Source organism: Streptomyces sp. NPDC090022, assembly GCF_044748145.1.
In the GTDB taxonomy this organism is placed as follows: domain Bacteria; phylum Actinomycetota; class Actinomycetes; order Streptomycetales; family Streptomycetaceae; genus Streptomyces.
The window spans coordinates 57,672-114,743 of record NZ_JBIVFN010000012.1 but is presented as its reverse complement, the minus strand read 5'-3'; the positions used below and the strand labels follow the sequence as shown (position 1 = coordinate 114,743).

Sequence of the window (57,072 nt, the reverse complement as noted above, 5' to 3'; positions counted from 1 at the left end):
CTCCGGCGCGTTCTTCCGCCCGAACCACGTCCGCCCGGCGGCCCGCGCCCGCTCCTCGTCCTCGCGCCGCAGCCGCTCGGTCACCATCCGCGCCCGCGCGGACGGCTCCTTGGGCGCCTCCCCCACCCCGAGCTCGGCCTGCCGCAGGAACTTGTCCCAGTCGTCGTCACTGACCGACGACCCCCCACTGCCACCCACGGTGTCCCCCACGTAGCTCACTCACCCCATGCGCTGCGCAGGATCTCACACCCCACCGACACCCCGCCGAACAGCCCACCCGGACGAGTGGTCATATGCCACAGGAACGTTCCTGGTCACTCGAGCCGCTCTACCTTTCGGGCATGGTCACTTCCCCCCACGAGGCGTCCCACCGGATCTTCCAGGACCGGCCGGAACTCCTCGCACCCGTCTTCGGGATCCTCGGCGTACCGCTGCCGCCGAAGGCGACGATCGACGTCCTGACCCCCGACGCCACCGAGATCCGCCCCCTGGAACGGCGCGTCGACAGTGTGCTGCGCGTGGAGACATCCGAAGGCGCGCGGTTCCTGCTCGCGATCGAGGCCCAGGGACGGCGCGATCCGGACAAGGCATCCAGCTGGACGTACTACCTCGCGTACCTCCGGGCCAAGTACGAGCTGCCGGCACTGCTCCTGGTCCTCTGCCGGGACAAGACGACGGCCCGGTGGGCGGCCGGCCCGTTCACCATGGCGGCGGAGGGCTGGACCTCGGTCAGTACGCACCCGCTGGTCCTGGGACCGGGGAACGTACCCCTCATCACCGACCCCGCCGAGGCCGCGCGCAATCTCGCGCTGGCCACCTTCTCGGCCCTGACTCATGGCCGCGACGAACGGGCCCCGGCCATACTGGAGGCCCTCATGCAGGCCATGGGTGCCACCGACTCGGCAACGCACCTCTACTACTCGGAAATGTTGGAGATCGGCCTGGGCGACTCGCCGGCCGGAGACACTTGGAGGACTCTGATGGGCGTGACCAGCTACTTCCCCGGCCGGGGGACCCTGATCGAGAAGGCCATGCTCGAAGGAGCGGCCAGGGGCATGGCCGAAGGAAAGGCCGAGGGACTCGCCGAGGGACTCGCCGCGGGCAAGGCCGCGGGGCTCGCCGAGGGCAAGGCCGAGGGCCAGGCGGCCGGGCTCGCCCAGGGCAAGGCCGAGGACATCCTCCGCCTGCTCGACCGTCGCGGGATCGCCGTCTCCCTCGACATCCGCGTGCGCGTGTCCGCGTGCACCGACATCGACGTCCTCGACCACTGGTTCGACCGGGCCATCACGGCGACCACCGCCGACGAGCTGTTCGGCGACGAGCCCGACGCGTAGCCACCGCCTACCCGCCGAGCCCGGAGCGGCCGGCGCCCGGCAAAGACGAAGGGCCCCGTCCCGCCGCGTGAGCGGTGGGACGGGGCCCTTCGGTCAAGCATGGTGCTCGCTCGCGCGAGCGCCAGGCCGGACCCGAAGATGTCGGAACTTACTTCGTGATCTTGGTGACCTGGCCGGCGCCGACCGTACGACCACCCTCACGGATGGCGAACTTCAGGCCCTCCTCCATGGCGACCGGCTGGATCAGCGCGACCGTCATCTCGGTGTTGTCGCCCGGCATGACCATCTCGGTGCCCTCGGGGAGGGTCACAACGCCGGTCACGTCCGTGGTACGGAAGTAGAACTGCGGGCGGTAGTTGTTGAAGAACGGCGTGTGGCGGCCACCCTCGTCCTTGGACAGGATGTAGGCCTGCGCCTCGAACTCGGTGTGCGGGGTGACCGAGCCCGGCTTGATGATGACCTGGCCGCGCTCGACGTCCTCGCGCTTGATGCCACGGAGGAGCAGACCGACGTTCTCACCGGCCTGGCCCTCGTCGAGCAGCTTGCGGAACATCTCGATGCCCGTGACCGTGGTGGTGGTCTTCTGCTCCTTGATGCCGATGATGTCAACGGTCTCGTTGACCTTCAGGACACCACGCTCGATACGACCGGTGACGACGGTGCCACGACCGGTGATCGTGAAGACGTCCTCGACGGGCATGAGGAACGGCTTCTCGGTGTCACGCGGCGGGGTCGGGATCGACTCGTCGACAGCCTTCATGAGGCCGAGGAGCTTCTCGCCCCACTCCTTGTCGCCCTCGAGCGCCTTGAGCGCGGAGACCTGGACGACCGGAACGTCGTCGCCCGGGAACTCGTACTCGGAGAGGAGCTCACGAACCTCGAGCTCGACGAGCTCCAGGATCTCCTCGTCGTCCACCATGTCGGCCTTGTTCAGGGCGACGACGATGTACGGAACGCCGACCTGGCGGGCCAGGAGCACGTGCTCCTTGGTCTGCGGCATCGGGCCGTCGGTGGCGGCGACCACGAGGATGGCGCCGTCCATCTGCGCGGCACCGGTGATCATGTTCTTGATGTAGTCCGCGTGACCCGGGCAGTCGACGTGGGCGTAGTGACGCGCCTCGGTCTGGTACTCGACGTGCGCGATGGAGATGGTGATACCGCGCTGGCGCTCCTCAGGAGCCTTGTCGATCTGGTCGAAGGCCGAGGCCTCGTTCAGGTCCGGGTACGCGTCGTGCAGCACCTTGGTAATGGCGGCCGTGAGGGTCGTCTTACCGTGGTCGATGTGACCGATGGTGCCGATGTTGACGTGCGGCTTAGTCCGCTCGAACTTCGCCTTCGCCACTGGGGTCCTCCTGGGGAGTGGTTCTGTACGCCTTACTCATCGGCGCCAGGTGATCTTTGCTGGAATGCCGGCCCCGGGGGCGGAGAGAACGGTTGTTCCCGTCCGCCCCTGGGACACCGGTGACAAGCCTAAAGCGTGTACTCGGAAGAGTTACTCGCCCTTGGCCTTCGCGATGATCTCCTCGGCGACGTTCCGGGGAACCTCGGCGTAGGAGTCGAACTGCATCGAGTAGCTTGCGCGACCCGAGGTCTTGCTGCGGAGGTCGCCGACGTAGCCGAACATCTCCGAAAGCGGCACGAGGCCCTTGACGATCTTGGCTCCGTGACGGTCCTCCATGGCCTGGATCTGGCCACGGCGGGAGTTGATGTCACCGATGACGTCGCCCATGGACTCCTCCGGCGTGGTGACCTCGACGGCCATCATCGGCTCGAGGAGCACGGGAGAAGCCTTGCGCGCGGCCTCCTTGAAGGCCTGCGAACCGGCGATCTTGAACGCGAGCTCGGAGGAGTCGACCTCGTGGTAGCCACCGTCGAGAAGCGTGACGCGGACGCCCGTCATCTCGTAGCCGGCCAGGATGCCGAACTGCATGGCCTCCTGCGCACCGGCGTCGACCGAAGGGATGTACTCCTTCGGCACGCGGCCACCGGTGACCTTGTTCACGAACTCGTACGCCGGACCATCGGCGTCCGTGATCGGCTCGATCGCGATCTGCACCTTGGCGAACTGACCGGTACCACCGGTCTGCTTCTTGTGGGTGTAGTCGTGACGCTCGACGGCCTTGCGGATCGTCTCGCGGTACGCGACCTGCGGCTTGCCGACGTTGGCCTCGACCTTGAACTCACGCTTCATACGGTCGACCAGCACCTCGAGGTGCAGCTCGCCCATACCGCCGAGGATGGTCTGGCCCGTCTCCTCGTCCGAGTGGACGTGGAAGGAGGGGTCCTCCTCCGCGAGACGCTGGATGGCGACACCCAGCTTCTCCTGGTCACCCTTGGACTTGGGCTCGATGGCGACCTGGATGACCGGAGCCGGGAAGTCCATGGACTCCAGGATCACGGGGCTCTTGTCGTCGCACAGCGTCTCACCGGTGGTGGTCTGCTTCAGGCCCATGACGGCGACGATGTCGCCGGCGCCCACCGCGTCGATCTCCTCACGCTTGTTCGCGTGCATGCGGTAGATCTTGCCGATGCGCTCCTTCTTGCCCTTGACGGAGTTCAGCACCGAGGTGCCGGCCTCCAGGCGGCCCGAGTAGACCCGGACGAAGGTGAGCTTGCCCAGGTGCGGGTCGCTCATGATCTTGAACGCGAGCGCGGCGAGGGGCTCCTCGTCGGACGGCTTGCGCTTCACGACCACCTCGGCGTCGCGGACGTCGTGGCCCTCGATGGCCTCGATGTCCAGCGGCGACGGGAGGTAGCGGACGACGGCGTCGAGCAGGGGCTGGACGCCCTTGTTCTTGAACGCCGTGCCACAGAACACCGCGGTGATCGTGGGCTCGCCCTTGCCCTTGCCGGAGCCGAGGATGATACGGCGCACGGCCGCGTGCAGCTGCTCCTCGGTCGGCTCCTCGCCGCCCAGGTACAGCTCCATCATCTCTTCGTCGTTCTCGGCGACGGTCTCGACGAGCTTGCCGCGCCACTCCTCGGCCAGCTCGGTGTGCGTGGCCGGGATGTCGACGACGTCGTACATCTCGCCCTTGGTGGCCTCGGCGGACCACACGAGGGCCTTCATGCGGACGAGGTCGACCACGCCCTTGAAGTCCGCCTCGGCACCGATCGGCAGCTGCATCACGATCGGAACCGCACCGAGGCGGTCCTTGATCATGTCGACGCAGCGCATGAACTCGGCGCCGGTACGGTCGAGCTTGTTGACGAAGCAGATACGCGGAACGCCGTAGCGGTCCGCCTGACGCCAAACGGTCTCGGACTGCGGCTCCACACCGGCGACACCGTCGAACACGGTGACGGCACCGTCGAGGACGCGGAGCGAACGCTCCACCTCGACCGTGAAGTCCACGTGACCCGGGGTGTCGATGATGTTGATGGTGTGGTCGACGTCCTCGAGCGGCCAGTGACAGGTCGTCGCGGCGGACGTGATGGTGATGCCGCGCTCCTGCTCCTGCTCCATCCAGTCCATCGTGGCGGCGCCGTCGTGGACCTCACCGATCTTGTACGACACGCCGGTGTAGAACAGGATGCGCTCGGTGGTGGTCGTCTTGCCCGCGTCGATGTGAGCCATGATGCCGATGTTGCGCACCTTGGCAAGGTCAAGCGAAGTGGTAGCCATGTCGGCTCAGTCTTCTCTCGGTCTCGATGTGGGTTGCGACTACCAGCGGTAGTGCGCGAAGGCCTTGTTGGACTCGGCCATCTTGTGCGTGTCCTCACGCTTCTTGACGGCCGCACCAAGGCCGTTCGAGGCGTCGAGGAGCTCGTTCATCAGGCGCTCGGTCATGGTCTTCTCGCGGCGGGCGCGGGAGTAACCCACGAGCCAGCGCAGCGCCAGGGTCGACTGGCGACCCGGCTTGACCTCGACCGGAACCTGGTAGGTCGCGCCACCGACACGGCGGGACTTGACCTCGAGGGACGGCTTGACGTTCTCCAGCGCGCGCTTCAGCGTGATGACCGGGTCGTTGCCGGTCTTCTCGCGGAGGCCCTCCATGGCGCCGTAGACGATGCGCTCGGCGGTGGAGCGCTTGCCGTCCAGGAGGATCTTGTTGATGAGCGAGGTCACCAGAGGAGAGCTGTAGACCGGGTCGATGATGACCGGGCGCTTCGGGGCGGGGCCCTTACGAGGCATTCTTACTTCTCCTTCTTGGCGCCGTAGCGGCTGCGGGCCTGCTTGCGGTTCTTGACAGCCTGGGTGTCAAGCGCACCGCGGATGATCTTGTAACGAACACCCGGCAGGTCCTTCACACGGCCACCACGCACGAGCACGATGGAGTGCTCCTGCAGGTTGTGTCCCTCACCCGGAATGTAAGCGGTGACCTCGATGCCGGAGGTCAGACGCACACGCGCGACCTTACGGAGCGCCGAGTTCGGCTTCTTCGGGGTGGTCGTGAACACACGCGTGCAGACGCCACGGCGCTGGGGCGAAGCCTCGAGCGCGGGCGTCTTCGTCTTCTCGACCTTGTCCTGCCGGCCCTTACGGACCAGCTGCTGGATCGTAGGCACTACTTCTCCGGTTTCTGTGTGCCGTTCGTAAAACTAACCTGGAACTTCTCCGACCCACGCGGTCGGGTGTGTCGGACTCGGTCGGCTCCGCGAGATGCGGGAGACGTACACGAATCGCGGTGGCCGGTCCGACCCCCGTGCGGTTGATGGACACGCACGAGAGCCCAGGCACACCCCAGGCACAAGGTCTGAGCGTACCTACCTCACAGAGGTAGGTCAAAACAAATGCCCAGCACGAAAACACACCACGCGCAAGCCGAACGGGCGCCCGACTCCGCCCCACCTAAACTGGCCCGTCGCACCAGGTCCGCGCAACCGACCAGCAGGGAGCAGAGCATTGGGGACCGTGGCAGCGGAGTCGGCGGCCGTCGGCACCCCGCCCACCGACCGCGCACCGACCACGGGCCGCGGCGGTACGCCGCCCGGCCGCCTGCGGGGGCTCCGGAGACGGTCGCGCCGGCTGTACGGCCCCCTCCTCGCCGCCGTGATCACCGCGACCGCGTCCTGCGCGGCCTGGGCCTGGCGCGGCACCTATCCCTTCGGCCCCACCGGCCGGGCCATCAACGACCAGGCCAACCAGTACGTGCCCTTCCACCGGGCGCTGTGGGACCTGGCGCACGGGCAGGCCGCCGGTGACGTGCTGTTCAGCTGGCGGGGCGGCTTCGGCCAGCAGTTCCTGGCGGACTACGCCACCTACCTCGGCAGTCCGCTGTCCTGGCTGACCGTCCTGGTCCCCCGGCACCACGTGGACCTGGCCGTCTTCGCGCTGACCCCGCTGACCATGGCCCTGGCGGCCGCTCTGATGACGGTCTACCTGGGCCGGCTGGTGCCCGGGCCGTGGTGGCAGCGGGGGGTGCTCGGGGCGACGTACGGGCTGTGCGGGTGGGCGCTGAGCGATGCCTCGTACATCCCGATGTGGCTGTGGGGCCTGGCCGCGCTGCCGATGCTCGGGATCGCCGTGGAGTGGTGCCTGCGGGAGCGGCGCTGGCCGGCCGCGGCCGCGCTCGTGGCGCTCGCCTGGTCCGGCAACTTCTACACGGCGATGATGGCCACGATGGCGGCGGCCGTTCTGCTGGCCGTCCGGCTGATCGTGCTGGACCTGACCGGGCGGCAGCGGCTGCGGGCCCTGTGGCGGGCCGGTACGGCGGTGGGCACCGGCATCCTGCTGACCCTGCCGCTGCTCCTGCCGTCGTTCCTGGCCAGCGGCGCCGCGCAGCCGACGAGGGCGGCCTCGTTCGATCCGGTCCGGCTGGAGGTCTTCCTGACCGGCATGCTCCCGGCCACCCATCTGTGGGGCGGCCGGCCCCGGCTCTACATCGCCTCCCTCGGTCTGATCCTGGCCGGGGCGTTCGTGCTGAACAGCGCGATCGCGGCGCGGACCCGGCTGGTGTGGGCGGCGGCGGTCGTGGCGGTCGCGGCGTCCTTCCAGATCCCGGCGACCCAGTACGTCTGGCACGGGCTGGCGGTGCCGAACGGCAATCCCTACCGCGAGGCGTTCGTCTTCAGCGGGCTGCTGGTGATCGTGGCCTGGCTGGCGCTGGCGAACCGCCCGCGCCCGCTGCACGTGGCGGTCCCGGCCGCGCTGCTGGTGCCGGCGGCCTTCGTACTGCGGCACACCGACGACTTCGACCGCCACACCTGGTACGCCGTCCTGGGCGGCGGCGCCCTCTCGCTGCTGGCCCTGGTCCTGCTCGCGCTGTCCGGGCGCCGCCGCGCGCTGCTCCCGGTGGCGGCCGTGCTGATGGCCGGCGTGGTCCTCGCCGAGTCCACGATGGCCGCGGCCGGCGCGGACGCGAGGCGTGGGCGCGAGAACTGGGCGGGCACCGCGGTCACCGCGAGCGCCTCCATCACCCACCACCGCGCGGCGGTCCGGAAGGCGGGGGGCTGGCCGGCGTACCGCACCGACTCGGGCAGCCCGCAGACCTCGTACAACGACGCGCTGGCGCTGGGCGCCGAGGGCCCGCAGTACTACAGCAGCTACCTGCCGGAGGCGACCTTCCGGGCCCTGGAGCCGCTGGGCTACGGCTTCAAGAACGACGGCCGGACCTTCTTCGGCGCCGACAACCCGGTGCTGGACGCGATCTTCGCCATCGGCGCCCGGGTCCGGCCCGGCGCCGCCCCGGACTCCTGGACCGCCACCCGCTTCCCCGCGCCCCCGCTGGTCACGGTCCGCAGCGCGCCCTTCACCTCGGCGCTGCCGGCCGACAGCGTCTACGCCCGCCAGGAGAACGTCCTGGGCAGCGCGGTGTACCAGGTCCCGGCCGTCACCCGCGGCGGCTCCGGCACCGAGCGGACGTACGCCGCCTCGTGCACGCCCGGCTCCGAGGCGTACTGGTTCTCCCCCGCCCTGGAGGGCACCGCGCTGGCCGGCGGCGGGGAGTACCGCCTGGAGGGCCGGATGACGGGCGTGATCGCACTCGGCACCGTTCCCGCCTCCGGGCGCGTCGACGTCACGGTGCGCACCGGCAGCGCGGGCGACGCGGGCGCGCACCCGGTGGGCTGCCTGGACCGGCCGCGGCTGGACGCGGCCGTGCGACGGCTGTCCGCCACCGGCGCCACCTCCGTACGGGCCGGCGGCCACGGCATCGAGGCCACCCTGCCCCGGGGCGCGGCCGGCACCGCCGTGTTCGCGATGACCGACGTCCCGGGCTGGGCGTGCTCCGCACCCGTGACGCCCTTCCACGGGCTGGTCGCCGTCGACCTGGCCCCCGGCACCCGGAAGGTCTCGTGCACCTTCACGCCGCCGGGGCTGCGCGCGGGGCTGGCCGGCGGGGCCCTGGCGGTGCTGGTGCTGCTGTCGGTGACGGTCGCGGGCCGCCGTCGGAGCCGGGGCTCCGAACACACCGTGCACACCGGGTGACGGGCCGGTTCCAATTCCGGTATTCCGGTGACCGCGCGCGCCCCTCGGTCAGTACATTGACCCGCCTGATGAACGGGGGGCGGCATGGCTGCGGCAGCACATCTCCCGGGCGACGGCGGGCTGGACGACCGGGTCCCGTTCCTCGCCCGACTCGAACACGAGGACGGCACGGCGTTACGTGAGCTCGGCCGCGAGCTCACGTTCGCACCCCGGGCTCCGCTGATCCACCAGAACGACGCTTCCAGCCACGTCCTGCTCATTCTCACCGGCTGGACCAAGGTCACCGCCTCCGCCGCCAACGGCTACCAGGCCCTGCTGGCCCTGCGCGGGCCCGGCGACATCCTCGGGGAGTCCGCCGCCCTGACCGGGCGGCCACGCTCGGCCACCGTGACCGCGCTGGAGCCCGTACGCGCCGTCGCCGTCGAGCACGAGCGCTTCCGCGACTTCCTGGCCCGCTCGCCGCGGGTCTCCCTCACCCTGCTCGGCCTGGCCGCCGACCGTACCCGTGCCGCGGACCAGCGGCGGCTGGAGTTCGCCTCCATGGACGTACGCGCCCGTCTCGCCGTCCTCCTCCTGGACCTGGCCCGCACCCACGGCAGACGCACCGACGAGGGCGTGGAACTGACGGTTCCGCTGACGAAGGAGGAGCTGGCGGGGGCCGTCGGGGCCTCCCGCGAGATGGTCCAACGCAAGCTCAAGGAACTGCGCGACCGGGGGGTCGTGATCACCGGGCGCCGGGCGCTGGTGATCGTACGGCCGGACATCCTGCTGCGCGTCGCGGGCCGCGCACAGTGACCCGTCGGTGCGGCGGTGACCCGTCAGTGCACTCGGTCACAGTCCGAGTGCGTCATCGGTCCTTAACCGCGGACCCCTGCCGGGCGCAGGCTGTTCCCGCACCCCACGCGTCCGGCCCGGCCGACGCCCCACACGAAAGGCGATCATGACCGACCCGGTGAGCCGCAATCTGCTCCTGTTCGACATCGAGCGGTTCAGCGACCGCGACGACATCCAGCAGGGCTACTTACGGCGCATGCTCTACGGCGTCGTCGACAGCCTCCTGCGGACGGCCGGCATCGACCAGACCCAGCACCTGCGCGCCGACCGCGGCGACGGCGTCCTGGTGATGATCGACGCCAACGCCCCGCTCCCGGCGCTGCTGCGGGCCCTGCTGCACGACGCCGCGCACGAGCTGCGCGCCGTGAACCGGCTCGCCTCCAGCTCGGCCCAGATCCGCCTGCGCGCGGTGCTGGCCACCGGTTTCGTGGCCGTCGACGAGTTCGACGGCTGGGTCGGATCCGATCTGAACACGGCCTGCCGGCTGCTGGACGGCGGCCCGCTGCGGGCGGCGCTGCGCGAGCGCGCCGACGACTTCGCGCTCTGCGTCTCCGACCCGGTCTACGCCGGGATCGTCCGCCACAACCACCCGGGGATCCCGGCCGAGGAGTTCTGCCCGGTCGACGTTCCCAGCAAGAACGGCCGGCTGCACGCCTGGCTGTACGGACCACTGCCGACGGGGGCCCCGGCGCCGGAGCCTGAGGGGGACTCCGGCGCCGGGACGACCACGGCGGCCGCCACCGCGACCGCACCCGCTGCGGCGGGCGACCGAACGCCCGCGCCTGCGCCCGCTCCCGCACCCGCGCCCGCACAGAGCGGCGCGACCGTCCACGGCAATGTCACCGGTGGCGTGATCGGTGTGAACCAGGGCTCCATCGGATCCATCGGCAACATCTCGGGCATCACCCTTCCGGGTGAGAAGCGGTGAGCGGCGAGGACCAGTCCCCGGCCCCGGCGGGCGGCGCCGGGGCCGCTGCGGGAGCCGGCCCCGGGGCGGGAGCCGGCCCCGCGGGCGCCGGCGTGGGCGCCGGGGCGGGAGCCGGGGCCGCCGGTGAGCCGGCGGCCCGGCCCGAGGGCGAGCGCGCCGACGCGGAGACCCCGCCCGAGGACGAGCCCGGCCAGGACGCCTGGCTGCTGCGCCAGGACCTGAACAACCACAGCCCCCGCGTCATGCGGATGGCCGGCGGGGTCTCCGGCGGGATCCTCGGCGTCAACCAGGGCACCGTCGGCGCCATCCACGTCAGCAACTACCACCTGGGCTCCGGCACCGGCGCCCAGGTGACCGGCGAGATCCCCGAGGAGACCCTGCGGCGGCTGGCCGCCGGCTTCGTCACCGCCGGCACCCCCTTCGAGGCGCTGCTGGAACGGTTGCGCAACGAACACGTGCTGGTGCTCACCGGCGTCCCCTCCACGGGCCGCCGCACCGCCGCCCTCACCCTGCTGCACCGGCTCGGCGCCGCCCCCGTCCACGCCCTGGACCGGGGCACGTCCCCCGCCGAACTCGTCGAACGGGTCGGCGCCACCTCCGACGGCAGGCCCGCGGGGGTGCGCGGCCATGTCGTCTGCGACCTGATCACCCGCCGGGACCGTCCGCTGCGCGACGTGGACGTCCTCGCGCTGCGCGCGCGGCTCGGCGAGGACGGCTACCTGGTCGTCACCGTCGGACCGGGCGCCCACCTGGACGACGTACCCACCCAGGCGTGGACCCCGCCCGCCGCCCGCGCCGTGCTCGCCGAGCGGCTGCGCGCGCTGGCCGGCGAGGACGCCGCCGCGCGGCTGACCGCGCTGCCCGCCGTCGCCGATTTCCTGGGCCGCTCCCACCAGCTGCGGGAGGTGGTCGGCTTCGCCGCCCTCCTCGTGCGGCACGAGCTCGGGCAGGCCGGCGACGAGGACGTCGAGCGCTACTCCCTCGACACCGTCGAACGCCAGGTCCAGCAGTGGTTCGAGGAGGACCAGGCCACCTTGCACCTGCGCGAGAAGGCCTTCCTGATCGCGCTGGCCGCCTTCGACGACGGCCCGTACACCCTGACCGCCGAACTCAGCGACCTGCTGTACGGGTTCCTGCTGCACACCGACCAGCCGGACCGGCCGCCCGCCGTCCCCGTGTTCGGCACGCACATGGGCAAGCGGCTGCAACTGGCCCGCGCCCGCCTCTACGAGGAGGTGGAGGAGCACTCCGAGTGGGGCCCGGTCAGCCAGGTCATGGCCGCCTTCGAGGACGAACGCGCCTGGTCGGTCCTGCTGCGCGTGGTGTGGACCGAACACCCCTCCGCCCGGCCGGCCCTGATCGGCTGGCTCCAGGTGCTCGCCGCCGACGGCCGCCCGCTGGTGCGCACCCGGGCCGCGTCCACCGTGGCCGTCCTCGCGTACACCGACCTGCCGTCCGCGATGGCGCTGGTCATCGAGCCGTGGGCGGTGTCGGAGAACTACCGCCACCGGCTCGTGGCCGTCAGCGCCCTGTGGTTCGCGCACAGCATCGGCGTGGCCAACATCCCGCGGATCATCGACGACTGGTGCCGTCGCGGCGAGAACGCCCGCCGCAGCTGGGTCGCGATCCGCGCGCAGGGACTGATCGGCCCGGAGCGCCCGGTGGAGACCATCGCCGCGCTGCGCGGCGCGGTCCGCGCCCAGGCCGAGGCAGACCACCCGCCGAACCCGCTGCTGCTGGCCGAGATCGCCATGGCGTTCGGGCTGCTCATGCTCTCCGAGGCCGGCGATCTCGTCCTCGCGGAGCTCGCGCGCACCAAGGAGGACGACCCCGCCGTGCACGCCCTGGCCGTCGGCGGCTTCCTGGGGGCCTGCGAACGCACCGAGAAGGACACGGAGTACGGGCGTCCGCTGGTCCTGGACTGGTACGCGCGCGCCGCGGGCGACCGGTCGGAGGCCGCCGCCGGCATCGCCGGGCTGTGGCGCGACGCGCTGGGCGACCGCTCCACGACCCCGCACGCCCAGCGGGTGCTGCGCCGCTGGGTGCTCAGCGCCGGCCGGGACGCGGCGGCCGAGTGGGCGCTGGCCGCGCTGCTGCCCCTGCTCGTCGGCACGTCCGAGGAGTACCGGCGGCTGGACTACCTGCTGCGCACCCTCCTCGCCGACGACGGCACGCCGGTGGCCGTCGCGGCCCGGCTGCGGACGGTCCTCCCACAGCCCTGACGACAACGACAACCCGCTCCACCCCTCCCCTCAGTACCGCCAAGGAGATCCGTACCATGGCCGACTTCCGTCGCCCACCCGAGTGGGATCAACACGCGCACCGCCACAGCGCGTTGATCGACCCGGTGATCACCGTCCGGCAGCTGGGCCGGTTCGAGGTGGCCCGCAGAGCGCCGACGCGCATCGACTACGCCGCCGTGTACACGACCCCCAAGGGCACCTTCGAGGCGTACCTGCCGCCGGCCCGGCCGAGCTCCACCAAGCGCTACACGGCCGTGTACGAGGTGGACATGGGCATCCACCCGGTCCGCATGGAGATCCGGCTGCCCAGTGACAACGACGCGCTGGAGTTCGAGGCCGTCCTCGAACTCGACTGGCAGGTGGCGGACCCGGCGGAGTTCGTCCGCAGCGGCTGCCGGGACGTGCCGCGGCTGCTGCTGGGCGAGCTGGAGCAGGCGGCCCGGCCCGTGACCCGGGGCTTCCCGATCGCGGAGAGCGCGGCGGCGGAGACGGGCCTGCTCGACGCGGTACGGGCCCGCGGGGCGCTGGGCGAGGCGGTGGGCCTGAAGGTCGCGTGGACCGTACGGCTGCGCCGCGACCAGGACAACATCGACCACCAGCGGCGCCTCCAGGCCATCGGCCACGCGGCGGACGAGGAGATCCTCACGCAGCGGCGGGGCGCGGACGTGGACGTCTCGGTGGACGCGCGCGGCCGGCAGCAGGACGTGCTGATGGCGGGGCGGGGCATGGAGTACGGCCGCCGGCAGCACGAGCTGGAGCTCCAGCGGCAGCACTGGGAGCAGGAGCAGGCGCTGCTGCGCGGGAGGTACGAGATCGAGCGGCAGCAGATCGAGGCGCAGAAGATCGCGTTCTACCAGTTCCACCTGGAGCAGGGCGGGGTGCACCAGTGGGCGCTGCACCTGGCGTCGCACCCGGAGGACTCGGCGCTGGTCATGAACAGCATGCGCGAGGACCAGCTGCGGCTGATCCAGGCCCAGATGGGCCTGGTCGGCCAGCTGTTGGGCGCGGACGGCGCGGAGAACTTCGAGCTGGAGGGCCCCAAGGCGCTGGCCCTCCAGGCGGTGAACGACATCCTGACCCAGCGCCTGCCGGGGGTCACCACCGGCCAGCCCTTCGCGCTGGACCCGTCCCAGCAGCCCGCCCCGGACCCCTCGCAGCCGCACGCCGGCCTGCCGCCGGGCGGGCCCGCCCCCGCCGACCCGTCCCAGCCGTACGGCCAGCCGCCGGCCCCCGGCCAGCCGCAGCCGTACGCCACCCCACCGACCCCCGGCCAGCCCCAGCCCTACGGCACCCCACCGCCCCCCGGCCAGCCCCAGCCCTACGGCACCCCACCGCCCCCCGGCCAGCCGACGGCCCCGGGCGGCGCCCCGTCCTACAGCCCGCCGCAGGCCACCGACCCGGCCCGGCCCTACGCCGCCCCGCAGGCACCCGCGCCCTACGGCGGCCCGCAGGCCCCCGGCGGGCCGGCGCCCGCCGGTCCGACCCGGCCGTACGCCGCTCAGCCCGGCGCCCCCACGCCGTACGGCACGCCGTACGGCGCACCGCCCGTGCCGGGCCGGACCGCGCCCACCGGCGCCCCGGCGCAGCCGTACGCCACCCCGCCAGCGGGTCAGCCGTACGGCGGCCCGGCGGCCGCCCCGCCCAGGCCGGGAACTCCCCCGGCACCGCCGCACGCCGGGCCGCCCACCACGTTCCCGGCCTGGCAGCCGCCGCCCGGGTACGGGCAGGCGCCTGTCCGCCCGGAGGGCGCCGAGCCGCAGGACGACGCGGACCGGGCCGAGGACACCGAGGCCCAGCGGGAGGACCGGTGACCGAGTCCGCCCCCGCGCCCCCGGCCACGCCCCAGCCGGCACCGCCGCGCCACGCCACGCCGGAACCACCCGCGTCGTCGGGAGGACCGGTGACCGAGTCCGCCCCCGCGCCCCCGGCCACGCCCCAGCCGGCACCGCCGTCCCCGGCCACGCCGGAACCACCGGCGTCGGCGGCGGCCCGGCCCCCGGCAACGGTGGAACCACCGTCGTCGTCGGCCCGGCCCGCGGCCCAGCCGCCGGCTCCGGCCCCGGCCCCGGTCCCCGGGACCGACGCCGCCACCCGGCTGCTCACCGACCTCCGCGCCGAGATAGCCCGCGCCGACAGCAAGGCCTCCGTGCTGGTCGGCGCGCTCGGCATGACCGCCGGGGTCGTCGGCGCCCTGCTCGCCGGCCGGGGCTGGCGGCCGGCGGTGCTCTCCACGCCCGGCACCGTCGTGTGGTGGGCCGGGATCACCGCGCTCGCGCTCGCGCTGCCCGCCCTGCTGCTCGCCGTACTGCCCCGCTACCGCGCGGCCGAGTGGCGCCCGGGCAGCCCGCTCTCCTACTTCGGCGACATCCGGTCGGCGGTCCGCCAGGGCCGCCTCGCGGAAGCGCTCGCCGCGACCGACCGCGACCCCGCCGCCTCGCTCATGGCGGCACTCGCGGAGAACAGCCGGATCGCCACCCGCAAGCACCAGTGGATCCGTGCGGGCCTGCTGGCCTTCGTCATCGGCGCGGCCCTGCTGCCCGCCGCCCTGCTCCTGGGCTGACGTCCCCACCAAGAAGGATGACCATGCAACAGCCACCCGAACCCGACCCGCAGCACCCGCAGCGGCCGGCCCGCAAGGCGCCGCCCAAGCCGCCCGAGTACCCGCAGGCCCCGTCCTACCCGGAGCAGCCGGATCCGCAGGCGTACGACGCCGCCCCGCGACCGCCCGCGTACCCGACCACACCCCAGCCCCAGACACCGCCCGCGTACCCGACCCAGCCCCACACCCAGGCACCACCCGCCTACCCCACCCAGCCCCACACCCAGGCACCGCCCGCGTACCCGACCGCGGCCCAGCCCCAGACACCGCCCGCCTACCCCACCGCACCCCACACCCACGCACCACCGGCGTACCCGACCCAGCCCCACACCCAGGCACCACCCGCGTACCCGACCGAACCCCAGCCCCACACCCAGGCACCGCCCCCGTACCCGGCGGCACCCCCGGCGCAGCCGCATCCCTACCCGGCGGCACCACCCGCGTACCCCGACGCATCCGCGTACCCCGAGGCACCCGCGTACCCTCAAGCCCCGCAGGCCCCGGTGCAGGCCCCGTACGCCCCACAGCCCCCGCAGGTCCCGCACATCCCGCCGCAGCTCCCGCCCCAGACGGCACCCCAGGCCACGCCTCCCACCGGCGCCCCGGCCCACCCGCACCCGCACCCGCACCCGCACCCGCACCCGCACCCGCAGGCGTACGCCGCCGCCCCCGCCGACGACATCGACTACCAGCACACCCCCGGTACCCGGGTCCACTACAAGGCCCAGCAGCGCAGCACCGACGCCACCGCCTTCGGGCAGCTCGCCCTGCACATCCCCGGGTTCCTGATGAGCCTGTTCGTCGTGCTGCTCGCCGCCGCCATCCTGGAAGCGATCAGCGGCATCCCCGCCTGGCTGCCCGCCCTCCTCTGGATCGCCTCCGGCGCCCTCGTCTTCCACCGGCCCAGCGAGGACTTCTTCGCCCGCCACCTGCTGCGCCTCCAGCGCCCGCTCCCCCAGGAGCTGGCCGCGCTGACGCCGATCTGGCACGAGGTGACCGCCCGCGCCGGCATCGACGGCCGCCGCTACGAGCTGTGGATCGAGGACAGCGAGCACGTCAACGCGTACGCCGCCGCCGGCCACATCGTCGGTGTCACCCGGTTCGCCCTGGACAAGCTCCCCCGGGGCCAGCTCGCCGCCGTCCTCGCCCACGAGCTCGGGCACCACACCGGCGGCCACGCCTGGTCCGGTCTGCTCGGCTGGTGGTACGGGCTGCCCGGCCGGGTCGCCTGGCGGATCATCACGGTCGTGACGGTCTTCATGATCCGCTTCACGAGCTTCTTCTCCTACCTCGCGGCCGGCGTCCTGATCCTCACCGTCGGCGCCCTCACCCTGGCGACCATCACCGCGACGTTCGGCCTGCCCCTGCTCCTGCTGGTCATGCCGTACTTCATGGCCGCCGTCGGCCGCCGCGCCGAGCTCCGCGCCGACGCCAACGCCGCCGGTCTCGGCTTCGCGCCGGAGCTCTCCCAGATGCTCTACGACCTGATGGCCGCCGAGCAGGAGGAGAAGCGCCAGCTGATGGCCCAGACGGGCAAGGCCTTCGACGAGCCCGGCACGCTGGCCCGGATGCTCTCCACCCACCCGGACCACCGGACCCGGCTGCACCACCTCCAGCCGTACCTCCAGCCCCGCTGACCGGCCGCGGCGCGGCACCCGCCAACGCCACAGGGCGGCCACCCCGTGAGGGGTGACCGCCCTGTATGCGTCTCAGCTACTGCTGCCGACCTCAGCCGTTGTACGGGCCGTAGTCGTAGTCCTCCAGCGGGACAGCCTGGCCGGAGCCGGTGCCGAAGGGCGAGTAGTCGATGTCGTCGTAGCCGACGGCCGAGTACATCGCGGCCTTGGCCTCCTCGGTGGGCTCCACCCGGATGTTGCGGTAGCGGGACAGACCCGTACCGGCCGGGATGAGCTTACCGATGATGACGTTCTCCTTGAGGCCGATCAGGGAGTCCGACTTGGCGTTGATCGCCGCGTCGGTCAGAACCCGGGTCGTCTCCTGGAAGGACGCCGCCGACAGCCACGACTCGGTCGCGAGCGAGGCCTTGGTGATACCCATCAGCTGCGGACGGCCGGAGGCGGGGTGACCGCCCTCGGTGACCACACGACGGTTCTCGGACTCGAAGCGCGAACGCTCGACGAGCTCGCCCGGGAGCAGCTCGGCGTCGCCCGACTCGATGATCGTCACGCGGCGCAGCATCTGCCGGATGATGATCTCGATGTGCTTGTCGTGGATCGACACGCCCTGCGAGTTGTAGACCTTCTGGACTTCGCCGACCAGGTGGACCTGGACCGCGCGCTGGCCGAGGATGCGCAGCACGTCGTGCGGGTTGGTGGCACCCGCGGTGAGCTTCTGGCCCACCTCGACGTGGTCGCCCTCGCCGACCTCGACGCGCGCACGCTTCGAGATCGGGTAGGCGGTCTCGTCCGAACCGTCATCGGGGGTGATGACGATCTTCTTGGTCTTCTCGGTCTCCTCGATCCGCACGCGGCCGGCGGCCTCGGAGATCGGGGCGACACCCTTCGGGGTACGGGCCTCGAAGAGCTCGACGACACGCGGCAGACCCTGGGTGATGTCGTCACCGGCCACACCACCGGTGTGGAAGGTACGCATCGTCAGCTGGGTACCGGGCTCACCGATGGACTGGGCGGCGATGATGCCGACCGCCTCACCGATGTCGACCAGCTTGCCCGTGGCCAGCGAGCGGCCGTAGCAGAAGGCACAGGTGCCGACCGCGGACTCGCAGGTCAGGACCGAGCGGGTCTTGACCTCCTCGACGCCGTTGGCGACCAGGGCGTCGATCAGCACGTCGCCGAGGTCCACGTTGGCCGGCGCGATGACCTTGCCGTCGATGACGACGTCCTCGGCCAGCATGCGGGCGTACACGGAGGTCTCGACGTCGTCGGCCTTGCGCAGGACGCCGTCCTCGCCGCGGACCGCGATCTTCAGCTTCAGACCGCGCTCGGTGCCGCAGTCCTCCTCGCGGATGATCACGTCCTGCGAGACGTCCACCAGACGACGGGTCAGGTAACCCGAGTCGGCGGTACGCAGGGCGGTGTCGGCCAGACCCTTACGGGCACCGTGCGTGGAGATGAAGTACTCCAGCACCGACAGGCCCTCGCGGAACGAGGCCTTGATCGGACGCGGGATGGTCTCGTTCTTCGCGTTCGACACCAGACCACGCATACCGGCGATCTGTCGCATCTGCATCATGTTTCCTCGGGCACCCGAGTCAACCATCATGAAGATGGGGTTGGTCTTGGGGAAGTTCGCGTTCATCGCCTCGGCGACCTCGTTGGTCGCCTTGGTCCAGATCGCGATGAGCTCCTGCGTGCGCTCGTCCTTGGTGATCAGACCGCGCTCGTACTGCTTCTGGACCTTCTCGTCCTGCGCCTCGTAGCCCGCGACGATGGCCTTCTTGGCCTCGGGCACGACGACGTCGGAGATGGCCACGGTGACACCGGAACGGGTCGCCCAGTGGAAGCCGGCGGCCTTCAGGTTGTCGAGCGTCGCCGCCACGATGACCTTGGGGTAGCGCTCCGCCAGGTCGTTGACGATCTCGGAGAGCTGCTTCTTGCCCACCGAGTAGTCGACGAACGGGTAGTCCTCGGGAAGCAGCTCGTTGAAGAGCGCACGGCCCAGCGTGGTCTTCAGACGGAAGCTGTCGCCCGGCTGGAACTCCTGCTCACCCTCCTCGGCGACCGGGGCGACCCAGCCGCGCGGCGGAATGGTGCCCACGGGGAAGCGGATGTCGACCGACGACTGGAGCGCGAGCTCGCCGGCGTCGAACGCCATGATCGCCTCGGCGGTGGAGCCGAAGGACCGGCCCTCGCCCTTGGTGTCGCGCAGCTCACCGTCGGTGGTCAGGAAGAACAGACCGAGGACCATGTCCTGGGTCGGCATCGTGACCGGACGGCCGTCGGCCGGCTTGAGGATGTTGTTCGAGGACAGCATCAGGATGCGGGCCTCGGCCTGCGCCTCCGCGGAGAGCGGCAGGTGGACGGCCATCTGGTCACCGTCGAAGTCCGCGTTGAACGCGGTGCAGACGAGCGGGTGGATCTGGATGGCCTTGCCCTCGACCAGCTGCGGCTCGAAGGCCTGGATGCCGAGGCGGTGCAGCGTGGGCGCACGGTTCAGCAGCACCGGGTGCTCGGCGATGACCTCTTCGAGGACGTCGTACACGACGGTGCGGCCGCGCTCGACCATGCGCTTGGCCGACTTGATGTTCTGCGCGTGGTTCAGGTCGACCAGGCGCTTCATCACGAACGGCTTGAAGAGCTCCAGCGCCATGGCCTTGGGCAGACCGCACTGGTGCAGCTTCAGCTGCGGACCGACGACGATCACGGAACGCGCGGAGTAGTCCACACGCTTACCGAGAAGGTTCTGACGGAATCGACCCTGCTTGCCCTTCAGCATGTCGCTGAGGGACTTCAGCGGACGGTTGCCCGGGCCCGTGACCGGGCGACCGCGACGGCCGTTGTCGAAGAGGGCGTCGACCGCCTCCTGGAGCATGCGCTTCTCGTTGTTCACGATGATCTCGGGGGCACCGAGGTCGAGAAGGCGCTTCAGACGGTTGTTGCGGTTGATCACACGGCGGTACAGGTCGTTCAGGTCGGAGGTCGCGAAGCGGCCACCGTCCAGCTGCACCATCGGACGCAGGTCCGGCGGGATGACCGGCACGCAGTCGAGCACCATGCCCTTGGGGCTGTTGCTGGTCTGCAGGAACGCGGAGACGACCTTGAGGCGCTTGAGCGCACGGGTCTTCTTCTGGCCCTTGCCGGTACGGATGATCTCGCGGAGACGCTCGGCCTCCTCCTCGAGGTCGAAGGACTCCAGGCGCTTCTGCAGCGCCGCGGCACCCATCGAGCCGTCGAAGTACGTGCCGAAGCGGTCGCGCAGCTCGCGGTAGAGCAGCTCGTCGCCCTCCAGGTCCTGGACCTTGAGGTTCTTGAAGCGGTTCCACACCTCGTCGAGGCGGTCGATCTCGCGCTGGGCGCGGTCGCGCAGCTGCTTCATCTCGCGCTCGGCGCCCTCGCGCACCTTGCGGCGCACGTCGGCCTTGGCACCCTCGGCCTCGAGCTCGCCCAGGTCGCTCTCGAGCTTCTTGGCGCGGCCCTCGAGGTCGGCGTCGCGGCGGTTCTCGATCTGCTGGCGCTCGACGGAGACGTGGGCCTCCAGCGACGGCAGGTCGCGCTGGCGGCGCTCGTCGTCGACGAACGTGATCATGTACGCGGCGAAGTAGATGACCTTCTCGAGGTCCTTCGGCGCGAGGTCCAGCAGGTAGCCCAGGCGCGACGGGACGCCCTTGAAGTACCAGATGTGGGTGACGGGAGCGGCGAGCTCGATGTGGCCCATCCGCTCACGGCGCACCTTGGCGCGCGTGACCTCGACGCCACAGCGCTCACAGATGATGCCCTTGAAGCGGACACGCTTGTACTTGCCGCAGTAGCACTCCCAGTCCCGGGTCGGACCGAAGATCTTCTCGCAGAAGAGTCCGTCCTTTTCGGGCTTCAGGGTGCGGTAGTTGATGGTCTCCGGCTTCTTGACCTCGCCGTGCGACCAGGTTCGGATGTCGTCCGCGGTGGCAAGGCCGATCCGCAGCTCGTCGAAGAAGTTGACGTCGAGCACTGTGCGTCAATCCCTCTTTCGGGGTCGAGTCTCAATCATGGTCTGAACGGTCCCGGGGCGGCCGGGGGATCTTCGCGATCCCCCGGCCAGGCCCGTCAGACCTCTTCGACGCTGCTCGGCTCGCGCCGGGACAGGTCGATACCGAGCTCCTCCGCCGCGCGGAAGACGTCCTCGTCGGTGTCGCGCATCTCGATGGACATGCCGTCCGAGGACAGCACCTCCACGTTGAGGCAGAGCGACTGCATTTCCTTGATGAGCACCTTGAAGGACTCGGGAATGCCCGGCTCGGGGATGTTCTCGCCCTTGACGATGGCCTCGTAGACCTTCACGCGGCCGGTCACGTCGTCGGACTTGATCGTCAGGAGTTCCTGGAGGGCGTACGCGGCGCCGTACGCCTCGAGCGCCCACACCTCCATCTCACCGAAGCGCTGACCACCGAACTGCGCCTTACCACCCAGCGGCTGCTGCGTGATCATCGAGTACGGACCGGTCGAGCGGGCGTGGAGCTTGTCGTCGACCAGGTGGTGCAGCTTGAGGATGTACATGTACCCGACCGAGATCGGGTCCGGGAACGGCTCGCCGGAGCGGCCGTCGAACAGGCGCGCCTTACCGGTCGGGAGCACCATGCGCTCGCCGTCGCGGTTCGGGATCGTGTGCTGGAGCAGACCGGCCAGCTCGTCCTCGCGGGCACCGTCGAACACCGGGGTGGCGACGTTCGTACCGGGCTCGACCTTGTCGGCGCCGATCGCCTGGAGGCGCTGCGCCCACTCGTCCGCGAGGCCGGAGACGTCCCAGCCGCGGCTGGCGAGCCAGCCGAGGTGGATCTCCAGGACCTGTCCCGGGTTCATTCGGGACGGGACACCCAGCGGGTTGAGGATGATGTCGACCGGGGTTCCGTCCTCGAGGAACGGCATGTCCTCGATCGGAAGGATCTTGGAGATGACACCCTTGTTGCCGTGGCGGCCGGCGAGCTTGTCACCGTCGGTGATCTTGCGCTTCTGGGCGACGTAGACGCGGACCAGCTGGTTCACGCCCGGAGGAAGTTCGTCGCCCTCCTCGCGGTCGAAGACGCGGACGCCGATGACCTTGCCGATCTCACCGTGGGGGACCTTGAGCGAGGTGTCACGCACCTCGCGGGCCTTCTCACCGAAGATCGCGCGGAGCAGGCGCTCCTCCGGGGTCAGCTCGGTCTCACCCTTCGGGGTGACCTTGCCGACCAGGATGTCGCCCGCGACGACGTCCGCACCGATGCGGATGATGCCGCGCTCGTCGAGGTCGGCGAGGACCTCCTCGGAGACGTTCGGGATGTCCCGGGTGATCTCCTCGGGGCCGAGCTTGGTGTCACGGGCGTCGACCTCGTGCTCCTCGATGTGGATCGAGGAGAGGACGTCGTCCTGCACGAGGCGCTGCGACAGGATGATCGCGTCCTCGTAGTTGTGACCCTCCCACGGCATGAACGCCACGAGCAGGTTCTTGCCGAGGGCCATCTCGCCCTCTTCGGTCGCCGGGCCGTCGGCGAGGACCTGCGACTCGACGATGCGGTCGCCCTCGTTGACGATCACCTTCTGGTTGACCGAGGTGCCCTGGTTGGAGCGGGAGAACTTGGCGACCCGGTACGTGGTGTACGTGCCGTCGTCGTTGGCGACGGTGATGTAGTCGGCCGAGACCTCCTGGACGACACCGTCCTTCTCCGCCTTGATCGAGTCACCGGCGTCGACCGCGCAGCGGTACTCCATGCCGGTGCCGACGAGCGGGGCCTCCGCCTTGATGAGCGGAACGGCCTGGCGCATCATGTTCGCGCCCATGAGGGCACGGTTGGCGTCGTCGTGCTCGAGGAAGGGGATCATCGCGGTCGCGACGGACACCATCTGGCGCGGGGAGACGTCCATGTAGTCGACGTCGTCGCCGGCGATGTAGTCGATCTCGCCGCCACGACGGCGGACCAGCACGCGGTTCTCGGTGAAGCGCAGGTCCTCGGACAGGCCGGCGTTGGCCTGGGCGATGACGAAGCGGTCTTCCTCGTCCGCGGTCAGGTAGTCGACCTCGTCGGTGACCTGGCCGTCGACGACCTTGCGGTACGGCGTCTCGACGAAGCCGAACGCGTTGACGCGGCCGTAGGAGGCGAGCGAGCCGATCAGACCGATGTTCGGGCCTTCGGGGGTCTCGATCGGGCACATGCGGCCGTAGTGCGACGGGTGCACGTCACGGACCTCGAAGCCGGCCCGCTCACGGGACAGACCACCCGGGCCGAGCGCGGACAGACGACGCTTGTGCGTCAGCCCGGACAGCGGGTTGTTCTGGTCCATGAACTGCGACAGCTGGCTGGTGCCGAAGAACTCCTTGATGGAGGCGACGACCGGCCGGATGTTGATCAGGGTCTGCGGCGTGATCGCCTCGACGTCCTGCGTGGTCATGCGCTCGCGCACGACGCGCTCCATACGAGCCAGACCCGTGCGGACCTGGTTCTGGATGAGCTCGCCGACGTTGCGCAGACGACGGTTGCCGAAGTGGTCGATGTCGTCGGTCTCGACGACGATCTGGTTGCCGTTCTCGCCGATCGTCTCGGTCTCGCCCGCGTGCAGCTTGACCAGGTACTTGATCGTGGCGATGACGTCGTCGGTGGTGAGCACGCCGGCGTCCAGCGGCTCGTCCGCACCGAGCTTCTTGTTGACCTTGTAGCGGCCGACCTTCGCGAGGTCGTAGCGCTTCGGGTTGAAGTACAGGTTCTCGAGCAGCGTCTGCGCGGCCTCACGGGTCGGCGGCTCGCCCGGACGCAGCTTGCGGTAGATGTCGAGCAGCGCGTCGTCCTGGCCCTGGGTGTGGTCCTTCTCCAGGGTGGCGCGCATGGACTCGTACTCGCCGAACTCCTCGAGGATCTGCTCGGTGGTCCAGCCGAGGGCCTTCAGGAGGACGGTGACGGACTGCTTGCGCTTGCGGTCGATACGGACGCCGACCATGTCGCGCTTGTCGACCTCCATCTCCAGCCAGGCACCCCGGGACGGGATGATCTTGGCGGAGAAGATGTCCTTGTCGGACGTCTTGTCGATGGAGGAGTCGAAGTAGACACCGGGGGAGCGCACCAGCTGCGACACGACGACACGCTCGGTGCCGTTGATCACGAAGGTGCCCTTGTTGGTCATGAGCGGGAAGTCGCCCATGAAGACCGTCTGAGACTTGATCTCACCGGTCTCGTTGTTCGTGAACTCGGCCGTGACGAAGAGCGGCGCCGCGTACGTGAAGTCGCGCTCCTTGCACTCGTCGACGGAGTTCTTCGCCGGCTCGAACCGGTGGTCGCGGAAGGTCAGCGACATCGACCCGGAGAAGTCCTCGATCGGCGAGATCTCCTCGAAGATCTCTTCCAGACCGGACTTGGTGGGGACGTCCTGTCCACTCTCGAGCGCCGACTCGACGCGAGACTTCCAGGCGGCATTGCCGAGCAGCCAGTCAAAGCTCTCGGTCTGCAGCGCCAGGAGGTTCGGAACCTCGAGGGGCTCCTTGATCTTTGCAAAGGAGATGCGCAGCGGGGCGGTGCTGGCGCCGTTGTTCGTATTGGTCGAGGCGTTGCGCGAGGCGGCCAAGAGGGGGTCCTTCCGAGGGCTCGGACTCACTACGCGCGTACCGGTCCCAGCCATTCACAGGGACAGACGGTCCCGATCTGGCTTGAAAGGCCAGGTCAGAGACGTTCGGTCCAATGTGCTTCAGCGTGGGCATGCCCCTGGCGACGGGCAGGGGACAGCTAACAGGCAGCGCAAAGGGTCAGTGTAGCCACTTGGCTCACTGATGTCCAGACCAGGTTTCCGGAGTCCGGCAACAGGCCTTCCCCACTGTTATTCAAACCAACCCTGCGTTCCAACGCTGCGGCCCCGCGTACACGGAGCGCGTATGGATACTGCCCTCTTCGTAGTCGATCCATGCCTCGGATCCGGATCGACCTCGCCCGACCTCACGACGGGACTGAGAATTGCGCGCCGCGTGCCGTTCGTCAAGGCCCCCTGCTCCGTGCGGATCATCACCGGGACCGCCCGCAGGGGCAACGAAGATCACCCTACTCCTCAACGAGAGCAGGGCAAACCAGGCACTGCGGGTACGCCGAAGGGCGACCACCCTTACGGGTGATCGCCCTTCGTCAGAGGCCGTCAGGCGGCCTCGGAGGTGTTACTTGACCTCGACGGCCGCACCGGCAGCCTTGAGGGACTCGGCGGCCTTCTCAGCGGCCTCCTTGTTGACCTTCTCGAGGACCGGCTTCGGGGTGCCGTCGACGAGGTCCTTGGCCTCCTTCAGACCCAGGGAGGTCAGCTCGCGCACGACCTTGATGACCTGGATCTTCTTGTCGCCGGCGCCGGTGAGGATGACGTCGAACTCGTCCTTCTCCTCCTCGGGCTCGGCAGCAGCGCCACCCGCGGCGGGGCCGGCAACGGCGACGGCCGCGGCGGCGGTGACGTCGAACTTCTCCTCGAAGGCCTTCACGAACTCGGAGAGCTCGATGAGGGTCATCTCCTCGAACTGGGCGAGGAGGTCTTCCTGAGAGAGCTTCGCCATGATGGGCGATCCTTCCACTAATTCGGCAGGTGCCGGATGTATAGAGAGGCGGGCGTAACGGCCCGCTGCGACCCGCGCACTAGGCGGCGCGGATCAATGCGCGAGCCGAATTACTCGGCACCGCCCTGCTCGGCGAGCTTGACGCGAAGCGCTTCCGCGGTGCGGACGAACTTCGACGGCAGCGCCTGGAAGAGCGAGGCAGCCTGGGACTGCTTGCCCTTGAACGCGCCGGCCAGCTTGCTGAGCAGAACCTCGCGGGACTCGAGGTCCGCAAGCTTCTTGATGTCGTCGGCGGAGAGAGCCTTACCGTCAAGGACACCGGCCTTGATGATGAGGTTCGGGTTCTCCTTGGCGAAGTCACGCAGAGCCTTCGCCGACTCCACCGGGTCACCGGTGATGAAGGCGACCGCGGTCGGACCAGCGAAGTGCTCGTCCAGCGCGGTGATCCCGGCCTCATTGGCCGCGATCTTGGTCAGCGTGTTCTTCACCACGGCGTACTGGGCGTTCTCACCGAGGGAGCGACGCAGCGTCTTGAGCTGCGCGACGGTGAGACCCCGGTACTCGGTCAGCACGGCGGCGTTGGAGCTCTGGAACGCGTCCTTGAGCTCGGCCACCGATGCAGCCTTGTTGGGCGTCGGCATGGTGCGTTCGCCTCCTTCCGGGTGATGAGGACCGCTCAGAAGGGGCTGAACAAACGAAACGCCCCGGCGCAGGCGCACGGGGCGTAGCTCGACCGGATGGTGAGATCCAGGAGCTTTCCACTAACACCTGCGCGGGTCGTCCGTCGTCAACGGATCCTTCGGCCACCGCGCCCGAGGGGGCACAGCAACGACCAGCGGTCTTTGGCTTCCGGGGAAGCGTACGCGAACCGGCCCCGGCCGAGCAAATCGGTCGGCCGGGGCCGGTCGCCGTCAGCCGCCGAGGCCCTTCATGACCTCGTCGAAGTCGGCCACCTGGTCCGCCGGCGGGGCCTGGACGGCCGGCGTCGCACCGAACCCGCTGAACTTCGCCGTGGTCTTCGCGGTGCCCTTCTCGTCGGTCAGGGCCGTGTCGACGCGGACGGGGTAGCCGTCCTTGCCGATCCACACGTCGAAGCCGTACGTCTTGACCTGGGCCTTCTCCAGCGCGGCCTGGAGGGCCTTGCGCCGGTCGTCCGGCATGACCTTGCTCACCTGGTCGGCCTTGAGCAGCTCGTCCAGCGTGTAGGAGCCCCGGTAGTGCTCGGCCTCCACGCCGTCGGTCTTCTCGGTGCCGACGTGGCCGAGGTTGTCCTGGTCCAGCAGCATCGCCAGGTACTCGGCCGGGTCCTCGTTCAGCCGGACGCCGGGCTTGCCGCCGCTGGACAGGTCCATCTTCATCCAGGGCTTGCCGCCGACCGGCTTCTCCATCTGGGTCCAGACCAGGTCGGAGATCATGACCGAGCGGGAGTCCGGCTTCCCGGCGCTCTTGAGGACCAGGTCGTGGCTGGAGGGGTACCACCCCTTGGTGCCCGACTGCGTCACGACCTTGCCGTCCGGCTCGGTGGTCGAGATCTCCGCCTTGGCGAACTTCGCCCCGACGGTCTTCAGGTAGGAGGCCTTGACGGCCTCCGAGGGCTTCTCGGCGGCGGCCGATGCCTGGCCGCCCCCGTCCGCCTTGCCCGCGCCGGCCTTGTCGCCGGAGCAGGCCGTGAGGCCGCCCACGAGCAGGGTGGCGCCGATGACGGCGGCCCCGGCTCGCGTCCAGACAGCCTGGTGCATGTACTTCTCCCCCATAGGTGGAACGTCGTGTGCGGCCGGGCCGATCAGGCCCCGGCGCCGCCTTCCTTCATCATTTCCGCGAGGTCGACGACCTGGTCGGCCGGCGGCGCGGTGATCTCGACCGGCTTGTTGTAGTCGAGGAACTTGATGGTCATGTCGAGCGGACCCTTGTTGGCGGTGCCGCGGGTGCGGACCTGCTTGGTGTGGTGGGTCTCGTCGATCCACATGTCCATGGCCAGGCTCTTGATGCCCTGGGCCTCCAGCTTGGTGATCTGGCGCTCCTGGCGCTCGCGGGCCGCCGGGGTGGCCGTGGCCAGCGAGGCGCGCATCTGCTCCAGGGTGACGGTGCCGGTCACGTGCGTGGTCTTGACCCCGTCGATGGTCTCCTCGCCGACCGTCTTGAGGTCCTGGGCCGCGAGCAGCTCGTTCGCGCGGTCGCCCGGGTTCTCGCCGTCCTTGGAGCCGCCCCCGGCGGAGTCCAGCTTCCTGGCGGCGTTCGGGTCGGCCCCCAGCGCCTTGAGGTCGAACTTGAGGTACTTGCCGTCGGAGCCGATGTACATCGCGCCGTCGAGCACGACGATCTCGGCCTGCTCGGTGGGCGTGGCCGGGTCGGCCATCTTCATGCGGATGGCGAGATCGGGCTTGCTGCGCATGGCCGCCTCGCCCGTCATGGCCTGGCCCTCGGACTGGCCGCTCATCGAGTAGCGCAGCGAGGTGATCTCCTCGGAGCCCTTGCGGACCTGCTCCAGGAAGGCGGCGGGGGTGGCCTGGGCCGCCCCGCCCTTGGGCGCGGCGCCCTGCGAGGGCGCCGCGGAGGCGCCCGTACCGGCGGCCTTGCCGCCCTCGGCCTTCTTGCCGTCCTCACACGCCGTGGCCCCGCCCGCGAGGAGTACGGCGGCCAGGACGGTGCCGACGGTCTTGCTCCGGTTCTGCGTGCTCATGACTGAGCCCCCCTTGATCGTTGGTCTTGGACGACCTTACGCGGGACAGGTGTCCTGCGCACATTTGTTCCTGTCGGGCAGGGTGTGAGGGGTACGTACGGAAACGGGAAGGGAAACGGGAACGGGAACGGGAACGGGCCCCCACCCCGGGAAGGGGTGAGGGCCCGTTCAGCCACTCAGTGAGCCGGTGGGGCTCAGACCGCGGCCGGGTCCTCCTCGACGAGGAGGTTCCGGGTGCGGTTCGAGTCGAGCGCGATACCGGGGCCCATCGTGGTGGTGATGGCGGCCTTCTTGATGTACCGGCCCTTGGCGGCGGACGGCTTCAGACGAAGGATCTCGTCCAGGGCCGCGCCGTAGTTCTCGACCAGCTTCTCGTCGGAGAAGGAAACCTTGCCGATGATGAAGTGCAGGTTCGAGTGCTTGTCGACGCGGAACTCGATCTTGCCGCCCTTGATGTCCGTGACAGCCTTCGCCACGTCCATGGTGACGGTGCCCGTCTTCGGGTTGGGCATCAGGCCACGGGGACCGAGCACGCGGCCGAGGCGGCCGACCTTGCCCATGAGGTCCGGGGTGGCGACGACCGCGTCGAACTCGTTCAGGCGGTTGCCCTTGGCGATCTCGTCGATCAGCTCGTCGTTGCCGACGATGTCGGCGCCGGCGGCCTCCGCGGCCGCAGCACGGTCACCGGTCGCGAAGACCAGGACCCGGGCGGTCTTGCCGGTGCCGTGCGGAAGGTTCACGGTGCCGCGGACCATCTGGTCGGCCTTGCGCGGGTCGACACCCAGGCGGAAGGCAACCTCGACGGTGGCGTCGAACTTGGTGGTGGAGGTCTCCTTGGCGAGACGGACGGCCTCGAGCGGGGCGTACAGCTTCTCCCGGTCGACCTTGGCGTCCGCAGCGCGGAGGTTCTTGCTGCGCTTCACTTCTGCTCCTGTGTTACGTGCTTCAGGTGTGGAGTCGTGGTGCGGACCAGCGCGTGGTCCTACCACTGAAAGCGGTAACCGGTTCTCCGGCTACCACCGGATGACGGGGCTGATCAGCCCTCGACCGTGATGCCCATGGAACGGGCGGTGCCAGCGATGATCTTCGACGCGGCGTCGAGGTCGTTGGCGTTCAGGTCGGGCATCTTCAGGGTGGCGATCTCGCGGACCTGGTCGCCGGTGAGCTTGGCAACCTTGGTCTTGTGCGGCTCGCCGGAGCCCTTGTCCACACCTGCGGCCTTGAGGATCAGCTTCGCGGCCGGCGGAGTCTTGGTCACGAAGGTGAAGGAACGGTCCTCGTAGACCGTGATCTCCACCGGCACGACCATGCCACGCTGCGACTCGGTCGCGGCGTTGTAGGCCTTGCAGAACTCCATGATGTTGACGCCGTGCTGACCCAGCGCGGGGCCGACCGGCGGGGCCGGGTTGGCCGCACCGGCATTGATCTGGAGCTTGATAAGCCCCGTGACCTTCTTCTTCTTGGGAGGCATTGCTCTCTCCGGGTCCTAGTGAGAGTTTTCCAGCCGCCAACCGGTCATCCGGATGGAGGCATACCGCACCACGATAGCGGGTATGGGTGCGGGGCTGAAAACCGAGCAGGTCAGACCGCCCGCGAGGGCGGTCTGACCTGCTCGGAAACTGTAGGTCTAGAAGATCTGGATCAGTTCTTCTGGATCTGGTCGAAGCTGAGCTCGACCGGGGTCTCGCGGCCGAAGATCTCGACGAGGCCCTTGACCTTCTTCGAGTCGGGGTTGATCTCGTTGATGGTCGCCTGCAGCGTCGCGAACGGGCCGTCGGTGACGGTGACCGAGTCGCCGACCTCGAAGTCCAGGACCTCGATGGTGCGCTTGACGGCGGGCGCCGGCAGACCGGCGGCCTCGGCGGCGGCCTTCTCGGCCTTCTCCTTGGCCTCCGGGGCGAGCATCTTGACGATCTCGTCCAGGGTCAGCGGGTACGGGTCGTACGCGTTGCCCACGAAGCCGGTGACACCGGGGGTGTTGCGGACGACGCCCCAGGACTCGTTCGTCAGATCCATGCGGACGAGCACGTAGCCGGGCAGCTTGTTCTGCCGGACGTTCTTGCGCTCGCCGTTCTTGATCTGGACGATCTCTTCCTCGGGCACCTCGGCCTGGTAGATGAACTCCTCGACGTTCAGCGAGACGGCGCGCTGCTCGAGGTTCGCCTTCACGCGCTTCTCGTAGCCGGCGTAGGTGTGGATCACGTACCACTCGCCGGGGAGCAGGCGCAGCTCGTCGCGCAGGGCCTGGATCGGGTCGACGGGCTCGGCGGGCTCCTCCGGAGCCTCCTCGGCCTCGGCGACGACGTCCTCGTCCGCCACGGCCTCGTCGTCGGCGTCGGCGTCATCCTCGTCGGCCTCGTCCTCGACGTGCAGCGCGGCTTCCTCGGCGGGGGTGCCGGCCTCGTCGGCGTCGGCGATCCCGGCCTCGTCAGGGTCCACAGCGTCCGCCGCCTCGACGATGCCGAGCTCGTCCTCGACGGACTCGACGGAGTCGTGGCTCACGTTCAGGTTCGGGTCAGACACGGTGGCTGCTTCTTCCTGGATACAAAAGGTGGTGGAACATGCGAAAACGGGCGGCACCCATCAAGGCGCCGCCCTCCGCGGGGATCAGCCGAAGACGAACTTGATGGCTTCCTGGAACCCATAGTCAATCACGGTAACCAGACCGATCATGACGAGCACGAAGACAATCACCACGGTGGTGTACGTCGTCAGCTGACTGCGAGTCGGCCAGACGACCTTGCGCAGCTCCGCCACGACCTGGCGGTAAAACAGCGCGAGACGGCCGAAGGGGCCCTTCTTGCCGCGCTTGCCGCCCTTGCGGGTCTTCTTCTCGCGGGTCTCGTCCTCGGCGTCAGGCATGTCGATGGAGCCCAGGGCGTCCGTCACGTCTCTCACCTGAATCCGGGTCATGGCCGTGCCGCGCCCGGTTGAGCCGCACGGCGGTGCATCGAAGTACGTACCTGCGCACACATCCGGCGAAGGAGTGTGGAGCAGGGCCGGAGGGACTCGAACCCCCAACCGCTGGTTTTGGAGACCAGTGCTCTACCAATTGAGCTACGACCCTTTGCGTCCCCCAACCTACCGCATCCGGGCGGGTGCACTAAGTGCCCGCCATGTGGAGCGGCTGGTGAGGTCCAACGACAGGTGAGTGTACGTGTTCCGGAGCGTGACGTCGAACAGGAATGATCCGGACGAGCGCCGTCCGGTCCCTGGAACGGTGCCCCGACGTCCCGCACGGTCTGGGACGATTGGCGGCATGACCTCTGCAACGCCTTCCTCCGAGCGCCGGGTGTCCGCCCGTATCGGCGCCATTTCCGAGTCCGCCACGCTCGCCGTGGACGCCAAGGCCAAGGCCCTCAAGGCCGCCGGGCGCCCGGTGATCGGCTTCGGCGCGGGCGAGCCCGACTTCCCGACCCCGGACTACATCGTCGAGGCGGCGGTCGCGGCCTGCCGCGACCCGAAGTTCCACCGCTACACGCCGGCGGGCGGCCTGCCCGAGCTCAAGAAGGCCATCGCCGCGAAGACGCTGCGCGACTCGGGCTACGAGGTCGACGCGTCGCAGGTCCTGGTGACCAACGGCGGCAAGCAGGCGATCTACGAGGCGTTCGCCGCCGTCCTGGACCCGGGTGACGAGGTCATCGTCCCGGCCCCGTACTGGACCACCTACCCGGAGTCGATCCGGCTCGCGGGCGGTGTCCCGGTCGAGGTCGTCGCCGACGAGACCACCGGCTACCGCGTGTCCGTCGAGCAGCTGGAGGCCGCCCGCACCGAGCGCACCAAGGTCGTCCTGTTCGTCTCCCCGTCCAACCCGACCGGCGCGGTCTACAGCGAGGCCGACGCCCGCGCGATCGGCGAGTGGGCCGCGGAGCACGGCCTGTGGGTCCTGACGGACGAGATCTACGAGCACCTGGTCTACGGCGACGCGACGTTCACCTCGCTGCCGGTCCTGGTCCCGGCCCTGCGCGACAAGTGCATCGTCGTCAACGGCGTGGCCAAGACGTACGCGATGACCGGCTGGCGCGTGGGCTGGGTCATCGCCCCGCAGGACGTGATCAAGGCCGCGACCAACCTCCAGTCGCACGCCACCTCCAACGTCTCCAACGTGGCCCAGGTCGCCGCGCTGGCCGCCGTCTCGGGCGACCTGGACGCGGTCGCGGAGATGCGCAAGGCCTTCGACCGCCGGCGCCAGACCATGGTGAAGATGCTCAACGAGATCGACGGCGTCTTCTGCCCGACGCCGGAGGGCGCGTTCTACGCGTACCCCTCGGTCAAGGAGCTCCTGGGCAAGGAGATCCGCGGCAAGCGCCCGCAGAGCTCCGTCGAGCTGGCCGCGCTGATCCTGGACGAGGCCGAGGTCGCGGTCGTCCCGGGCGAGGCCTTCGGCACCCCCGGCTACCTGCGCCTGTCGTACGCCCTGGGCGACGAGGACCTGGTCGAGGGCGTCACCCGCATCCAGAACCTCCTGGCGGAGGCCAAGGCGTAACCCGCGCGCGCGGTGGGGGCGGTACCCGTTCGGGTGCCGCCCCCGACTGTTTTCCGCTCCTCCCCGCGTCTCCCGCTCCCCTCGGATTTCCGTACGGGCAAGCCCCCGTTCAGGCAATCCGGCTGCCAATCGAGTGACGGATGCGGCAGGATCAACCGATGGAGCACGTACGCGACCTCACGCTTCTCCCGAAGGCCCATCTCCACCTGCACTTCACCGGGTCCATGCGCCCCGCCACGCTGCTGGAGCTCGCCGACAAGTACGGCGTCCGCCTTCCTGACGCCCTCACCGCCGGTGAGCCGCCCAAGCTGCGCGCCACCGACGAGCGCGGCTGGTTCCGCTTCCAGCGCCTCTACGACGCCGCCCGCAGCTGCCTGCGCGAGCCCGACGACATCCGCCGTCTGGTCCGCGAGGCCGCCGAGGAGGACGTCCGCGACGGCAGCGGCTGGCTGGAGATCCAGGTCGACCCCACCTCGTACGCCCCGCTGCTCGGCGGGCTGATCCCGGCCGTCGAGATCATCCTCGACGCCGTGGAGTCCGCCTCCCGGGACACCGGTCTCGGCATCCGCGTGCTGATCGCCGCCAACCGCATGAAGCACCCGCTCGACGCCCGTACCCTCGCCCGCCTCGCCGTCCGCTACGCCGACCGCGGCATCGTCGGTTTCGGGCTCTCCAACGACGAGCGCCGCGGCCTGGCCCGGGACTTCGACCGGGCCTTCGCCATCGCCCGCGAGGGCGGTCTGCTGGCCGCGCCGCACGGCGGCGAGCTCACCGGGCCGGCCTCCGTCCGCGACTGCCTCGACGACCTGCACGCCTCGCGCATCGGGCACGGCGTACGTGCCGCGGAGGACCCGCGGCTGCTGCGGCGGCTGGCCGAGCGCGGGATCACCTGTGAGGTCTGCCCGGCGTCGAACGTCGCGCTCGGCGTCTACGAGCGCCCCGAGGACGTGCCGCTGCGCACCCTGTTCGACGCGGGCGTCCCGATGGCGCTGGGCGCCGACGACCCGCTGCTGTTCGGCTCCCGCCTCGCGGCGCAGTACGAGATCGCCCGCCGCCACCACGGGTTCACCGACGCCGAGCTGGCCGAGCTCGCCCGCCAGTCCGTACGGGGCTCCGCGGCGCCCCCGGAGGACCAGGCCAAGCTCCTCGCGGGCATCGACCACTGGCTGCACGGCTGAGGCGGGCGTACCGGCCGCTCAGCGGGTGAGGCGCAGGTCGCCCGCCCAGCAGTCGGCCCGGATCCGGTCGCCGTCGGCGAAGCCGATCTCCAGCCGTATCCGGCCGGTCACGGGGTGGGCGAACTCCTCGACCGTGGCGACGGTGTCGCCCATGTGCCGCAGGAAGGGGTGGTCGCCGAGGTCCTCGCCGACCTCGACGTGGCCCCACTCCCCCATGTCGTACGGCTCGTCGGGCTCGGCGCACTCCACGATCAGGCACCGGTCGGAGCCGGTGGTGATGAGGGTGGAGTCGCCGTCGCTGTCGATCAGCCAGATGTCGAGCGGTGCCTCGGAGCGTTCGCCGTCACTGACGTGCCAGGACGCGACAACCCGCTCGATCGTGCGCCCCACCAGCCGGGACGGGTCCGTACCGGACCCGTGCAGGGGACAGCGCATCGCTCAGAGGGTGACGCCGACGGTGACCGGCTCGTTGACGAGCGTCACACCGAAGGCCGCGTGCACGCCGGCCACGACCTCGCGGGCCAGGGCGAGGAGGTCCTCGGTGGTGGCCTCGCCGCGGTTGGTGAGGGCGAGGGTGTGCTTGGTGGAGATCCGCGCGGGGCCGTCGCCGTAGCCCTTGGTGAAGCCCGCCTTGTCGATCAGCCAGGCGGCACTGGTCTTCGTACGGCCCTCGCCGGCCGGGTAGGCGGGCGGCGTGGCGTCGGGGCCGAGCCGGTCCTGGGCGCGGACGAGGAAGGCGGCGTAGTCGGCGTCGGTCAGGATCGGGTTCTGGAAGAAGGAGCCGGCCGACCAGGTGTCGTGGTCGGCGGGGTCCAGCACCATGCCCTTGCCGGCGCGCAGCCGCAGGACGGTCTCGCGGGCGGTGGCGGCCGGGACCCGGTCGCCGGCCTCGACGCCGAGGGCGCGGGCGGTCTCGGGGTACTTGACCGGCGCCGACAGGCCGCCGGCGTCCTCCAGCTGGAAGCGGACGCGCAGGACGACGTACCGCTCCGGCTGGTCCTTGAAGGTGCTGTGCCGGTACGCGAACGCGCACTCGGCGTTGGTGAGGGTGACCGTGTCGCCGGTGCGGCGGTCGTAGGCGACCACCTCGGTGATCGTGTCGCGGACCTCCTGGCCGTACGCGCCGACGTTCTGGATCGGCGTCGCGCCGGCGGAGCCGGGGATTCCGGCGAGGCACTCGATGCCCGCGAGGCCCGCCTCGACGGTGCGGGCGACGGCGTCGGACCAGTTCTCGCCGGCGGCGAGCTCCAGGGTGGTGCCGCGCAGCTCGAAGCCCCGGGTGGCGATGCGCAGGGCGGTGCCCTCGAAGCCCTTGTCGCCGATGACCAGGTTGCTGCCGCCGCCGATGAGCAGCAGCGGCGTACCGGCCGCGTCGGCGGCGCGGACGGCGTCGACGACCTCGGCGTCGGTGGTCGCGGTGATCAGCCGGGCTGCGGGGCCGCCGAGGCGGAAGGTGGTCAGCGGGGCGAGGGGGGCGTCGTGGAGTTCCTGCACGTGGACAAGAGTACGGTCCGCGGCCCCCGCCTCCCGGCGGGGCCACGGACCGCCGGCCGTCCCTCGCGCGTTCCCCCGTGCCCCTGGGGTCAGGGGCGCGCCTCCTGCTCGGCGAGCCTGCGTTCGGCTTCGTCCCAGGTGAGCGGGAGGGCGGTGGCGGGCGCTGTCCAGAAGGTGAACTGCGAGGCGCGCATGTGGGCGGCGGCCGCGCGGGAGCTGGTGCGATGCGGCTCACTGCGGGCGAAGCGGTAGAGGGCGTCGCGGTCCTCCCAGGCGGAGAGGGTGAGGAAGGTCCGGCTGCGGATCCGGGCCCGCAGGCAGGCGCCGCGGGCGCCGGGGGCCGCGCGGATCTGGCGGACGATGCCGGGCGTCCTGAGGAGGAAGCCGAGGGCGCCGAGCAAGGTCTCCGTCTCGAAGCGCGAGGCCATGACGTAGACCTCGGCGCCGGGCGCGGGCGGGGGTGCGGGCGTGGTGGGCTTGATCCAGGGGATGTCGGGCATGGCGGGGCTCCTTCGGTGGGGTCGCGGGTCCGTCCTCACGTACGGGTACGGGTACCCGTTCAGACACGGACCGTGTCCGGCTCGGAGGTCTTGGCTCCGGTTGCCGCGGTGGCGTCGGCGGCCTGGTTCGCCCGGCCGGTCCGGCGTGCGCGGCCGGCCCCGCTCGCCCGGCCCTTGCCCGGCAGCAGCAGGGCGAGCAGGGCCGCCAGGGCGACCGCGCCGGCGCCGATCCACAGGGCGGGGACGGTGCCGTCGGTGAAGGCCTGCGGGGATTCGTAGCCGCCCTGCGCGGAGAAGACCGAGGCCAGGACCGCGACGCCGAGGGCCCCGCCGACCTCGCGCATGGCGCTGTTGGTGCCGGCGGCCCGGCCCTGGTCGGCCGGGGCGACGGTGGACATGAGGACGTTGGCGGCGGGCGCGAAGTACAGGGCCATGCCGATGCCGCTGAGGACCAGGGCCGGGAGCTGGGCGGCGTATCCCACGCCGGGGTCGAGGACGAGCGCGAACCAGGCGAGGCCCACGGCCTGGAAGGCGAGGCCGGTGGCGACGACCGGGCGGCCGCCGATCCGGTCGGAGAGGATGCCGGCCAGCGGCGCGACGACCATCGGCATGGCGGTCCAGGGCAGCATGCGCAGGCCGGACTCGGTGGGCGAGTAGCCGGCGACCCCCTGGAGGAACTGGCTGAGCAGGAAGATCGAGCCGAACATGCCGACGAACATCAGCAGGCCGGCCGTGTTGATCCCGAAGAAGCCGGGGCTGCGGAAGAGGCGCATGGGGAGCATGGCGTCGGCGTTGCGCGCGCCGTGGAGGACGAAGCCGCCGACGAGTACGCCGCCCGCGATCAGGCCGGTGAGGACGGTCGGGCTGGTCCAGCCGTCGCCGTGGGCGCTGACCAGGGCGTAGACGATCCCGAAGAGGCCGCCGCTGATCAGCAGGGTGCCGGGGATGTCGAGCCGGGCGCCGGGGGCGGTGGACTCGGCGAGGCGCAGCCGGGCGAGCGGGATGAGGGCGAGGCCGATGGGGACGTTCAGCCAGAAGATCCACTGCCAGGAGATGTGCTCGGTGAGGCTGCCGCCGATGAGCGGGCCGCTGGCGACGGCGAGGCCGGTGACGGCGCCGTAGATCCCGAGGGCGGTGCCGCGGCGGGCGGCCGGGACGGCGGCGGTGAGCAGGGTGAGGGTGAGCGGCATCATCACCGCGGCGCCGACGCCCTGGACGGCGCGGGCGGCGATCAGGGCGTCGATGCCGGGCGAGAGGGCGGCCGCGGCGGAGGCGCCGGTGAAGACGGCGAGGCCGGCGACGAAGAGCCGGCGGCGGCCGAAGCGGTCGCCGAGGGCGGAGCCGAACATGAGGAGGACGGCGAAGGTGAGGGTGTAGGCGTTCACCGTCCACTCCAGGTCCTCCAGCTTCCCGCCGAGGTCGGCGCGCAGGGCGGGGAGGGCGGTGGTGACGACGAGGTTGTCCAGGGCCGCCATGAAGCCGGCGACGGAGGTGAGGACCAGGGCCCAGACGGCGGGTCCGCGGAGCCCGGTGTCCTGGACGGCCCGCGGGTCCTGGGCGATGGCGGTGTCCTGCTCGTTCACGATTCCCCCTGAAGGCTGTTAGTTATTGCTGACTAACTTGCGTGGACAGAGAACCGCGCAGCCTGCGACGCACACGGGAACAGGCCGCGCGATGCATGCCGTGCGATGCGCGGCTCACTCCCCGGGAAAGAGGCCGTCCCAGATCCGGTGGCCGGGCGGGAAGCCCATGGCGGCGAGCGTGTTGATGAGCATGCCCTGGGCCATGAAGGCCGTGACGTCCTCCGCGCCGTCGAGCGCTTCGGCGACGGTGCCCCACAGCTCCATCCAGCCGGCGCGCACGAGCTCGCCGAGCTCGTGGTCGCCGGCCGCCTCGGCGGCGGCGACGGTGACGTACATCTGGAGCTGCATCTGCAGCATGTGCGGATCCTCGGCAATCAGCCGCCTGTACGCCTCCCCCATGGCCTCACGGGCGTCCCGGCCGCGCAGCCCTTCCGCCGCCGAGGTGAACACCTTGCGCGTCTCCTCCATGCAGCGGCCGGCGGCCGCGAGGAAGATGGCCTGCTTGTTCGGGAAGAGCCGGAAGAGGTACGGCTGCGAGACCCCGACGCGCTTGGCGATCGCCTCGGTCGACGTCCCGTGGTACCCGCCCTGGGCGAACTCGCGCAGGGCGGCCCGGATGACGCTCTCGCGCCGCTCGTCCGCACTCATCCTGACCATGCGGCCAAGTTAGTACTCAATCACTAACTACGCAAGCCCGAACGAGGGGCACCCGGCGACCCTCACCCCGGATGCCCCTCACGGTCTCGCGGCCTCGGTCTCGCGGCCTCGGTCTCGCGGCCTCAGCCGAGCTGGACGACGGCCCGGGACATGCCCAGGACCTTCTGCCCCTCGCTGACCGCGGTCAGGTCGACCCGCACCCGGTTGCCGTCGAGCTTGGCGGCGACCTTGGCGCTGACCTCGATCAGCGCGCCGACACCGTCGTTCGGCACCACGACGGGCCGCGTGAAGCGGACGCCGTACTCGACGACCGTGCCCGGGTCCCCGGTCCAGTCGGTGACGACGCGGATCGCCTCGGCCATGGTGAACATGCCGTGCGCGATGACGTCCGGCAGCCCGACCTCCTTGGCGAACTTCTCGTTCCAGTGGATCGGGTTGAAGTCGCCGGAGGCGCCCGCGTACCGCACGAGGGTGTCGCGCGTCACGGGGAAGGACTGGGCCGGCAGCTCGGTGCCGACCTCGACGTCCGCGTAGTTGATCCTGGCGGTCATCCCTCAGCCCTCCTCGGCGGCGCGGGACACGAGCTTGGTCCAGGCCGTCACCACGTGTTCGCCGGTCGCGTCGTGCACCTCACCCCGGATGTCCAGGATGTCGTTCCCCGCGAGCGACTTGATCGCCTCGATGGTCGAGGTGACCGACAGACGGTCACCGGCGCGCACCGGGCGCGTGTATGCGAACTTCTGGTCGCCATGCACGACGCGGTCGTAGTTCAGGCCCAGCTGCGGGTCCTCGATGACGGCACCCGCGGCCTTGAACGTGATCGCGAAGACGAACGTCGGAGGGGCGATCACATCGGAGTGGCCGAGCTCCTTGGCGGCGTCCGGATCGGTGTAAGCGGGGTTGGCGTCGCCCACCGCCTCCGCGAATTCGCGGATCTTCTCCCGGCCGACCTCGTACGGCTCGGTGGGCGGGTACGTCCGCCCCACGAAGGACTGGTCGAGCGCCATGCCTCACTTACCTCCTGGTAATAACTGCGGAAACGACATGAGGCCGCCCCCCGCAAAGGGGACGACCTCATGACTGTGCCTGTGGTGCGAAGGCTCGCTAGGGTCAGCGGGTCTCGCGGTGCGCGGTGTGCGAGTTGCAGCGCGGGCAGTGCTTCTTCATCTCAAGACGGTCCGGGTCGTTACGCCGGTTCTTCTTGGTGATGTAGTTCCGCTCCTTGCACTCCACGCAGGCCAGCGTGATCTTCGGGCGGACGTCGGTGGCAGCCACGTGAGTGCTCCTTGACGGACGGATGGACGGATGAACGCATAAAAGAGTAGCCGATCGGGAGACCGACCCCACAATCGGCTACTGTGTGTAGCGGCGACCGGACTTGAACCGGTGACACAGCGATTATGAGCCGCTTGCTCTACCGACTGAGCTACGCCGCTTTGATGTGATCCGTTCCCCGCCCGGAAGCGGGGAACTTCACTCACCAGAGCCCCAATACGGAATCGAACCGTAGACCTTCTCCTTACCATGGAGACGCTCTACCGACTGAGCTATTGGGGCGAGCAGGGAAGACATTACACGGCCTCCGGCCGATCGCCCAAATCCTTTGCCGCAGGCCCTCCCAACGGCCCTCCACAGGCGCCGCCCGACCGGGACGCACCCCCCAGCAGGCGCCCCCGGCCACTCCCCGACCACTCCCCTGACCGGGCACCACACCGGTACGACTATTGCGCTCTTCCGCGAAGCGGGCAGCCACGCGCCCTAGGCTCTGAGCACGCTGCGTGATCTTGGGTCGTGGCTGCGGCCAGGGCCCGGGATGCGCCCGAGCCACCGCGGGAGCGCGATGCCCGACAGTCACGCACACGGACACGGTGCCGCGCACGGTTCGGCCGCCGACGCCACGACCCTGCTGCTCGCCGGCGCCCGGCTCACGGACGGCCGGACCGTCGACGTCCGCCTGAGCGCGGGCCGGATCCAGGCCGTCGGCACCGCCGGCAGCCTCCAGGCCCCCGCCCCCTCCCGCGTCGACCTGAGCGGCTACCTGCTGCTGCCCGCCCCGGCCGAGCCGCACGCCCACGGCGACACCGCGCTCACCGCCGACGGCGAGGGGCCCGTCTCGTACACGACCGACGAGGTGCAGCGCAGGGCCACCGAGGCGGCGCTGCTCCAGCTCGGCCACGGCGCCACGGCCGTCCGCTCGCACATCCGCATCGGCGACGTGCACGGGCTCGGCCCCATGGAGGCGGTGCTCCAGGCCCGGCGCTCGCTGCGCGGCCTGACCGATCTGACGGCCGTCGCCGTGCCCCGGCTGCTGACCGGGGTGGCCGGCGCCGACGGGCTCGCGATGCTGCGGGACGCGCTGAAGATGGGCGCGGCGGTGGTCGGCGGCTGCCCCGACCTGGACCCCGACCCCACCGGCTTCCTGGAGACCGTGCTGGAACTGGCCGCCGAGCACGGCTGCCCCGTCGATCTGCACACCGACGGTGACGATCCGGCCCGGCTGGCCCGGCTCGCCGCGATGGCCGGCGGACTGCGGCCCGGGGTGACCATCGGACCCTGCGGGGGCCTGGCCCGGCTGCCGCTGGACGTCGCGACCCGGGCCGCCGACCAGCTCGCCGCCGCCGGCGTACGGGTGACCTGCCTGCCCCAGGGCGACTGCGCGGCGCTGGAGCGCCGGAGCCTGCGCACGGCGCCGGTACGGCTGCTGCGCGCGGCCGGCGTCCGGGTGGCGGCCGGCTCCGGTGCGCTGCGGGACGCCGGGAACCCGGTGGGGCGCGGCGATCCGCTGGAGGCGGCCTACCTGCTGGCCTCGCAGGGCGGGCTGCGGGCGGCGGAGGCGTACGCGTGCGTGGGCGCGGCGGCGCGGGAGGCGATGGGGCTGCCGGAGGTGCGGGTCGAGGCGGGCTTCCCGGCGGAACTGCTCGCCGTGCGCGGCGACCGGATCAGCGCGGTACTGTCGCTGGCCTACAGCCGGATCGTGATCCACCGGGGCCGGGTGGTGGCCCGGACCAGCGCGGTGCGCGAGTACTGCGACTCGGCGGTGGCCGTGGCCCTCGACCTGCCCCGGCAGGGCCGTATGGAGCCAGGTCCCTGAGCGTTCCCGGGCGGGAGCGGGCCGGGCGTCGTACGGTCGGGACATGCGCATCGTCATCGCGGGTGGACACGGTCAGATCGCGCTGCGGCTGGAGCGGCTGCTCAGCGTGCGCGGCTACGAGGTCGCGGGCATCATCCGCGACCTCGGGCAGGGCGACGACCTGAGGGAGGCGGGGGCCGAACCGGTCCTGTGCGACCTGGAGTCGGCCTCTCTGGAGCAGGTGGCCGCCGTGCTGCAGGGCGCGGACGTCGCGGTGTTCGCGGCGGGCGCCGGGCCGGGCAGCGGCCTCGCACGCAAGGACACGGTGGACCGGGGTGCGGCGGTGCTCTTCGCTGACGCGGCCGAACGGGCGCGCGTCCGGCGCTTCCTGATGGTGTCTTCGATGGGCGCGGACCCCCGCCACCCGGGCGACGAGGTCTTCGACGTGTACCTCCGCGCCAAGGGCGAGGCGGACGAGTACGTCCGCACCCGGCTGGGCCTGGAGTGGACGGTCCTGCGCCCGGGCGCGCTGACGGACGAGCCGGGCACGGGCCTGGTCCGCATGGAGGCCCGTACCGGGCGCGGCAGCGTCACGCGCGACGACGTGGCGGCGGTGCTGGCCGAGCTGGTCGAGACCCCGGCGACGGCGGGCCTGACGCTGGAACTGGTCGCGGGCTCGACCCCGATCCCGGTGGCGGTCAAGGACGTGGCAGGCAACTGACCCACCCGCCGACCGGAACCCCGACGCCGAAACCCCGCCCCTGGAACCCCGACAGGGGAACGAACCTCCAGCCCTAAAAATCCACCGTCACCTCGTCGTCCGACCGCCCGACGGAGTCCTGGTCGAAGGTGTCCATGTAAGCCCGGCGGATCCGCTCGATGCGCACGCCGCGCTCCTCGGCGTCCTTCTCCGGGTACAGCAGCACGAGTTCGTACGACTGCTCGCGCACGATGTCGCCGTCGGCCTCCCGCCACTGCCCGCGCCCCTCCTGGAGCGTCAGCCCCTCGGGGAACGCGGGGGTCACCTCGCGGTCGAGGAAGCGCAGGAAGTCCCGCTCGCCGACCTCGCCACCATGCGCCTTCTGGGTCCCGAAATAGAGCCGGGTCTCCTTGTACTGCTCTCCGGTGTTCCCGTGCAGCGCCCCGACCAACGCCGGGATCCCTGCCCCGATCAGCGCGAGCAGTACCCCGCCGCCGGCCTTCCTGCGCGCCTCAGTAGTCCATGTCACGCGTGATCAACGATCCGACCCCACCCACGATGCGCCCACCCCGGCGCCACGGCGGCCATACGGGTGCGTTTCCGCCCACCGGGCCGGCGCCCGCCGGCCGACACTCCGCACGCAAAGAACGAGGAAGCCCCTCCGGTCTACGTTTCCGCAGATCAGAGGGGCTTTCTTCGCGTGGCGGCGCCAGGATTCGAACCTGGGTAGGCTAAGCCGACGGATTTACAGTCCGCTCCCATTGGCCACTCGGGCACACCGCCATGGGATGTCGCCTGCGAGGTCCGCGTTTCCGCGGTGCTCTGTGGCAACGACGTAAACGATACCCGATGCTCGGGGATGCTTCGCCACCGGATTGATCAGCGCTTCGGACGGGTGCGGTGGCTAGGCTTTGGCCTCAGCAATCGCAGCCGACTTCAAGGAGCCACAGCACATGGCCGACTCCAGTTTCGACATCGTCTCGAAGGTCGAGCGGCAGGAGGTCGACAACGCCCTCAACCAGGCCGCCAAGGAGCTCTCGCAGCGCTACGACTTCAAGGGCACCGGGGCCACGATCGCCTGGTCCGGCGAGAAGATCCTCATGGAGGCGAACTCCGAGGAGCGCGTCAAGGCCGTCCTCGACGTGTTCGAGACCAAGCTGGTCAAGCGCCAGATCTCCCTCAAGGCGCTGGACGCGGGTGAGCCGCAGCTGTCCGGCAAGGAGTACAAGATCTTCGCGTCGATCCAGGAGGGCATCTCCCAGGAGAACGCCAAGAAGGTCGCCAAGATCATCCGGGACGAGGGCCCCAAGGGCGTCAAGGCCCAGGTGCAGGGCGACGAGCTGCGCGTCAGCTCCAAGAGCCGTGACGACCTGCAGGCCGTGCAGCAGCTCCTCAAGGGCAAGGACCTGGATTTCGCGATCCAGTTCGTGAACTACCGCTAAAAGGTCGGCGCTCGCCGATCGCGTGCGGCGCGCGTGCGGCGCGCGCCCCATCGCGGACCCCCTGTGGTCACTTGGCGTGGGTGGAATGCGCCCACCACGCTGGGTGACATCCATCACCACGTGGCAGGGGGTTCTCGCATGCCTGGGGCCGACACGTTCCGCGACGACTTCGGGGCGTCCGTCGTCGTCGCGCTGGTCGCCCTCCCGCTCTGTGTGGGAGTGGCCGTCGCCTCCGGTGTGCCGGCCGAGCTGGGGATCGTCACGGGGGTGGTGGGCGGGCTGGTGACGGGCTGGTTCCGTGGCAGCTCGTTGCAGGTCAGCGGGCCCGCGGCCGGGCTCACCGTGCTCGTCTACGAGGCCGTGCGGACGTACGGCCTGCCCGCCCTGGGCGCTCTGGTGCTGGCCGCGGGGGTGCTGCAGCTGGGCATGGGGGTACTGCGGCTCGGACGGTGGTTCCGGGCGATCTCCGTCGCCGTGGTGCAGGGAATGCTGGCCGGAATCGGCCTCGTGCTGATCGCCGGGCAGCTCTATGCGGTGGGTGACGTCGACGCGCCCGCGGGAACCCTGGAGAAGGCCGCCGGCCTGGTCCGGCTCACCGCGCGGGCCGACTGGGCCGCCGTGGCGCTGGGGCTGGGGACCGTGCTCGTCATGGTGGCCTGGCAGCGCCTGCCCGCCCGCGTCCGGATCGTGCCGGGGGCCCTCGTCGGGGTGGCGGCCGCCACCGCCGTCGCCGTCCTGCTGCGGCTGCCCGTGGAGAAGGTCACGGTCACGGGCGTACTGGACGTCATCGCGCCGCCCACGGGCGAGCGGTTCGCCGTCCTGATGTCGGTCGGGGCGATCGGAACCGTGATCGCGCTCGCACTGATCGCTTCCGCCGAGACCCTCTTCAGCGCGGCCGCCGTGGACCGGATGCACGACGGACCGCGGACCGACTACGACCGGGAACTGGTGGCGCAAGGGGTCGGCAACACCTTCTGCGGGCTGCTCGGCGCGCTGCCCATGACGGCCGTGATCGTGCGGAGTTCGGCCAACGTCGCGGCCGGGGCACGGACCCGGGCGGCCCGCGTCCTGCACGGCGCATGGCTGCTGCTCTTCGCGGTGCTCCTGCCGCAGGCGCTGACGGTGGTGCCGCTCGCCGCGCTGGCGGGCGTGCTGCTGCACGCGGGCTGGAAGCTGCTGCCCGCCCGTGCGGTGGTCGCCCTGTGGCGCACGCACCGGGGCGAGGCGGTGGTGCTGGTGGCGACGGCCGGCGCGATCGTGGCCACCAATCTCTTCGAGGGTGTGCTCCTCGGGCTGGCCCTGGCGGTCGGCAAGGCGGCCTGGGAGACCTCTCACGTGCACATCGACCAGGAGTGGGAGGACGGCACGCTGGCGGTGCGGGTGGCGGGCAACGCCAGCTTCCTGCGGCTGCCCAAGCTGCTGGACGCCCTCGACGCCCTGCCGGGGGACCGGCCCGTCCGGCTGGACCTCAGTGGCCTGCGGCATCTCGACCATGCCTGCCTGACCGCGCTCGACGGCTGGGAGCGGCAGCGGGCCGGCCTGGTGCCCGGTCGGGAGGGCGCCACCGAGCCCGGCTAGTCTCCGCGTCATGGAGCGGGAATTGCGACGCACGCTGGGGGTGTCCGACGCGGTCGTCGTCGGGCTGGGCGCCATGGTCGGCGCCGGGATCTTCGCCGCGCTCGCCCCGGCGGCGGGGGCGGCGGGCAGCATGCTGCTGGGCGCGCTGGCGCTGGCGGCGGTCGTGGCCTACTGCAACGCGCATTCCTCGGCGCGGCTGGCCGCCCGGTACCCGGCTTCGGGCGGCACCTACGTGTATGGGCGCGAGCGGCTCGGGCCCTTCTGGGGATATCTGGCGGGCTGGGGCTTCGTCATCGGCAAGACGGCCTCCTGCGCGGCGATGGCCCTGACGGTCGGGGCGTACGTCTGGCCCGGCCGGGAGCATGTCGTGGCGGTCGCGGCGGTGCTGGCGCTGACCGCGGCGAACTACGGCGGCATGCAGAAGTCCGCCCGGATCGCCCGGGTGATCGTGGCGGCGGTGCTGGCGGTGCTGGCCGCCGTCGTGGTGGTGTGCCTGTCCTCGGACACGGCGGACGCCGATCGGCTGACGTCCGGTGCCACCGGCGGCGTGGGCGGGCTGCTCCAGGCGGCCGGTCTGCTGTTCTTCGCCTTCGCGGGCTACGCCCGGATCACCACCCTGGGTGAGGAGGTGCGTGATCCGGAGCGCACGATCCCGCGGGCGGTGCCGATCGCCCTGGGGATCACCCTGCTGGTGTATGCCTCGGTGGCGGTGGCGGCGCTGTCGGTGCTGGGTGCGCAGGGGCTCGCCGCGTCGACGGCTCCGCTGGACGACGCGGTACGGGCGGCGGGGGTGCCCGGGCTCTCCCCCGCGGTACGGGTGGGCGCCGCGCTGGCTGCGCTGGGCGCGCTGCTGTCGCTGGTGCTCGGGGTGTCCCGGACGGTGCTCGCGATGGCCCGGGACGGCCATCTGCCGCGCGCGCTGGCCGCCGTGCACCCCCGCTACCAGGTGCCGCACCACGCGGAACTCGCGGTGGGTGCGGTGGTGGCGGTGCTGGCCGCCACTGTCGACGTGCGGGGCGCGATCGGCTTCTCCTCCTTCGGAGTGCTGACCTACTACGCGATCGCGAACGCCTCCGCGTGGACGCTCGATTCAGGTGTCAAGGGCCGGGCCGTGGCAGCGGTCGGGCTGTCCAGCTGTGTCCTGCTCGCCTGCACCCTGCCGGCCGCGTCGGCGGTCACGGGCGCGGCGGTGCTGGCGTTGGGCGCGTGTGTCCACGGGGTGCGGCGGCGGTTCAGGGCCGGGATCTGAGGCCGTCCCAGGGCGTCAGCTCCAGGTCGCCCTCCTCCTCTTCGAAGTCCTCGCAGTGCCAGGCGGTGCCGTCGAGCCAGCCGCGCAGCCAGTCGGCGAGGCCGGGTGCGTCGATGAACCAGGCGAGGTCGGGATCGCCCAGGTTCGGTTCGAACAGCAGGACTTGGGCGGTCTCGGAGTGACAGTCCACGCACGCGTACATCCCGCAGCCGTAGTGGGCTATCGGCAGCACGCCGGCCGGCCAGCGCCAGCCCGACGCGCGCATCTCCTCGTACTCCTTCAGGGCTTCGCGCAGGGGCAGCAGCCCGTATCCCGGTCCGAAGCCGCCGTCCGCGACGCGGGTGTGGAGGCCGGTGAGCAGCGGAGGCAGGGTGGCGCCCAGTATCGCCTCGGCGCGGGCCAGTTCCGCGCCGTCCAGGACGGGCGGCAGGGGATGTCCCTGCTCCGGAGGGGAGTTGCGCACGTGTCCGGCGACTTGCTCCAGCAACTGCTCGGTCTCGTTCATGGCTTCATGGTGGACCACCCCGCCGACAACCCGCTCGGCCTGTGGACAACTCGGTCAACGGGAGGCGAACGGCGCGTCCGTCGGGACGATCTCGCGGCCCAGCGGGAGCAGGGAGATGGGGATCATCTTGAAGTTGGCGATGCCGAACGGGATGCCGATGATCGTCACGCACAGGGCGAGGCCGGTGACGATGTGGCCGATGGCGAGCCACCAGCCCGCCAGGACCAGCCACAGGACGTTGCCCACGCAGGACGGGGCACCGGCGTCGTGACGTTCGACGGTGGTGTAGCCGAAGGGCCACAGCGCGTAGAGGGCGATGCGGAAGGCGGCTATACCGAAGGGGATTCCGATGATCGTGATGCAGAGGATCAGGCCCGCCAGGCAGTAGCCCAGGAACAGCCAGAACCCGCTGAGCACGAGCCAAATGACATTGAGGATGGTCTTCACTGACTACGTCCTGCCATCTGTTCGAGCCGGGCGATCCGCTCGGCCATCGGTGGGTGGGTCGAGAACATCTTGGTCAGCCCCGCACCGGGACGGAAGGGGTTCGCGATCATCATGTGGCTCGCGGTCTCCAGTCGCGGTTCGGGCGGCAGCGGCAGTTGCTTGGTGCCGGCGTCCAGCTTGCGCAGGGCGCTGGCCAGGGCGAGCGGGTCGCCGGTGAGCTGGGCCCCGGAGGCGTCCGCCTCGTACTCGCGGGAGCGGCTGATGGCCAGCTGGATCACCGAGGCGGCCAGCGGGCCCAGGATCATGATCAGCAGCATCCCGAGCAGGCCGGGGCCCTCGTCGTCGTCGGACCGCCCGATCGGGATCAGCCAGGCGAAATTCACCAGGAACATGATCACGGAGGCGAGCGCTCCGGCAACCGACGAGATGAGGATGTCGCGGTTGTAGACGTGGCTGAGTTCGTGCCCGATGACGCCGCGCAGCTCGCGTTCGTCGAGGATGCGCAGGATGCCTTCGGTGCAGCACACGGCCGCGTTGCGCGGGTTGCGGCCGGTCGCGAAGGCGTTCGGCGCCTCGGTCGGCGAGATGTAGAGGCGGGGCATCGGCTGGCGTGCGGACGTGGAGAGCTCGCGCACCATCCGGTACAGCTCGGGTGCCTCGAACTCGCTGACCGGGCGGGCGCGCATCGCGCGTAGAGCCAGCTTGTCGCTGTTCCAGTACGCGTACGCGTTGGTGCCGAGAGCGACCAGGACGGCGATGATCAGACCGCCACGTCCGAAGAAGCTCCCGATGACGATGATGAGTGCGGACATCCCGCCGAGGAGTACGGCGGTCTTCAGCCCGTTGTGCCGGCGGTGCACGGTACGCCCTCCAAGTGGTGCGGCAGGGGCCCCGCCGTGGGTCCGCGGGGCCTACGGTCCAGTGGACCCTCCCTTCCTGGTCAACGCCAGGCGAGGGTGCCGGGTTCCCGGGCGCGGCCGGGAGGGGCGGGCGCGGGGAGCCGGGAGAGCGTTACGCCGTACGGGTACGGGGACGGGTCACTGCGGGAACAGGCTGGTCGCGGCGAAGCGCAGCACCGTCTGCGGAGCCCCGGACACGACGACGGCGATGACGGCCGTCAGTGCGATCGCGACCGTGACCGGGAACGGCACCTTCACGGCCGGACCAGGCGAACCGACGCCCTTGCCCTCACCGGCACCGTCTCCCGCAGCCGCAGCCGCAGCCGCGGCCGCCGCCGGACCCGGCTTCGCCACCGCGGGCACCGGCGCGCGGAAGAGGAGCGCCGTCCACTGGAGGTAGTAGTACAGGGCCACGACGACGTTGACGGCCATGAGCACGGCCAGCCAGCCCAGCCCCGCGTCGACCGCCGACTGGAAGACGACGACCTTGGCGAAGAGGCCGATGATGCCCGGGGGCAGGCCGGCCAGGCAGAGCAGGAAGAAGGCCAGGGACAGCGCGGTCAGCGGGCGCTCGGCGTACAGGCCGCGGTAGTCGCTGATGCGGTGCAGCGGCTTGGTACGGGCGACGAGGGCGGCGACGGAGAAGGCGCCGAGGTTCACGACGGCGTACATGAGGGCGTACGCGACGGTCGCGCCGATCTCGTCCCGCTCGGAGTACGCGGCTGCGGCGATCGGGACCAGCAGGTAGCCGGCCTGCCCGACCGAGGACCAGGCGAGCAGCCGTACGGCGCTGTAGGGGCGGTCCGGGGACTGGCGCAGCGCGGCGGCGTTGCCGAGGGTCATGGTCAGCGCGGCGAGGACGGCCAGGGCCGGGCCCCAGATGTCGGAGTACGCCGGGAAGGCGATCACCGTGACGAGGATCAGGCCGGTGAAGCCGACGGCCTTGCCGATGACGGACAGGTAGCCGGCGATGGGCAGCGGCGCGCCGACGTAGGTGTCCGGGACCCAGAAGTGGAAGGGGACGGCCGCGGTCTTGAAGGCGAAGCCGACGAGGGTGAGCGCGACGCCCGCCATGGCGAGGGTGTCGAGCTGCGCCGGGACGCTCTCCAGGCGGTCGGCGACCTCGGTGAGGTGCAGGGTGCCGGTGGCGGCGTAGACGAAGCTGACGCCGAGCAGGGAGACGGCGGTCGCGGTGACCGAGGAGAGGAAGAACTTGAGGGCGGCCTCGGAGGAGAGCCGGTCGCCGCGGCGCAGGCCGACGAGGGCGAAGGCGGGCAGCGAGGCGACTTCGAGGGCGACGATCAGGGTCGCGAGGTCGCGGGAGGCGGGCAGCAGGGCGGCGCCGGCGGCGGAGGAGAGCAGCAGGAACCAGTACTCGCCGGCGGGCAGCCGGCCCTCGCGCACGGCGGTGACCGACAGCAGCGCGGTGACCAGTGCGCCGCCCAGGACCAGGAACTGGACGACGAGCGTGAAGTGGTCGGCGGTGTAGCTGCAGGCCGTGGGCGCGTCGGTGAGGCAGAAGGTGCTGCGGTCGCCGGCCCGCAGGGGCAGCAGGAGCGCGGTCGAGACGGCCAGGCCCGCGACCGAGATCCAGCCCAGGACCGGCTTCCTGCCCTCGGGTACGAACAGGTCGGCGACCAGGACGAGGACGGCGACGGCGGCGGGCAGGGCCGCGGGCGCGATGGCGAGCCAGTCGACGGTCTGGACCAGGGCGGCGCCCGTGTCGGCGGCGGCGGTCATGAGCTGCGCCGTCATGCGTTGCCTCCTGCAAGGAGCTTCTGGACGGCCGGGTCGGTGAGGCCGAGGAGGACCGCGGGCCACAGGCCCGCGAGGACGGTGAGGGCGACGAGCGGGGTCCAGGCGGCGAACTCGTAGCCGCGTACGTCCGCGAGGACGGCGGGCGCGGCCTCGGGCCGGGTCTGCGGATCGCCCATGCACACCCTGCGTACGACGATCAGAAGATATGCGGCCGTCAGCAGGGTGCCGAAGGCGCCGATCGCCATGAAGGTGAGGAACGCGGGCCGGGACAGGCCCGCGGCCGGTTCGAACGCGCCGAACAGGGCCAGCATCTCGCCCCAGAATCCGGCGAGGCCCGGCAGGCCGAGGGAGGCGACGGCGGCGAACGCGAGCAGTGCGCCGAAGCGGGGGGCACGGCCGTAGAGGGCGGCGCCGGTGGCTCCGGCGAGGGTGTCGAGGTCGCTGCTGCCGTAGCGGTCCTTGAGCGCGCCGACCAGGAAGAAGAGCAGGCCGGTGATCAGGCCGTGGCCGATGTTGGCGAACAGCGCGCCGTTGACGCCGGTGGGGGTCATGGTCGCGATGCCCAGCAGGACGAAGCCCATGTGGCCGACGGAGGAGTACGCGATGAGCCGCTTGAGGTCGCCCTTGGCGCCCTTCCTGGCCAGTGCCAGGCAGGCCAGCGATCCGTAGATGATGCCGACGACGGCGAAGGCCGCCAGGTAGGGCGCGAAGGTGAGCATGCCGTCGGGGGTGATCGGCAGCAGGATGCGGACGAACCCGTAGGTGCCCATCTTCAGCAGGACGCCCGCCAGCAGCACCGATCCCACGGTGGGCGCGGCGGTGTGGGCGTCCGGGAGCCAGCTGTGCAGCGGCCACATCGGGGTCTTCACCGCGAGGCCGAGGCCGATGGCGAGGGCCGCCAGGAGCTGGGTGGTGCGGGTGAGTTCGCGGCCGTTGTCAGTGGCGAGTGCCACCATGTCGAATGTGCCGGCGCTGATGCCGATCAGCAGCAGCCCGAGCAGCATGACCACGGATCCGAGCAGCGTGAAGAGGATGAACTTCCAGGCGGCGGACTGCCGCTGGTCACCGCCCCAGCGGGCGATGAGGAAGTACATGGGGATGAGCACCATCTCGAACGCGAGGAAGAACAGCAGCAGGTCGAGGACCGCGAAGGTCGCGAGGGTGCCGGATTCCAGGACGAGGAGCAGCGCGACGAAGGCCTTCGGGGAGGGGCCCGCGGGGAGCTTGAAGTAGCTGTACAGCGCGCACAGGAAGAACAGCAGCGCCGTCATCAGGAGGAGGGGGAGCGAGATGCCGTCGATGCCGAGGTGGATCCGGACGTCCAGCGCCGGGATCCAGCTGATGTCCGTCGTCGCCTGGAAGCGGGACGGGGCGTCGTGGTCGAAGCCCAGGGTGAGGGCGATCGCCGCGGCGAGGATGACACCGGTCATGGTCACGCCGTGGCGCAGCACGGCCTGTTCGGGGCCACGGCCCTTGAGTCCGGGCGGGGCCGGCAGGAGGGCCGCGAGCGCACCGAGGAGCGGTGCGGCCACGATGAACGCCAGAAGGAACTGCATCACGGACGGGCTGATATCAATCACGGCTGACTCACGGCTCACGATCCGGCGTTGACGTTGGCGAGGACGGCGGTGGCGATCGCCAGGACCACGGCACCGGCGAGCAGGGCGCTCAGGTAGCTCTGCACGTTGCCGGTCTGGGCGCGGCGGACGAGGGCGCCGAGCAGCCGGGGTGCGCCGCCCGCACCGCGGACGTACGTGTCGACGACCTCGCGGTCCAGGAAGCGGACCAGGCTCGCGGCGGCCCGGACGGGGCGTACGAACAGCGCGGTGTAGACGGCGTCCAGGTGGAACCCGACGGCGGCGTGCCGGTACAGCGGGCCGAGCAGCGCGCGACCGGGGTCGGCGGCGGGGGTGGCCGGGACGGCGGGGTGGTCGTGGGTGACCTCGGCGACCTCGGGGGTCTCGGCGGCGGATTCGGCCGCGGCGACCGAGGCGGGCACGCCGGTGGCGGCGCCGGCCCGGGCCGTGACGGCGCCGGCGCGCTGCCAGAGGGCGTAGGTGAGGACGAGACCGATGACCGCGGCGCCCGTGCCGAGGACGGAGGTGACCACGGTCGGGGTCAGCCCGCGGCCGTCGAACCAGTCGGGGAGCACGCCGGCGGCGAGGCCGAAGGCGACCGAGGGGATCGCCAGCAGCCACAGCACGCCGGTCATGGCGAGCGGCTCCCTGCCGTGGTCGGGGGCGGCGGCGCCCCGGCCGCGGAAGGCCATCAGCCACAGCCGGGTGGCGTAGGCGGCGGTGAGCAGTGCGGTCAGCAGGCCGGAGACGAGCACGAGCCATCCGGCGGCGCTGGGCGCGAAGTCGGACTCGCCGACGGCGGTGTGCTCGGCGGCGACGAGGACGGCTTCCTTGGAGAAGAAGCCGGCGAAGGGCGGGATCGCGGCGAGCGCGAGGAGCGCGATCGTCATGGTCCAGAAGGCGTCGGGGATGCGCTTGGCCAGGCCGTCCATACGGGACATGGCGGCCAGGGAGTTCGTCCCGGCGGCGTGGATGATCACGCCCGCACCGAGGAAGAGCAGCGCCTTGAAGGCACCGTGCGACAGGAGGTGGAAGACGGCGGCCCCGCGGTCGCCGACGGCCAGGGCGCCGGTCATGTAGCCGAGCTGGCCGATGGTGGAGTAGGCGAGGACGCGCTTGATGTCGTCCTGGGCGAGGGCGGCCAGCGCGGAGCCGGTCATCGTCACCGCGGCCATGGCGGCCATCACGATGAGCGCGGCCTGCGAGGCCGCGAAGACCGGGAGGAGGCGGGCGATGAAGTAGACACCGGCGGCGACCATCGTCGCGGCGTGGATCAGCGCGGAGACCGGGGTGGGGCCCGCCATGGCGTCGGGGAGCCAGGTGTGCAGCGGGAACTGCGCGGACTTGCCCGCGACGCCCGCCAGCAGGAGCAGCGCGATCAGCGTCGGGTGGTCGAGCCCGCCCGCAGCGACGGTGCCGAGGATCTTGGTGATCTGGAAGGACCCGGCGTCGGTGGCGAGCGCGAACAGGCCGATGAGGAAGGGGACGTCGCCGAGCTTGGTGACGAGGAAGGCCTTGAGGGAGGCGGACCGGGCGGCGTCGGTCTCCCAGTAGTGGCCGACCAGGAAGTACGAGCAGATGCCCATGATCTCCCAGCCGACCAGCAGCACCATCAGGTCGCCGGAGTAGACGACGAGCAGCATGGCGGAGGTGAACAGTGAGACCAGAGCGGCGTACGACGGGTAGCGCGGGTCCTCGCGCAGGTAGGCCGTCGAGTAGATCTGGACGCAGGTGGCGACCACACCGACGAGGACGGCTACCAGGGCGGCGAAGCCGTCCACGTACAGGGCCAGCTCGATGGGGACCGAGCCGGTCGGGGTCAGTTCGGTGGCGGCGTCGATCGCCGGGCCGCCGCCCTGCCGTACGGCGACCAGGACGGCCAGGACCGCGGCGGCCAGGGTGGGCAGCAGGGCCAGCGGCCGGACGAATCCGGGGGCCGTGCGGCCGAGCAGCAGTCCGCCGACCGCGCCGAGGAACGGCAGCAGCGGGACGAGGACGGCGAGGGTCGTGGTGCTCACGCGGCGACCTCCGGCCGGGTGGTGCGCTGGTCGTCGGGCCGGGGCGCGGGCTCGTGGCCCTCGGCGGTGTCGCGCAGCCTGTCGACGTCCGAGGTGCCCCGGTTGCGGTACACCATCAGCACGATGGCCAGGCCGATGCCGATCTCGGCGGCGGCGATGGCGATGGTGAAGAGGGTGAGGGCCTGGCCGGCGTGCAGGGTGTCGCGCAGCCAGACGTCGAAGGCCACCAGGTTGAGGTTGACGGCGTTGAGCATCAGCTCGACGGACATCAGGACCAGGATGGCGTTGCGGCGGGCGAGCACTCCGTACAGGCCGGTGCAGAAGAGCAGCGCCGCGAGGACGGCGGGGTAGGCGAGGTGCATCAGCGCTTCCCCTTCCCGGGGGTGGTGCCGGTGCGACCGTTGTTCGTGTCGCCGTTCTTGCGGGACAGCACGATGGCTCCGATCAGGGCGGCCAGCAGCAGCACGGAGAGCGCTTCGAAGGGCAGTACCCAGTGCCGGAAGAGGATCTCCCCGGACACCCGGGTGGAGCCCTGGACCGGCCCGTCGAGGTCGATCCATGTGGTCCGGAAGGCGTCGACGACGACCCAGACGAGAGTGGCGGCGGCCACCGCGGCGACGGCGAGGGCGACCCAGCGGTTGCCGGAGTCGGCGTCCGGGGAGCGGCCGATGGGCGCCTTGGTCAGCATCAGTCCGAAGAGGAGGAGGACGACCACGGAACCGAGGTAGATCAGGACCTGCACCCACGCCAGGAACTCGGCGGTGAGCAGGAGGTACTCGATGGCGATGCCGCCGAGCGCCACGACCAGCCAGAGGGCGGCGTGCACCAGTTGCTTGGTCGTGACGGTCACGACGGCCGCGCCGAGGGTGACGAGGCCGACGAGGAGGAAGGCGATCTCGACACCGGTGGGCGAGAGGAAGCCGGGGCCTTGGGCGGCGGCGGCCAGGGGGGTGCTGAGCATCAGGCGGTTCCTCCCGCCGGCGTCTCCGGGGTGCCGGGGTCGTGCCCGGGGGCAGGTCCGGGGTCGGCGGGCGTCGTGTCGGCCGCTGCCGCTGCCGCAACGGCGGCCGCGGCAGCGGCGGCCTCCGCCTTCTCGACGGCCTTGCGGGCGGCGGCGATCTCCTTGGGTTCCTCGGCGGCCGGGTCGAGGGCGGGCGGAGCGGGCACGGTCCACATCCACTCGCGCAGCTTGTCGCGCTCGTGGGTGAGTTCGAGGATGTCCGTCTCCGCGTACTCGAACTCCGGCGACCAGAAGAGGGCGTCGAAGGGGCACACCTCGATGCAGATACCGCAGTACATACAGAGGGAGAAGTCGATGGCGAACCGGTCGAGGACGTTGCGGCTGCGCTCACGGCCGCCGGGAGCGGCGGCGGGGATCGTCTCCTTGTGGGAGTCGATGTAGATGCACCAGTCGGGGCACTCGCGCGCGCAGAGCATGCAGACCGTGCAGTTCTCCTCGAACAGGCCGATGACCCCGCGGGTGCGGGGCGGGAGCTCGGGCTGGACGTCGGGGTACTGGGCGGTGTGCGAACGCTTCGTCATCGTGCGCAGCGTGACGGCGAGGCCCTTGGCCAGGCCGGAACCGGGGATGGGCATTACTGGATCGCCACCTTCACGATGCCGGTGAGCGCGATCTGGGCGAGCGCGAGCGGGATGAGCGTGGTCCAGGCGAGCTTCTGGAGCTGGTCCTCGCGCAGGCGCGGGTAGCTCACGCGCAGCCAGATGACCACGAAGGCGAGGAGTGCGGTCTTGAGGAGGGTCCAGGCCCAGCCGTCCTCGAAGGGGCCGTGCCAGCCGCCGAGGAAGAGGACGGTGGTGAGGGCGCACAGGACGACGATGCCGGCGTACTCGGCGAGGAGGAACAGGGCGAAGCGCAGGCCGGTGTACTCGGTGTAGGCGCCGAAGATGATCTCGGAGTCGGCGACGGGCATGTCGAAGGGGGGCCGCTGGAGTTCGGCGAGGCCGGCGATGAAGAAGACGAGGGCGCCGACGATCTGCCAGGGCAGCCACCACCACTCGAAGGCGTCGAGGATGCCGGGCAGGGACACGGTCCCGGCGGCCATGGCGACGGAGGCGGCGGCGAGCAGCATGGGCAGCTCGTAGGCGAGCAGCTGGGCGGCGGTACGCAGGCCGCCCAGCAGGGAGAACTTGTTGGCGGAGGCCCAGCCGGCCATCAGGCTGCCGAGGACTCCGACGCCCATGACGGCGAGTACGAAGAACACGCCGGCGTCGATGACCTGGCCGACCGCGCCCGCACCGGGGCCGATGGGGATGGCGACGAGGACGAGGAGGTACGGCAGCAGGGCGACGGCGGGCGCGAGCTGGAAGATACGGCGGTCGGCGTTGGCCGGAACGACGTCTTCCTTCTGCGCGAACTTGACGCCGTCGGCGACGAGCTGGGCCCAGCCGTGGAAGCCGCCGGCGTACATGGGGCCGAGTCGGCCCTGCATGTGCGCCATCACCTTGTGCTCCGTCTGACCGACGACGAGCGGCAGCACGAGGAAGACGGCGAAGACGACGATCAGTCGCAGGGCGACGTCGAGGACGTCGTTCACGCGTCGCCTCCGGGGTCGGGATCGGGGTGGGTGTCGGGGTGAGTGTCAGGGGCGGTCTCGGAACCGGCCTCGGAACCCGTCTCGGAGCCGGCCTCGGAGCCGGCCTCGCCGCCGGTTTCCGGTTTCGCCGCCGTGGGGCCGGCGTCCCCGGGCGCCTTGGCGCCGGGCGCCGGCCGCGCGGGCTCGGGTGCGGGGGCGGGCTCGGGGGCCGCGGGCGCCGTGGCCGGGGTGGGCTCGGCGAAGGCGGGCTTCGGGTTGTGCCACGGCGCGTCCGCGCTGCGGGGCGTCGGGCGGCCGGCCGGCTGGGCCGGCGGGGTGGCCTGGCTCGCGGAGCCTTCCGTCACCGACCGGGTGCGGCGGACCGGGGCGCCCTCGCGGGGGGTGCGGGCCGGGGCACCCTCGCGGGGGGTGCGGCCCGCGGCACCCGCGGCGCGCGGGGTGCGCGCCGGGCGGGACGGGGCGGGCGGGAGCTGGCCCTTGAGGGGACCCCAGTCGTTGGGGTCCGGGACGCCCGGAGGCAGCATGGTGCGGCGCTTCGGGCCACCGGCCTCGGCACCCTCACCCGGCTCCTTGGCGCCCGGCCACGCCTTGGCGACGCGCGCGGCCAGCACGAAGTCCTTGCGCAGCGGGTGGCCCTCGAAGTTCTCGGGCAGCAGCAGCGGGACGAGGTTCGGGTGATCGGTGAAGATCACGCCGAACATCTCGTACGTCTCGCGCTCGTGCCACGCCGCGCCCGCGTACACCGCGATGGCGGACGGCAGGGACGGCGCGCTGTGCGGAACCGTCGTACGCAGCAGCAGGCGGCGGACCCGGTGGCCCTCCAGGGCCACCACGTGCGCGCTCACCCGGAAGCCGGTGCCCGGCTCGTCGACGGCGCTCAGCCAGTCGAAGTAGGTGCAGCCCAGCTTGTCGCGGGCGATCTCCAGCGACGGGATCCACGAGCCGACGGGAACGTCGACGGTGAGGACGTCGTAGGAGAGTTCGGCGACGGCCTCCACGCCGAAGATCTGCGCGGCGCCGTCCGGCAGGGTGTCGTACAGGTTGCCGCTCATGCCGTACCGCCCGTACCGCCCGTACCGCCCGTGTGCCGAGGGCTTTCAGGGGCCTGCACCAGGCCGCTCGTCAGTTGGGAGACGGTGGGCGAGGCCGCCGCGCCGTTCCCGTAGCGTTCCGCGAGCGACTCGCGAGCGATCTTCTCCTGGAGCTTGAGGATGCCCTGCAG

51 protein-coding genes and 4 tRNA genes (2 of these 55 running past the window's edge) are annotated in these 57,072 nt (G+C 71.0%); 15 read left to right on the top strand and 40 right to left on the bottom strand.

All coding sequences use genetic code 11. From position 1 onward, the window contains the following. On the bottom strand, positions 1–198 hold the 5' end (the start) of the coding sequence (locus tag ACIPXB_RS21800; protein ID WP_401452353.1) for a hypothetical protein. Its footprint begins 972 nt before the window's first position; only the first 198 of its 1,170 coding nucleotides appear in the window; the start codon lies at positions 196–198; its stop codon lies beyond the left edge, outside the window. A gap of 143 nt (positions 199–341) precedes the next feature. Between ACIPXB_RS21800 and ACIPXB_RS21795 the strand changes: the two genes are divergently transcribed. Then, positions 342–1,334 (top strand): hypothetical protein, encoded by a 993-nt coding sequence (locus ACIPXB_RS21795; protein ID WP_401452351.1) that lies wholly within the window; start codon positions 342–344, stop codon positions 1,332–1,334. A gap of 148 nt (positions 1,335–1,482) precedes the next feature. Here ACIPXB_RS21795 and tuf read toward each other — a convergent pair whose 3' ends face one another. The 4 genes from tuf to rpsL all read right to left on the bottom strand — a co-directional run bounded on the left by tuf (position 1,483) and on the right by rpsL (position 5,843). Then, positions 1,483–2,676: an elongation factor Tu gene (gene tuf, locus ACIPXB_RS21790; RefSeq protein WP_401452349.1), complete on the bottom strand. Its 1,194-nt coding sequence runs from the start codon at positions 2,674–2,676 to the stop codon at positions 1,483–1,485. Between the two features lie 150 nt (positions 2,677–2,826). Beyond that, a complete protein-coding gene (fusA, locus tag ACIPXB_RS21785) occupies positions 2,827–4,959 on the bottom strand; it encodes an elongation factor G (protein ID WP_401452347.1) in 2,133 nt (710 codons plus the stop codon). Positions 4,960–4,998: 39 nt separating this feature from the next. Beyond that, complete coding sequence (rpsG, locus tag ACIPXB_RS21780; protein WP_053731192.1) at positions 4,999–5,469, bottom strand: 30S ribosomal protein S7; 471 nt, start codon at positions 5,467–5,469, stop codon at positions 4,999–5,001. Between the two features lie 2 nt (positions 5,470–5,471). After that, entirely contained in the window at positions 5,472–5,843 is a 372-nt protein-coding gene (rpsL, locus tag ACIPXB_RS21775; protein ID WP_007265893.1) for a 30S ribosomal protein S12, read from the bottom strand. 346 nt (positions 5,844–6,189) lie between these two features. Here rpsL and ACIPXB_RS21770 point away from each other — a divergent pair, with 346 nt between their 5' ends. From ACIPXB_RS21770 to ACIPXB_RS21740, 7 genes are all read left to right on the top strand, one after another. Next, positions 6,190–8,703, top strand: a complete 2,514-nt coding sequence (locus ACIPXB_RS21770; RefSeq protein WP_401452345.1) for a YfhO family protein — start codon at positions 6,190–6,192, stop codon at positions 8,701–8,703. Positions 8,704–8,787: 84 nt separating this feature from the next. Then, positions 8,788–9,498 carry a Crp/Fnr family transcriptional regulator gene (locus ACIPXB_RS21765; RefSeq protein ID WP_401452343.1) on the top strand — a complete coding sequence of 237 codons (711 nt, stop codon included), beginning with the start codon at positions 8,788–8,790 and terminating at the stop codon, positions 9,496–9,498. Positions 9,499–9,643: 145 nt separating this feature from the next. Beyond that, positions 9,644–10,465: a hypothetical protein gene (locus tag ACIPXB_RS21760; RefSeq protein WP_401452341.1), complete on the top strand. Its 822-nt coding sequence runs from the start codon at positions 9,644–9,646 to the stop codon at positions 10,463–10,465. Further along, positions 10,462–12,687 carry a hypothetical protein gene (locus ACIPXB_RS21755; protein ID WP_401452339.1) on the top strand — a complete coding sequence of 742 codons (2,226 nt, stop codon included), beginning with the start codon at positions 10,462–10,464 and terminating at the stop codon, positions 12,685–12,687. The genes ACIPXB_RS21760 and ACIPXB_RS21755 overlap by 4 nt, the downstream gene beginning before the upstream one ends. Before the next feature lie 56 nt (positions 12,688–12,743). Then, positions 12,744–14,519: a hypothetical protein gene (locus tag ACIPXB_RS21750; protein WP_401452337.1), complete on the top strand. Its 1,776-nt coding sequence runs from the start codon at positions 12,744–12,746 to the stop codon at positions 14,517–14,519. Between the two features lie 89 nt (positions 14,520–14,608). Next, positions 14,609–15,268, top strand: coding sequence for a Pycsar system effector family protein (locus ACIPXB_RS21745; RefSeq protein ID WP_401452335.1), 660 nt, complete (start codon positions 14,609–14,611; stop codon positions 15,266–15,268). Positions 15,269–15,291: 23 nt separating this feature from the next. Further along, positions 15,292–16,944 carry a M48 family metalloprotease gene (locus ACIPXB_RS21740; protein WP_401452333.1) on the top strand — a complete coding sequence of 551 codons (1,653 nt, stop codon included), beginning with the start codon at positions 15,292–15,294 and terminating at the stop codon, positions 16,942–16,944. A 91-nt stretch (positions 16,945–17,035) separates the two neighbouring features. Here the strand turns inward: ACIPXB_RS21740 and ACIPXB_RS21735 are convergent, their stop codons facing one another. The 11 genes from ACIPXB_RS21735 to ACIPXB_RS21685 all read right to left on the bottom strand — a co-directional run bounded on the left by ACIPXB_RS21735 (position 17,036) and on the right by ACIPXB_RS21685 (position 31,221). Next, positions 17,036–20,935 (bottom strand): DNA-directed RNA polymerase subunit beta', encoded by a 3,900-nt coding sequence (locus ACIPXB_RS21735; protein ID WP_401452331.1) that lies wholly within the window; start codon positions 20,933–20,935, stop codon positions 17,036–17,038. Positions 20,936–21,030: 95 nt separating this feature from the next. Beyond that, positions 21,031–24,513 carry a DNA-directed RNA polymerase subunit beta gene (rpoB, locus tag ACIPXB_RS21730; protein ID WP_401452329.1) on the bottom strand — a complete coding sequence of 1,161 codons (3,483 nt, stop codon included), beginning with the start codon at positions 24,511–24,513 and terminating at the stop codon, positions 21,031–21,033. Between the two features lie 577 nt (positions 24,514–25,090). After that, the gene (gene rplL, locus ACIPXB_RS21725; protein WP_401452327.1) at positions 25,091–25,474 is read right to left on the bottom strand and encodes a 50S ribosomal protein L7/L12; all 384 of its coding nucleotides are present in this window, start codon (positions 25,472–25,474) and stop codon (positions 25,091–25,093) included. Positions 25,475–25,584: 110 nt separating this feature from the next. Then, positions 25,585–26,115, bottom strand: coding sequence for a 50S ribosomal protein L10 (gene rplJ, locus ACIPXB_RS21720; RefSeq protein ID WP_401452325.1), 531 nt, complete (start codon positions 26,113–26,115; stop codon positions 25,585–25,587). Between the two features lie 270 nt (positions 26,116–26,385). Next, positions 26,386–27,213 (bottom strand): hypothetical protein, encoded by an 828-nt coding sequence (locus ACIPXB_RS21715; RefSeq protein WP_401452323.1) that lies wholly within the window; start codon positions 27,211–27,213, stop codon positions 26,386–26,388. 44 nt (positions 27,214–27,257) lie between these two features. Further along, positions 27,258–28,154, bottom strand: coding sequence for an LppX_LprAFG lipoprotein (locus ACIPXB_RS21710; RefSeq protein ID WP_401452321.1), 897 nt, complete (start codon positions 28,152–28,154; stop codon positions 27,258–27,260). Between the two features lie 194 nt (positions 28,155–28,348). Then, complete coding sequence (gene rplA, locus ACIPXB_RS21705; RefSeq protein ID WP_401452319.1) at positions 28,349–29,077, bottom strand: 50S ribosomal protein L1; 729 nt, start codon at positions 29,075–29,077, stop codon at positions 28,349–28,351. Positions 29,078–29,190: 113 nt separating this feature from the next. Further along, positions 29,191–29,625 carry a 50S ribosomal protein L11 gene (rplK, locus tag ACIPXB_RS21700; RefSeq protein ID WP_401452317.1) on the bottom strand — a complete coding sequence of 145 codons (435 nt, stop codon included), beginning with the start codon at positions 29,623–29,625 and terminating at the stop codon, positions 29,191–29,193. Positions 29,626–29,795: 170 nt separating this feature from the next. Continuing rightward, on the bottom strand, positions 29,796–30,677 hold the full coding sequence (gene nusG / locus ACIPXB_RS21695; RefSeq protein ID WP_401452315.1) for a transcription termination/antitermination protein NusG: 882 nt from the start codon (positions 30,675–30,677) through the stop codon (positions 29,796–29,798). Positions 30,678–30,761: 84 nt separating this feature from the next. Next, entirely contained in the window at positions 30,762–31,043 is a 282-nt protein-coding gene (secE, locus tag ACIPXB_RS21690) for a preprotein translocase subunit SecE (RefSeq protein WP_401452313.1), read from the bottom strand. 105 nt (positions 31,044–31,148) lie between these two features. Next, positions 31,149–31,221 (bottom strand) — tRNA-Trp (locus ACIPXB_RS21685). A 192-nt stretch (positions 31,222–31,413) separates the two neighbouring features. On the opposite strand from ACIPXB_RS21685, the gene ACIPXB_RS21680 reads away from it, so the two are divergent. Together ACIPXB_RS21680 and ACIPXB_RS21675 are read left to right on the top strand one after the other, a co-directional pair. Next, positions 31,414–32,640, top strand: coding sequence for a pyridoxal phosphate-dependent aminotransferase (locus ACIPXB_RS21680; protein ID WP_401452311.1), 1,227 nt, complete (start codon positions 31,414–31,416; stop codon positions 32,638–32,640). 158 nt (positions 32,641–32,798) lie between these two features. Then, positions 32,799–33,818, top strand: coding sequence for an adenosine deaminase (locus tag ACIPXB_RS21675; protein WP_401452309.1), 1,020 nt, complete (start codon positions 32,799–32,801; stop codon positions 33,816–33,818). Between the two features lie 18 nt (positions 33,819–33,836). On the opposite strand, the gene ACIPXB_RS21670 is transcribed toward ACIPXB_RS21675, so the two are convergent. The 10 genes from ACIPXB_RS21670 to ACIPXB_RS21625 all read right to left on the bottom strand — a co-directional run bounded on the left by ACIPXB_RS21670 (position 33,837) and on the right by ACIPXB_RS21625 (position 39,609). Continuing rightward, on the bottom strand, positions 33,837–34,253 hold the full coding sequence (locus ACIPXB_RS21670; RefSeq protein WP_401452307.1) for a hypothetical protein: 417 nt from the start codon (positions 34,251–34,253) through the stop codon (positions 33,837–33,839). A 3-nt stretch (positions 34,254–34,256) separates the two neighbouring features. Then, positions 34,257–35,312, bottom strand: coding sequence for a UDP-N-acetylmuramate dehydrogenase (locus ACIPXB_RS21665; RefSeq protein WP_401452305.1), 1,056 nt, complete (start codon positions 35,310–35,312; stop codon positions 34,257–34,259). An 89-nt stretch (positions 35,313–35,401) separates the two neighbouring features. Beyond that, a complete protein-coding gene (locus ACIPXB_RS21660) occupies positions 35,402–35,812 on the bottom strand; it encodes a DUF3291 domain-containing protein (RefSeq protein ID WP_401452303.1) in 411 nt (136 codons plus the stop codon). A gap of 59 nt (positions 35,813–35,871) precedes the next feature. Continuing rightward, the gene (locus ACIPXB_RS21655) at positions 35,872–37,395 is read right to left on the bottom strand and encodes an MFS transporter (protein ID WP_401452301.1); all 1,524 of its coding nucleotides are present in this window, start codon (positions 37,393–37,395) and stop codon (positions 35,872–35,874) included. A 114-nt stretch (positions 37,396–37,509) separates the two neighbouring features. Further along, positions 37,510–38,052, bottom strand: coding sequence for a TetR/AcrR family transcriptional regulator (locus tag ACIPXB_RS21650; protein ID WP_401452299.1), 543 nt, complete (start codon positions 38,050–38,052; stop codon positions 37,510–37,512). 122 nt (positions 38,053–38,174) lie between these two features. After that, a complete protein-coding gene (locus tag ACIPXB_RS21645; protein ID WP_401452297.1) occupies positions 38,175–38,603 on the bottom strand; it encodes a MaoC family dehydratase in 429 nt (142 codons plus the stop codon). Positions 38,604–38,606: 3 nt separating this feature from the next. Beyond that, positions 38,607–39,059: a MaoC family dehydratase N-terminal domain-containing protein gene (locus ACIPXB_RS21640; RefSeq protein ID WP_401452295.1), complete on the bottom strand. Its 453-nt coding sequence runs from the start codon at positions 39,057–39,059 to the stop codon at positions 38,607–38,609. A gap of 103 nt (positions 39,060–39,162) precedes the next feature. Continuing rightward, positions 39,163–39,327, bottom strand: coding sequence for a 50S ribosomal protein L33 (gene rpmG / locus ACIPXB_RS21635; protein WP_006604855.1), 165 nt, complete (start codon positions 39,325–39,327; stop codon positions 39,163–39,165). Positions 39,328–39,415: 88 nt separating this feature from the next. After that, positions 39,416–39,488: transfer RNA gene (locus tag ACIPXB_RS21630), tRNA-Met, on the bottom strand. A 48-nt stretch (positions 39,489–39,536) separates the two neighbouring features. Further along, a tRNA-Thr gene (locus tag ACIPXB_RS21625) sits at positions 39,537–39,609 on the bottom strand. Positions 39,610–39,892: 283 nt separating this feature from the next. Here ACIPXB_RS21625 and ACIPXB_RS21620 point away from each other — a divergent pair. Both ACIPXB_RS21620 and ACIPXB_RS21615 read left to right on the top strand, forming a co-directional pair. Beyond that, positions 39,893–41,143: an amidohydrolase family protein gene (locus ACIPXB_RS21620; protein WP_401452293.1), complete on the top strand. Its 1,251-nt coding sequence runs from the start codon at positions 39,893–39,895 to the stop codon at positions 41,141–41,143. 43 nt (positions 41,144–41,186) lie between these two features. Further along, a complete protein-coding gene (locus tag ACIPXB_RS21615; RefSeq protein WP_401452291.1) occupies positions 41,187–41,843 on the top strand; it encodes an SDR family oxidoreductase in 657 nt (218 codons plus the stop codon). A gap of 73 nt (positions 41,844–41,916) precedes the next feature. Here the strand turns inward: ACIPXB_RS21615 and ACIPXB_RS21610 are convergent, their stop codons facing one another. Then, positions 41,917–42,351, bottom strand: coding sequence for a DUF3574 domain-containing protein (locus ACIPXB_RS21610; protein WP_401452289.1), 435 nt, complete (start codon positions 42,349–42,351; stop codon positions 41,917–41,919). Between the two features lie 172 nt (positions 42,352–42,523). Beyond that, positions 42,524–42,605, bottom strand: a tRNA-Tyr gene (locus ACIPXB_RS21605). Positions 42,606–42,775: 170 nt separating this feature from the next. Here ACIPXB_RS21605 and ACIPXB_RS21600 point away from each other — a divergent pair. The 3 genes from ACIPXB_RS21600 to ACIPXB_RS21590 all read left to right on the top strand — a co-directional run bounded on the left by ACIPXB_RS21600 (position 42,776) and on the right by ACIPXB_RS21590 (position 46,091). Continuing rightward, positions 42,776–43,264 (top strand): YajQ family cyclic di-GMP-binding protein, encoded by a 489-nt coding sequence (locus ACIPXB_RS21600; protein WP_401452287.1) that lies wholly within the window; start codon positions 42,776–42,778, stop codon positions 43,262–43,264. Positions 43,265–43,402: 138 nt separating this feature from the next. Further along, on the top strand, positions 43,403–44,842 hold the full coding sequence (locus ACIPXB_RS21595; protein WP_401452285.1) for a SulP family inorganic anion transporter: 1,440 nt from the start codon (positions 43,403–43,405) through the stop codon (positions 44,840–44,842). A 10-nt stretch (positions 44,843–44,852) separates the two neighbouring features. Then, entirely contained in the window at positions 44,853–46,091 is a 1,239-nt protein-coding gene (locus ACIPXB_RS21590) for an APC family permease (protein ID WP_401452283.1), read from the top strand. Here the strand turns inward: ACIPXB_RS21590 and ACIPXB_RS21585 are convergent. The 12 genes from ACIPXB_RS21585 to ACIPXB_RS21530 form a co-directional block, all read right to left on the bottom strand. Continuing rightward, a complete protein-coding gene (locus tag ACIPXB_RS21585; protein WP_401452281.1) occupies positions 46,075–46,596 on the bottom strand; it encodes an SMI1/KNR4 family protein in 522 nt (173 codons plus the stop codon). The two genes, ACIPXB_RS21590 and ACIPXB_RS21585, sit on opposite strands and share 17 nt — an antisense overlap. Positions 46,597–46,650: 54 nt before the next feature. Beyond that, positions 46,651–47,043, bottom strand: coding sequence for a YccF domain-containing protein (locus ACIPXB_RS21580; protein ID WP_401452279.1), 393 nt, complete (start codon positions 47,041–47,043; stop codon positions 46,651–46,653). Beyond that, positions 47,040–47,903: a zinc metalloprotease HtpX gene (htpX, locus tag ACIPXB_RS21575; protein WP_401452277.1), complete on the bottom strand. Its 864-nt coding sequence runs from the start codon at positions 47,901–47,903 to the stop codon at positions 47,040–47,042. The genes ACIPXB_RS21580 and htpX overlap by 4 nt, the downstream gene beginning before the upstream one ends. Before the next feature lie 177 nt (positions 47,904–48,080). Then, positions 48,081–49,697, bottom strand: a complete 1,617-nt coding sequence (locus tag ACIPXB_RS21570) for an NADH-quinone oxidoreductase subunit N (protein ID WP_401452275.1) — start codon at positions 49,695–49,697, stop codon at positions 48,081–48,083. Then, positions 49,694–51,280, bottom strand: a complete 1,587-nt coding sequence (locus ACIPXB_RS21565) for an NADH-quinone oxidoreductase subunit M (RefSeq protein WP_401452273.1) — start codon at positions 51,278–51,280, stop codon at positions 49,694–49,696. Before ACIPXB_RS21565 ends, ACIPXB_RS21570 begins: the two co-directional genes overlap by 4 nt. Before the next feature lie 14 nt (positions 51,281–51,294). Further along, positions 51,295–53,295 carry an NADH-quinone oxidoreductase subunit L gene (locus tag ACIPXB_RS21560; protein WP_401452271.1) on the bottom strand — a complete coding sequence of 667 codons (2,001 nt, stop codon included), beginning with the start codon at positions 53,293–53,295 and terminating at the stop codon, positions 51,295–51,297. Further along, the gene (gene nuoK, locus ACIPXB_RS21555) at positions 53,292–53,657 is read right to left on the bottom strand and encodes an NADH-quinone oxidoreductase subunit NuoK (protein WP_401452269.1); all 366 of its coding nucleotides are present in this window, start codon (positions 53,655–53,657) and stop codon (positions 53,292–53,294) included. The genes ACIPXB_RS21560 and nuoK overlap by 4 nt, the downstream gene beginning before the upstream one ends. Beyond that, positions 53,657–54,256: an NADH-quinone oxidoreductase subunit J gene (locus ACIPXB_RS21550; RefSeq protein WP_401452267.1), complete on the bottom strand. Its 600-nt coding sequence runs from the start codon at positions 54,254–54,256 to the stop codon at positions 53,657–53,659. The genes nuoK and ACIPXB_RS21550 overlap by 1 nt, the downstream gene beginning before the upstream one ends. Then, positions 54,256–54,891: a NuoI/complex I 23 kDa subunit family protein gene (locus ACIPXB_RS21545; RefSeq protein WP_401452265.1), complete on the bottom strand. Its 636-nt coding sequence runs from the start codon at positions 54,889–54,891 to the stop codon at positions 54,256–54,258. The genes ACIPXB_RS21550 and ACIPXB_RS21545 overlap by 1 nt, the downstream gene beginning before the upstream one ends. Then, positions 54,891–55,850, bottom strand: coding sequence for an NADH-quinone oxidoreductase subunit H (locus ACIPXB_RS21540; protein ID WP_401452263.1), 960 nt, complete (start codon positions 55,848–55,850; stop codon positions 54,891–54,893). The genes ACIPXB_RS21545 and ACIPXB_RS21540 overlap by 1 nt, the downstream gene beginning before the upstream one ends. Then, positions 55,847–56,902: an NADH-quinone oxidoreductase subunit C gene (locus ACIPXB_RS21535; RefSeq protein WP_401452261.1), complete on the bottom strand. Its 1,056-nt coding sequence runs from the start codon at positions 56,900–56,902 to the stop codon at positions 55,847–55,849. The genes ACIPXB_RS21540 and ACIPXB_RS21535 overlap by 4 nt, the downstream gene beginning before the upstream one ends. Next, positions 56,899–57,072, bottom strand: partial view of an NADH-quinone oxidoreductase subunit B gene (locus tag ACIPXB_RS21530; protein ID WP_401452259.1) — the final stretch only. It continues 507 nt past the right edge of the window; only the last 174 of its 681 coding nucleotides appear in the window; the start codon falls outside the window, past its right edge; it ends in the stop codon at positions 56,899–56,901. Before ACIPXB_RS21530 ends, ACIPXB_RS21535 begins: the two co-directional genes overlap by 4 nt.

Excerpts from the sequence above, each read along its gene's own strand:
- ACIPXB_RS21795 (WP_401452351.1), top strand. The coding sequence starts at position 342 with ATGGTCACTTCCCCCCACGAGGCGTCCCACCGGATCTTCCAGGACCGG.
- fusA (WP_401452347.1), bottom strand. The coding sequence starts at position 4,959 with ATGGCTACCACTTCGCTTGACCTTGCCAAGGTGCGCAACATCGGCATC.
- rpsG (WP_053731192.1), bottom strand. The coding sequence starts at position 5,469 with ATGCCTCGTAAGGGCCCCGCCCCGAAGCGCCCGGTCATCATCGACCCG.
- ACIPXB_RS21765 (WP_401452343.1), top strand. The coding sequence starts at position 8,788 with ATGGCTGCGGCAGCACATCTCCCGGGCGACGGCGGGCTGGACGACCGG.
- ACIPXB_RS21760 (WP_401452341.1), top strand. The coding sequence starts at position 9,644 with ATGACCGACCCGGTGAGCCGCAATCTGCTCCTGTTCGACATCGAGCGG.
- ACIPXB_RS21750 (WP_401452337.1), top strand. The coding sequence starts at position 12,744 with ATGGCCGACTTCCGTCGCCCACCCGAGTGGGATCAACACGCGCACCGC.
- ACIPXB_RS21740 (WP_401452333.1), top strand. The coding sequence starts at position 15,292 with ATGCAACAGCCACCCGAACCCGACCCGCAGCACCCGCAGCGGCCGGCC.
- rplL (WP_401452327.1), bottom strand. The coding sequence starts at position 25,474 with ATGGCGAAGCTCTCTCAGGAAGACCTCCTCGCCCAGTTCGAGGAGATG.
- rplJ (WP_401452325.1), bottom strand. The coding sequence starts at position 26,115 with ATGCCGACGCCCAACAAGGCTGCATCGGTGGCCGAGCTCAAGGACGCG.
- ACIPXB_RS21715 (WP_401452323.1), bottom strand. The coding sequence starts at position 27,213 with ATGCACCAGGCTGTCTGGACGCGAGCCGGGGCCGCCGTCATCGGCGCC.
- ACIPXB_RS21710 (WP_401452321.1), bottom strand. The coding sequence starts at position 28,154 with ATGAGCACGCAGAACCGGAGCAAGACCGTCGGCACCGTCCTGGCCGCC.
- rplK (WP_401452317.1), bottom strand. The coding sequence starts at position 29,625 with ATGCCTCCCAAGAAGAAGAAGGTCACGGGGCTTATCAAGCTCCAGATC.
- ACIPXB_RS21680 (WP_401452311.1), top strand. The coding sequence starts at position 31,414 with ATGACCTCTGCAACGCCTTCCTCCGAGCGCCGGGTGTCCGCCCGTATC.
- ACIPXB_RS21675 (WP_401452309.1), top strand. The coding sequence starts at position 32,799 with ATGGAGCACGTACGCGACCTCACGCTTCTCCCGAAGGCCCATCTCCAC.
- ACIPXB_RS21670 (WP_401452307.1), bottom strand. The coding sequence starts at position 34,253 with ATGCGCTGTCCCCTGCACGGGTCCGGTACGGACCCGTCCCGGCTGGTG.
- ACIPXB_RS21660 (WP_401452303.1), bottom strand. The coding sequence starts at position 35,812 with ATGCCCGACATCCCCTGGATCAAGCCCACCACGCCCGCACCCCCGCCC.
- ACIPXB_RS21650 (WP_401452299.1), bottom strand. The coding sequence starts at position 38,052 with ATGGTCAGGATGAGTGCGGACGAGCGGCGCGAGAGCGTCATCCGGGCC.
- ACIPXB_RS21645 (WP_401452297.1), bottom strand. The coding sequence starts at position 38,603 with ATGACCGCCAGGATCAACTACGCGGACGTCGAGGTCGGCACCGAGCTG.
- ACIPXB_RS21640 (WP_401452295.1), bottom strand. The coding sequence starts at position 39,059 with ATGGCGCTCGACCAGTCCTTCGTGGGGCGGACGTACCCGCCCACCGAG.
- ACIPXB_RS21620 (WP_401452293.1), top strand. The coding sequence starts at position 39,893 with ATGCCCGACAGTCACGCACACGGACACGGTGCCGCGCACGGTTCGGCC.
- ACIPXB_RS21615 (WP_401452291.1), top strand. The coding sequence starts at position 41,187 with ATGCGCATCGTCATCGCGGGTGGACACGGTCAGATCGCGCTGCGGCTG.
- ACIPXB_RS21600 (WP_401452287.1), top strand. The coding sequence starts at position 42,776 with ATGGCCGACTCCAGTTTCGACATCGTCTCGAAGGTCGAGCGGCAGGAG.
- ACIPXB_RS21595 (WP_401452285.1), top strand. The coding sequence starts at position 43,403 with ATGCCTGGGGCCGACACGTTCCGCGACGACTTCGGGGCGTCCGTCGTC.
- ACIPXB_RS21590 (WP_401452283.1), top strand. The coding sequence starts at position 44,853 with ATGGAGCGGGAATTGCGACGCACGCTGGGGGTGTCCGACGCGGTCGTC.
- ACIPXB_RS21585 (WP_401452281.1), bottom strand. The coding sequence starts at position 46,596 with ATGAACGAGACCGAGCAGTTGCTGGAGCAAGTCGCCGGACACGTGCGC.
- ACIPXB_RS21570 (WP_401452275.1), bottom strand. The coding sequence starts at position 49,697 with ATGACGGCGCAGCTCATGACCGCCGCCGCCGACACGGGCGCCGCCCTG.
- nuoK (WP_401452269.1), bottom strand. The coding sequence starts at position 53,657 with ATGCACCTCGCCTACCCCGCCGTCCTCGCGGCGCTGCTCTTCTGCACC.
- ACIPXB_RS21550 (WP_401452267.1), bottom strand. The coding sequence starts at position 54,256 with ATGCTCAGCACCCCCCTGGCCGCCGCCGCCCAAGGCCCCGGCTTCCTC.
- ACIPXB_RS21545 (WP_401452265.1), bottom strand. The coding sequence starts at position 54,891 with ATGCCCATCCCCGGTTCCGGCCTGGCCAAGGGCCTCGCCGTCACGCTG.
- ACIPXB_RS21535 (WP_401452261.1), bottom strand. The coding sequence starts at position 56,902 with ATGAGCGGCAACCTGTACGACACCCTGCCGGACGGCGCCGCGCAGATC.